The sequence below is a fragment of the Candidatus Bathyarchaeota archaeon genome, from assembly GCA_023131225.1.
In the GTDB taxonomy this organism is placed as follows: Archaea; Thermoproteota; Bathyarchaeia; order Bathyarchaeales; family SOJC01; genus JAGLZW01.
Genome location: JAGLZW010000037.1, coordinates 1 through 43611 on the forward strand (window position 1 = coordinate 1; position 43611 = coordinate 43611).

Consider the following 43611-nt stretch of genomic DNA (forward strand, 5'->3'; position numbering starts at 1 on the left):
TGTAACTTTCGGCTACGACCCAGCTAACCCTGTACTAGAAAATGTAAACATCCACGTTGAACCGAGAAAGACATTAGCTATCGTAGGTCCAACAGGAGCTGGAAAGAGCACTATTGCGAAGCTTCTCAGCAGATTTTATGAACCTCAGAAAGGAAATATAACGGTTGATGGCCACGACATTCAAAAAGTAACCTTGAACTCGCTTCATAAACAGATTGGGATTGTTTTGCAGGAGCCTTTCCTTTTTTCTGGAGCGATCATGGAAAACATAAAATATGGAAAACTTGACGCATCTGACGACGAGGTTAAACAGGTTGCGAAGATTGTTAGAATCCACGAATTCATCAGTAGCCTTCCTCAAGGATACGAGACTGATGTTGGTGAAAGAGGAGCAAGACTCTCTGTTGGACAAAGGCAACTGGTGTCTTTTGCAAGAGCCCTTCTAAGTAATCCTCCAATTCTAATTCTAGATGAAGCAACATCAAGTGTTGATCCTTACACCGAACTGAAAATAAAGAAGGCACTCGCGGTTCTCATGAAAAACAGAACATCACTCGTCATTGCCCACAGACTTTCCACAGTTAGGAACGCTGATGACATTGTAGTTGTTAACAAGGGAAGAATCATAGAGGAAGGGAACCATAGAGAACTTATGAAAGAGAAAGGAATGTATTATCACCTCTACAAGAAACAGTTCAAAGACACATAGCTGATGCGTGCATGACATCTTTGCTAGAGACAAGAACGGAAATGATGTGCTCATTGAACTGAAATATCCCTCTGCATCAAGCTCAGCTATAGGGCAACTGCTCAAATATCGAGAAGACTACAAAAAGAAGAGTAAGAATGAACAAGTGCGATGTGTCTTGGTGGCTCCACAGATTCCAGAAAGGCTTAGCACTTCTCTAGAGCAAAACCAGATGGAATATAAAGAAATCATTCTCTAATGAACATGCATGCAATGTCCATTCGCACGCGCGCGCATTTTCTTACATCTTTTGTTCTAGTAGTTAGTTCCAATAGTATTTTTATTATGGTTGTATACAATATAATACGAAAAATTGGAGCATAGAAGATGGAAATTAAGAAGAAGTATTTAATAGGACTGTTAGCGTCAGCTGTGCTAATTGGTGTCGTCTCAGGTGCTTTCATTGTTAGATATGTTTGGCAAGTTAACATGAGCATGGAATTAGTGGTGTCCTACGAACTGCAACTGACTTATCAATACGCCCCTTTTTCAAGTTACGACTGGGGACAGTTTAATCCTTCGGAGAAAAAATCGGTTTCATGCGGGCTGAATTATACAGGTAATGTGAATGCCAACGTTACATGGAACACTGTCAACTTACCGTCAGGATGGATTTTAACGGTCGAGGAACCGGATGGGGAAGGAGGTTTAGTGCTGTGGCCGGCTGGTGAATACCATGTGTATACACCTGGACTAGTAACCGGTGCTTACATATCCTTACAAGAATTTGATGGAGTGCCAAATCAATCAGAAACTTTCACTCTGAACTGGACGGCAAGTGAGTATACGCCTTAAACAGGAAAAAAACCAGTATCTACATCCGTTGCCTTTCTACTGTGAAGTAGCATAAGCAATTCCTAAGCTATGGCTGTGTTTATTAGTTCAGTTTACAGCCGTGAAAAATGAGGTTCTACTTCTCAAAATTTATGAGAATTAACGTCGTAATAGTTGCTAGGGAAGATAGACACAGATGAAAAAGCTTCACCTAATTGGTCTACTGATACCAATGCTAGTAGTTGTAGGTATCATGGGAGCGTTAGTCTCGAGTTTTTTCCTTAATATAGCCATGGCAAAAAGACCAGGTGTATTGTCCTATGAATTGCAATTGCAGTACCTTAATGGCACACGAGTTGAAAGCTACGATTGGGGACAGTTTTCAAAAGGACAAGCTAAACAGCTCAATTGTCAACTTGCCTATATGGGAAATGCGACTGCAAAGATTGCATGGAACTCAACGGTTCCTTCTGGTTGGAGTGTAGAAGTCTGGGATTACTCAACCGCTAAGTCTAGACAGTGGTATAACGGAATAACTAAAACTTTTACGCCAGGAAAGGTTCGATATATTAGAATCATCTTGAAAGAAGTTAATGGAGCACCCAATCAACCTGAAACATTCACAATCAACTTTATATCACTGACAACTGGTAGTAGGGCAAAACTAGGTTAAGATATTTCACTCATAAACTTTGAAACTGATGATTACCACGTTAAAGTTGCAACATCATTGCATGTATGCAAAATAGCATTATGAGCGTGGTGTAAAAGGAGCATGCTTGTATTACATGTTTATAAGTGAAGAGTAGGGTTTTTACATGTTTTCGTGTCAATTTCACTGCGACGTACATGACGGCTCATAGTGCGAAGCTGATGGCTACACTTAGGGCACCTGGGCCTATCTGAGACATCGCGCCATTCTCTGCCGTGCATTATCCACTTGCAACAAGCACCACACCAGTAACGAGTGTTGTAGCGTGAAGACATGGCAGTATATGTCTGTTTTTGGACATATTAGCGTTTACGTCGCAAACGTTTTTTAGCCACACCACCAATTCACAATAAAGCACATTCATTGGAGAGGCCAAACATTTCAGAAAAAACCCATAAAAAAACAGTAACCATGCCCCAGCAACCAGAAATAAACATAGGAACAATCGGTCATGTAGATCATGGAAAAACCACATTAGTACAAGCCTTATCGGGCGTGTGGGCTGCCAAACACAGCGAAGAATTGAGACGAGGTATCACAATAAAGCTTGGATATGCTGACGCCTCCGTGTACAAATGCCCAAAATGTGACATCCCAGAATGCTACTCCACGGAGCCAAAATGTCCAGCTTGCGGCACAAAATGCGAATTTCAAAGAGCTGTCAGTTTCGTAGACGCCCCTGGACACGAGGCGCTAATGGCAACAATGCTTTCTGGCGCTGCCATAATGGACGGTGCAATACTCGTCATCGCTGCAGATGAACCTTGTCCACAACCCCAAACACGCGAACATTTAGCAGCCATACAAATTGTCGGCATAGATAAAATAATTATCGTTCAAAACAAGATAGACATAGTTGACGAAAAAAGAGTCATGGAAAGCTATCGCGAAATCACCGAATTCGTCAAAGACACAATTGCAGAGGACGCTCCCGTCATCCCAATCTCAGCTCAACATGCTGTTAATATCGATGCCCTCGTCCAAGCCATCGAAGAACACATTCCTACACCCAAACGCGACATAACAAAGTCTCCTCTAATGTACATCGTCCGTTCCTTCGATATCAACAAACCAGGAACCTCCATTGACGACTTAGTAGGCGGCGTTATAGGCGGCAGCATTATACAAGGACAATTCAAAATGGGCAACGAAATAGAAATCCGCCCAGGCATACGAGTGGAAAAGCAAGGCCAAAGCGTATATGAACCTTTACACACCGAAATTGTTAGCCTTCGAGCGGGTGGAAAAGACATGGACGAAGCACAATGCGGAGGCCTAGTGGGAATAGGAACGATGCTCGACCCATCTTTAACCAAGGCAGACAGTCTCACTGGAAACCTAGTTGGGCTGCCTGAGAAGCTTCCTCCAACAACATCAGAGCTTACCGTAGAAACGCATTTTTTTGAACGTGCAATAGGAACGAAAGAAATGATTGTGATAGACAGAATACATCTCAAAGAAAGCCTCCTTTTAGACATAGGAACAACAATCACTGTAGGCGAAGTCGTTTCAGTCAAAGGAGATGAGGCGACATTAAAGCTGGGACGTCCAGTGTGCGTCGAAAAGGGAACGCGCGCAGCGTTAAGCAGGAAAGTAGCTGGAAGATGGCGATTAATCGGCTATGGTATAGTTAAGCAAATTGGAAACAAGCGCAAAGCTACAACACAAGAGAAACCTCAAGGATAAAGGGAAAAAAAGTTTGTCTTTAAAAAAATCAAGAAAGGTATTAAGGGTCATATTGGACTCAAGTTTTCTCTTTATTCCTTGCCAATTCAACGTAGATATTTTTGAAGAGCTAGCAAAAATTCTAAATCGACGGTTTGAACCAATAATCCTCTCTCCGACCTACAAAGAGTTGCAGAGAATAACTGAAAGCCGATCAACGAAATTGCGTCGACAAGCAACTTTTGCTTTGAAGTTTACTCAAAAATGCCGTCAAATCGCTGCGGAGAGAGACGAGGGTGAGTCGCATGATGACATAATTGTTCGGGTGTCGACGGAATTGAATTGCTGTGTTGCAACAAACGATAGAGTGTTAAGAAAAAGACTGAGGCGTAAAAACGTGCCAGTTATTTATCTAAGGCAAAAGTCACATTTAGCAGTAGATGGAGCCATCTAACTTTGTTACTGAAGCGCCAACTAGAATGCTTCTTTTAGTCAATAACTAAAGACGCTTCAAAAAGCTTTTTAAAATCCCTTAGAAGTTTATGTAAGGCGCGAGTTTATTCAAGTCAGGAGAAAGTGATAATGTTTAAGATTCTCGTTCTGGAAGACACAATTCGTATACCCCCAGAAAAATTCGGTGAACCTCTTACACAAGCGGGTCATGAACAGCTGAGAGTGAAATACGAGGGCATGGTAGATGATGAACTTGGCTATGTAGTAGCTGTTACTGATATTAACGTCAACCCAACTGGAAAGATAATTCTTGGTGATGGCGCCACATACCACAGGGTCTCCTTTTCTCTTATTACCTTTTATCCAAAAATTCAAGAAATCGTTGAAGGTGAAGTCGTGGAAATTGCTGATTTTGGGGCGTTCATTCGTGTTGGCCCAATTGACGCGTTGCTTCATGTATCACAACTGATGGATGATTTCATTTCTTATGATGAAAGGCAAGGTGTGTTGATGGGCAAAGAAACTAGAAGGAAACTATCGTCTGGAGATCATGTTAGAACTCGTATAACAGCGGTTTCACTGGCTCGGGGCGGGAGCTCTGGCAAAATTGGGGTAACTGCCAGGCAGCCATTTCTTGGAAAGCTTGAATGGATAAAGGAAGAAGTAAAAAAAATAAAGACCGAAGCTGAAAAAGGAAAGGCTATTGAAAAAGCTAAGGAGCAGGAGAAAAAACAGCAATGAATGAGAAAGCCTGTCGAGAATGTCACACACTCACCACAGGCGCGCTGTGCCAAAAATGCAAAACCGCAACTCTAAGTGACGATTTCAGCGGTCTTGTAATTATCATCGACCCAGAAGAGTCAGAAATAGCGAAAGTGATGGAAATCAAGGAAAAAGGACGTTACGCGCTACGCGTCCGATAACACAGCATTTCGCAAGTTATTAATTTGCATGAATTTTCCACAGAAAATAGGGGATAACTAAAACGCAACAAAAAAAGTCATGTCCAAATCTTGAAGCGAATTTAAAAAACTGTAGCTGCACCTATCCATCGTGTGACAAGAAAGGGAAATGTTGTGAATGTATTCGTTTTCATAGAGAGCGAGATGAACTGCCAGGATGCTTGTTTCCGCCCGAAGTTGAAAGAACATATGATAGGTCAATAGAGAGATTCATTGCAAGCCATGGGTGATTGACATCCGCTATCTCACACCGCAGCTTCGAAAAAAGCTAAAAAAGCCCTTAGGAACATTGTTTCAAGGCTCTTTGGAAGAAACAATGAAAATACTAGAAACATTAATTGAAAAAGAAAAACCAGCAAAAATAGTAACAGTAGGCGACCGAGTTTCACAAGACTTAACCACCTATTCTCTTTTGCCCGATGTCTTAATAATTGATAACAAGATCATGAGAAAAGAAATACCTCCCATCTCTGCAACGGCTGACAAAGTCATAAAAGTAAAGAATCCGCCTGGAACCATAACTGACGAAGCTTGGTTGGCAATAGAAAGGGCGATGCGCGATTCTCAGCGGACAAAAATTATCGTTGACGGGGAAGAAGACTTGCTAACATTAGTTGCCATCCTAACAGCACCTGAAAACTCGCTAGTACTCTATGGGCAACCCCACAAAGGAGTCGTGGCGATCAAAGCAACAGCAGAAACGAAGCACAGAGTGCAAGAAATTGTTGAAGCAATGAAAAGCAATTGAAGAAAACATCTAGGTGAAAATCGAGCCGCCTGAAAAAACATTAGTAATCAACACGATGAGCCCCGCCATTCCTAAGAACATACCTATTACCACAAGAAACGAGTTGGAGACTGCATTTGCAGGGGTCATGTTGTTTGTCCCATACATAAAAACAATAAGACCTAAAAGGCATAAGACTACTCCCACAAAAACACCTCTGGTTTCCAACGTGATCGCCAACTAATTATTCACTTACCAGACGAAAAGTGTTAAGCATGCAAAATCAATATTTGTAATATGAGTTTCTATGAAAATATTTAATAACAAGCAGAGTGGGCCCTTTCAAAAAGGATAATACATTCAAAAACATGTTGTATATGGGGGAAAATGTGAAGAAAGCGTCTCTAGCGCTAATGTTGTCTTAGCTGCCAGTGCCTATAGTTCTACACCTTTAGACCCTAAGTGGAACCTCCACTGTGACATAGTAGAGCCTTATGGAATCATAGACATATTCGACATAGTCATAATCGCTGGAAGCTAGGGAGAAGAATACAAACCCTAGTACTTATCAAAAGGAATGAAACTTTATAAGGACAAAAACACTTTTTTCTGTGCCATAACTACTCGTTAACGGAAGAATAGATTTGAAGTTGAAAATCCTCTCCCAAAAATACAACCCTTTACTAAAAAGAAAAGAAGTTGTCTTTGAAGTTGACCACAGTCAAGAAGGACAAACCACTTCACGTTTAGAACTAAGAAAAAATCTGGCGAACATGCTAAAGATAGAAATCGACTTGGTGTTCGTGGAGAAAGTAGAAACGAAAACCGGCACCATGACCGCCATAGGAGAGGCAAACGCTTACGAATCCCCCGAGCAAGCAAAACTAATCGAACCCGAACACATCATAGCCCGTAATGTTTCCTCTGAAAAACCCGCAGAGGAAACGGAAAAACCAAAAACACCGAAACTAGAAGAAAAAAAGGCGACAAAAGAAAAAAAACTTGAAGAAGGAGAACCCGAGAAAGGAGAAGAGGCAAAGGAAGTACCCTCCACTCCTAAACCCGAAAACCAAAAAGAAGAAGGAAAGAGAGAGGAATAGTAAATGTCTAAAGAAACTGAAAAATCAGAGGTCAAAGAAGAAGCTGGGACTGAAGAAGTTGCAGAGGAAGTTGTAGAAGAAAAACCCGTAGAACCTGAGAAGACAAAGGTGGAAAAAAAGAAGAAAAAAGAGAAAAAAGTTTTTGGCTACTACAAAATTGAGGAAAAAGGCTTGACACGGCTACGACCGTTCTGTGAAAGATGCGGTCCAGGCTACTTCATGGCAAACCATGGCAACCGATACACATGTGGACACTGTGGCTTTACACGGTATAAACAAAACCAAGAATAGCGAGGCGCAGAAGACTGAACCAGCCAAAGATGAAAATCCGCGTCAACGTTTCCATAAACAACATATCCGCTGAACGCTTCTGGGAAATCAGACGCCCCCTTCCTCCAGTAAAGATCGCTACAAACCTCAACCTCATAAGTATAAACAAACCAAGTGAAGATTTGTTGGAAGTACCTTTTGTTTTTACCATAAACTACAATCCTGCAGTGGCTCAAATCAGTGTTAAAGGCAAGGCTAACGTCACGGGAGATAAAGAAGAGCTTGAGAAGATATATGCTGATTACGGAGAGAAGAAAGCGCCACCGCCTATGATTGTACAGACCATTTCTAATGTTGTGTTTTTGGAATCAGTGCTTATTTCCAGAACTCTGAATATTCCCCCACCTATTCCACTTCCTAAAGTACCATTAGCAAGCAGAAAAAAGAAGAAAACTGAACCAAGTTATCGCGCGTAGAAAATTATTGCAACTATTTATTTCAATGGCACATACATCGACGACCTTGAAGCGCCAATGCCTGGTTGTCCATGTTTTACAGGCTTATTTGTGATTGCGTATTCTCCAAGATAATGCCCAATCATTTGAGGAGCGATTTCAATGGGGAGAAATTCTTTCCCATTGTGAAGTAATATTGTCACACCGGCCATTTCTGGGAGTATGACCATGTCTCGGGTGTGGGTTTTAACTATGACACTTTGTCCTTTATCCATCGCCGCTTTTGCAGCTCTTACGTTTTCCAACAAGATTCGTTGCTCAGCTTTGAGTCCGCGTTGTAGGCTTCTGCGATGGCGGGACGGGAGCAAAAGTATAAACTCGTCCATCGAAAGACTCTGCAATTGTTCGAGAGTATGTCCCCGGTACATGAATACTTTCGGCATTTTTTACGTTCGCCTACCCAATGCATCTTTAGGGCTGTTTATTAACCTTTTCCGAAGTTACTTTCTTCTTCTTTTCTTCCTACCAGTACTTCTAGCCGCAATTAAGCCTACTTTCTTGCCTGGTGGCGCCCCGCGTGCGACTGTGGTGACTTTGCGACCACCTCTCTTACTACTCCCGTAAGGATGCGCGGCAGCGACCATGGCTCTGCCACGTGTTCGTGGATATTTATGCCCTTTCGCCTTCTTTTTGTGGTATTTTCTACCGGCTTTAAGGAATGGTTTCTCAAGCCGCCCAGCTCCGGAGACTACGCCTATAGTAGCGCGGCATAAATCATTGATGTATTTCGTTTTCCTCGAAGGAAATTTTATCATGGTTCCTTGTGGTGTGTGGGCGACAACGGTTGCATATGTTCCGGATGAACGTGCTATCTTTCCTCCGTCACCTGGTGAGAGTTCTATTCCGCAGATCATGGTGCCTTCTGGTATGTTGCTTAGAGGAAGGACATTACCTATTTCGATTAGTGCTTGGCTGCCAATTTGGATTCTTTGGTCTTCGTGTACGCCTTCAGGAACTATGAAGTGATAGGCTTGGTTGTCTTGGAGTTTTATTCTTGCGAGGGGTGAGCCTCGTCCGGGTTCGTGGAAAATTCCTTCTATTCTGCCCTCGACGACGCCTTCTAGTTGTTCGTTGCTGATTGGAGGGTATTTGGCTGGAGCTATTCTCTTTTGGGTGGATGCTTGGAAGGTTGGTCCTCCTCGTCCTCGTCTTTGCACTCGAATTCGTACACCCATGATTCTGACCTGCCTCCTATGTGAAAGAAGATGGCTGTTTAAATTCTTTACTCTAGCAAATCTTGCTATTGTACATGTATGTTTTGGCGAGAATTGCGCGTGCACGAGATTGATGGAAAAGGTTGTTATGCTGGGAGGGGTTTTGCTTCGATTCCGAGTTGCTTCTTTATCTGTTTTGCAAGCGCATATGCATCACCAGCTCGGTAGTTATCGGTTATGGCTAGTTGTGGGTTGCTCTGCCTGACGTATTCCAGCAAACCTTTGAAGTCGGAGTGGTCGCTCAAGGCTACAACGTATTCTTTTTCACCTGTTTGCCTGCAAGGCGAGTTAAACTCCCAACCACTCACACAAACTCTAAACCTGTTCAAACCTATTTTTTTGCGCCAATTCATGTGATAAAAGGCAACATACTGCGTTTCTTCTTGTAAGGTGAGCTGTAGTTCATGCTTGGTTACGAATAGAGGTCTACAAATTCTTACTCCGTGTTTCTGATGGATTTTCGAAATTTGAAGGATTCTTTCAGGCATTATAAATGGTGCATTAATCTTTGCTTCGTGTAATATCTGCATTACCTCTTGAAGTTTTCCGTGATATCCGAAAACATAAACAGGGCCTTGTTTCAATCCTTTCTCAACGATAGAAACCAGCATATGTTCTACCTCGTCTCCGAAGTTCCTTGTGCGCCATGGACTACCATAAGTAGCCTCGATGATTAGAACGTCTGACTGAATGACAGGAGTGTTTTGGATTCGAAAGTCACTTGTGTAAAGGATACGTATACCATCAGCGTCCTCCACGAGCACTTGAGCCGTGCCAAGAATGTGGTCAACTTTGTGAAGAGTTAACTGCTCATCGTCAAAAATCAAAGGCTTATCGAACTCGATTGCTTTTACATTGCCCCTCAAGAGAAAACTCTGTCCTCTCATGACATCAATCAAATCTTTAGTTGCGGGCGTCATCACCACTGTGTCACAGTTTTTCAAACTTCGATGTAACCCGTTCATGTGGTCAGCGTGCGCGTGGGTCACAACTCTCAGAGGCCTGTTTTCTTCATGAGCGTCACAGGTTACATGTTTTCCCAAAAGGATTGCGCCTTTACTTGTCACATTCGCCTTCAATAGCAAGTCCATGTAAAGCAACCAAACTGCACTATTTGTTTAAAGGCACTAAAATCATTTATCACCCGACTTTACGCATCGCTGAGGTGTTGCCCTCCCTCTATGTGCTCCCGATAGGTTCTTAATAGACCCGGAGTATAGTTTTTTTTTGAGGAAACTGGTTTTTCATTAATCATCTTAACATCTGAAAAATTTCCTTAGTTCAAATATTGATTCCCTCTTCATAATGGATTTTAAGACAAAAAGAAATTGCATTCCGAACTGAAATGGGTAACCTTAAAGAAATTCGTTTAAGAGTTGCTAAGCTTCAGATGGAGACTAAGGAACTCAAACGCTTAAAATCAGACTGTGACCACATGAAAAAGTTCCGCAAAATGATTGTCAGAGAAAAATTCGACTAGCAGTGCGATGATTTAATGGAAAAGAAACTAGAAGAGACCTTGGGAAAAGCTCTTGACAAACTGCTTCAAGGGACTCTTGAAACCTACTACCAACTGGTGAACAAAAAATTTCTCAGTCTTGTAAAATCAAAGAGAGACTTTCTCTTTGGTATCATAGTAGGAGACTTACTTGAGGGCTTAGGCTTCTGCACATATGGAGCATATAAGAGATACCCTAACGATGAAGAATTCAAAGATTTACTCAAGATGATCCAAGAAAAATCAGAAGAAATACGAGAAAATATCAAGTCAATACTTTCAAAATAAATCCATCACAATAGAACACTATTGACTAAGATTATTTTTTCTCTAGCTGCTTTTTCATTGAACGTATCGGGTAAGAAAGGAATCTTGAAATAAAATCTCTGAAGCCAACATTCCCTACCAACGCCCCCATAAGAAAGCTCATTATTATAATTTCAATCCAGGCTTTAGGGATAATTATCGGTAGCATAAACATCATGGCAGAGCCATAAACGTACAAGACTAGGTAAAGGAAATAGAAAACTGTAAACAAGCATTCAGGAATGAATGATAGAAGTACAATGGGAACAGTGTGAGTAGAAGGGCGTGAGCTTTTGTTTATTTTTAATCCTTTGAAGAGTAAACCAGTTGTTAGGCCTGTTAGAGCCTTTCCGACTGGTATCCCAATAAGGGAAAGGAATCCAAGGCTACCTACTGTGAAGCCAAACGAGTATCCTGAATATATTCCACCAAGGAGCCCTACAATTGCTCCTATACTAGGACCTCCGAAGATTGCGGCGATAAACGTTGCAATGTGTGAGAAATCTAATGCTGCTCCACCCCCACCTGGGGAGGTGGCTGCTAATATTGGGGCAACGTTAATTGAAATTCCAGCGAGGACGTTTCCTAAGGCGCTCATTACAGCAATGAAAGCTATTTGTTTCGAGTTTAAGAAGACCATAGTGTTAACCACGCGATTTTACAAGGTAAACCACTAGCTATTTAAGAGTAACTACTCAAAAAAGAGTGGAAATCGTGTAGGTATTACATAAATGTTATACTTTGCATACTATGTCAGGGCTAGTCGAACAAATGACAGATCTTGTCGAAATATCTCGCAAAGCACTGAAAGCCAACAGCAAAGAATACATTAGCTTGATCGATGAATCCGTTGAACTCTTGGCTTCAGAAGAAGGGCAAATGGGAAGATTGAGCATTGAGGGGCGGGTCATTAAAGCGAAGCCTTCTGGGGAGGTAATTGTTATAGGTGATCTGCATGGTGACCTGGAGAGTCTTGTGTATGTGCTGAAAGCTTCAAAATTCATGGAAAAGGTAACACAAAATAGTGTTCTCTTGGTTTTTCTCGGCGACTACGGAGACAGAGGTTCCAATTCTCCGGAAGTTTACTATTTAATCCTGAAATTGAAGCAGCTTTTTCCGCAGAAAGTGGTGTTGATGCGAGGGAACCATGAAGGTCCAGACGACTTGTTGGCTTATCCCCATGACTTGCCAGAAAACCTGCAGGCAAGGTTTGGTAAAGAAGGCTCAGTTGTCTATTCAAAAATTCGTGAACTGTTCCAGTATTTGTTCACTGCAGTTGTTGTAGATGGGCTTTGTGTGATGATTCATGGTGGAGTGCCAAGTTGTGCTTCCTCATTAAAAGATTTAATTTTTGCTCATTTGATGCACCCAAAGGAAAGACATCTTGAAGAAATTCTCTGGAGCGACCCAGATGAAACTATCATAGGAACCCATTCATCGCCCAGGGGAGCTGGAAAACTCTTTGGTGAAGATGTCACCAAAAAATTTCTTGACATGTTAAATGTCAAATTTCTGATTCGCGGGCATGAGCCCTCTCAAAGCGGTTTCAAAATCAACCATGAAGGCAAAATACTAACATTGTTCTCAAGAAAAGGACCACCTTACTTCAACTCTTCAGCAGCATACTTGCAACTTGACTTATCCATCAAACCGCAAAACGCATATGAACTCATGCCATATATTCACAAGTTCTAACTCTCTAATTTCGACCAACTATCTTTTTAGCAAAAATATGCATAATGTTTAGCAAGCTAAGGATTAGGAAGAGCCCTAAAGAATGAACGTTGAATGAGAGAATTCAGCATGGCTATAACAAAGAAAAAACGAAGGAAATCGGAGAAAGCTGAGACAACTGACGTAGAAGAATACTTAAAACCGTTGCCTGCTCCTCCTGAAGAACATGCTCACGAGTTGAAAATGGAGAAACGCCTAAAACGCTTGCTTGAGGAACAAGAGAAGAAGCTCTCAGATGAAGAGTTGCAGTTTTACTCAAGGCAGATAATGTTAGAAGAAGTAGGATATGAAGGGCAGCTGAAACTGAAGAGGGCAAAGGTCTGTGTAGTAGGACTAGGGGGTCTCGGCTCTACGATAGCCATCCAGTTAGCAGCCATGGGTGTAGGACATTTAAGACTTGTTGATCGAGATGTTGTTGAAGAATCTAATCTGCAAAGGCAGCATCTTTACGATTTTGATGTCATTGGCTTTCCAAAGGTAGAAGCGGCTGTGAGGAAGCTGGAGAGGTCGAATCCCTACGTGAGATTTGAACCGCTTCCTCTTTCCCTTAATGAACACAACGCGGATGAAGTATTAGGTGAGGTGGACGTAGTTGTTGACGGTCTAGATAATATGACCAGCCGATATGCTTTAAACAGAGCTTGCGTGAGACTCGAAATTCCCTACGTGTTTGGCTCTGCCATATCAACCTTTGGAAACGCGTCCACAATCATCCCACAAGAGACTGCATGCCTAGAATGTTTCTATGGAAACCTTGATGACAACAGCTTGCCATCATGCGCTACAGTCGGAGTGCATCCGTCAGTCATAGGCGTCGTAGCAAGCGTAGAAGTCGCTGAAACTGTTAAAATCCTCTTGGGAAGGTCGCCAAGTCTCAAAAATAAGCTTTTATACTGTGATATTGGCTTTATGTGCTTTGAGGAAATTGAGATTGCACGAGCTGAGAGCTGCCCAGTTTGCGGGTGTCAACCTAAAGCTAGCCCCTTACCCTTGAAGCATGTTCTGGTTGAAGAGAGCTGTGGAAGAAACAACAAGAGAGTTTTCGTTGTAGTCCCAAAAGAAAATTTAAACTTGAAAATGGAGAAATTAGTTGGTCTTTTGAAGCGAGAAGGGGCACAGCTAAATGTAGAAGCCAAATTGGGTGTAACCTTCACGGCAAAAAGCGGAGTTCTGGCAAGCATCCTCAAGAGTGGAATCATGATAACTACGGGAACGAACAGCAAAGAAGAGACATTAGACTTTTACAAAGAAATCGTGGTTGATGGAATGGAAACCCCTTGGGCTTGCATAAGATAGTGATCTTTAGTATTCGATGCCTTTCCTAGGTGGCACTCCCTTTCTGAAAGGATGTTTAATCTCCTTCATTTCTGTAACCAGATCAGCCATCTCAATAATTTCTGGATGGGCATGTCGTCCCGTTAAAACCAGCTCTACATGCTTAGGTTTATTCTTAACCAGCTCGATAACATCGCCTATTTTTATCAGTTTCAAGTTAAGTGCCACATTGATTTCGTCTAGTATTACGATGTCGTACTCGCCGCTGACAACAACTTTTTTGGCTAATTCAAAAGCTTCTCTTGCACACCCTACGTCAACCTTTTCTGGGGGTTTTTTTGTTATGAATTTTCCGCGGCCAAAGGCTTTTAACTTCAAGTTTGCAAGTTGCTTGACGGCGTAAAGTTCGCCGTAGTCGAAGCCGCCTTTAATGAATTGTATTACATAGACTTTTAACCCTCGACCGATGGCTCTGAGGGCTAGGCCGAACGCGGCGGAAGTTTTTCCTTTTCCGTTGCCTGTGTAAACTTGCACTAAACCGAGTTCTAACTGTTGTTTTTTCATCTGGTTATTTGTCCTTATTGGGGTTTTTAAGCTGTTCAACTAGCGCTTTTTCTGCTGCGGTGAGCGGGTCGATTTTCTTTGCTAGGATTTTTGAGATTAACACGTCTAGTTCGCCGCTCCTTCTCAGTGTCTCTATAATGTATTCAGTGGTTTTCTGCCTTATCGCGTCTACAAGTTCTGTTTCCACTATTCTTTTCTGTCTCAGGTCGGCTTCGCCTTTCTCGAGGTATTCTCTGTGTTCATCCATCTTGTCTAAGAGTTGGACGGTCCCCTCGCCGGTAATGGCTATGGTTTTGATTATTGCTGGGGTCCATTTACCTTTTTTATTACCAAGTTCTAACATGGCTTGGATGACGGTAACTGCTTTGTTTGCGTTTTCGCGGTCAGCCTTGTTGATGACGAAAATGTCACCTATTTCCATGATGCCAGCTTTTATTGCTTGAATTTCGTCACCAAAGCCTGGAGTTAGAACCACAACAACCGTCTGGGCTACTTTAATGATGTCTACTTCTGACTGTCCGGCTCCGGCAGTTTCCACGATAATTACATTTTTGCCAGCTGCGTCCAGGACGCGAACAGCATCTTTTGTGGCTTTAGACAAGGCTCCAGGGTTATTTCGTGTTGCCATGCTTCGGATGAAAACTCCTTTGTCAGTGCTAAGATCTTGCATGCGTATGCGGTCGCCTAAGAACGCTCCGCCAGAAAATGGGCTGGTGGGGTCAACAGCCACTACTCCTACAGTTTTACCTCGCTGCCTCAGTTCCCTGACTAGTTTCTCAATTAAAGTGCTTTTTCCCGCTCCGCCTGGTCCTGTTATCCCGATTATTCGTGCTTTCCCAGTGTGGGGATAAAGCAGTGATATGATTTTTTTGGCTTCCAGGGTGTTATTTTCTATGAGTGTTATTACTCGGGCTACAGTTCTGCGGTCTCCTTTCAGTACTGCGTCGACAAGCTGTTGAGCGTCGATCAATTCTTATCAACGGCTTTTCTCTACACTTTTTTTGACAAAATTTACTATGGTTTCTGTTGGTGTGCCAGGTCCAAAGGTTTCTTTTATTCCTAGCTGCTTAAGAGACGAAACATCTTCTTCTGGGATTATACCACCAGCAAATACAATGACATCATGTAGTCCCTTTTGCTTGATGAGTTCCATTATTCTAGGGAAAAGTGTCATGTGAGCGCCTGACAGTATGCTAAGTCCTAGAATGTCAACATCTTCTTGTAAAACTGTCTCCACTATTTGTTCGGGTGTTTGTCTCAGCCCTGTGTAGATGACTTCCATTCCAGCGTCTCTTAAAGCCCTCGCCACAATTTTTGCGCCTCTATCGTGGCTATCCAACCCTGGCTTTGCTACAAGAACTCGGATTTTTCTATCTTGCAATGTCTAAATGCCTCCTCCTAAACAACTATCAATTCCTTATATTCTCCATACACTTTTCGAAGGACACCACATATTTCACCTATCGTCGCATAAGCTTTTACAGCTTCAATTATTATAGGCATCAAGTTTTGGTCTTTGTCTGCCGCATCATGAAGTTTGCCTAAGGCTTGTTCTACTTTAGCATTATTGCGTTCGCGCCGAAGCTTTTGAAGTGTCGCCACTTGTTGTTCTTCAACTCCAGGGTCGATGCGTAGGAGTTCGATGGGGCATTCAGGTTCTTCGATGAAATATTCGTTCACGCCAACCAACGTTCTCTCATTGCTGTCAATTTCACGTTGGTACTTATAGGCGCTATCAGCGATTTCTTTTTGGAAGAATCCTCTTTCGATGGCTTCGTAGACGCCACCCATGTTGTCGATTTTTTCAATGTATTCCCTGGCTTTTTCTTCCATCTGATTTGTTAATGTTTCCACGTAATAGCTTCCTCCAACTGGGTCTATCGTATTTGGGACACCACTTTCGCATGCAATTATCTGTTGTGTGCGCAGGGCTATACGAACAGCTTCGTCGGTGGGAAGGCATAACGCTTCGTCGTGACTATTTGTGTGCAAGCTTTGTGTCCCCCCAAGTATTGCAGCAAGCGATTGGATTGTGACGCGGATTATGTTGTTGAGCGGCTGATTAGCTGTTAATGTACAGCCAGATGTTTGGACATGCATGCGCATCCACATGGAGCGTGGCTTTTGGGCGTGGAATCTGTTCTTCATAAGTTTCGCCCAGAGTCTACGTGCCGCTCGGAATTTAGCTATTTCTTCGAAAAGATCGTTGTGGCTGGCGAAGAAGAAGCTTAAGCGTGGGGCGAAGTTGTCTACTTTGAGTCCTCTTTCAATGGCTGCTTCTACATAGGCGATGCCGTCGTAAAGTGTGAAGGCTAGTTCTTGAATGGCGTTTGAGCCTGCTTCGCGGATGTGGTAGCCACTTATGCTTATAGGGTTCCATTTTGGCAGATTTTTAGTGCAGTATTCAACTATATCTATGACAAGTTTGACTGATGGCCTTGGAGGAAATATGCAGAGTTTTTGAGCGAAGAATTCTTTGAGAAGGTCGTTTTGTGTCGTGCCTCCAAGCATTGTGCGTGGAACGCCTTGTTTGTCTCCTATGGCGACATACATTGCCAACAGTATGGCTGCAGGGCCGTTTATGGTCATGCTGGTTGTTACTTTGTCAAGAGGAATTCCGTCAAAGAGAATTTCAAAATCTTTGAGCGATGCAACTGCGACACCGCATCTGCCTACTTCGCCTTCTGACATCGAATGGTCAGAGTCGTAGCCCATGATACTAGGGTAGTCGAAGGCGATACTGAGACCCGTTTCCCCTTCATGAAGAAGATATTTGAACCGTCTATTCGTTTGCTCTGCAGTGCCAAAACCGCTGAACTGGCGCATTGTCCATAAGCGGCCTCGATACATTGTGGCATGTACGCCGCGGGTGAAGGGGTATTCTCCTGGGAATCCTATGTCTTGAATGTAGTCGACGCTATTGGTGTCCGTCGGGGTGTAGAGTCGTTCTATTGGGATTTCTGAGGTGTTGTAAAATTCTTTTTTTCTTTCCGGATGGCGTTTTAGCCAATTCGAAGCTGTGGTTTTTTCCCATTGTTCTTGTTGTTTAGTAAGTTTGTTATGTTCCTTGGGTTCTTGAGAGGTCAATGTTTATGGTGCTCCTTTGGAGAGTTGAGATAGATAGAGTTGTTAGATAGCCTAAAAAGTTATCTTCTTCGATGGTTTTGCATCTCGATTATTTATGTTTCTGTAGCCTATGATTGCATTCTTTCTGTTGTATTCAGAATAATATGATCAAGTCTTTGAGAGAGTATGCTTGTCGCTTTTGGGTCGAGTTGTCCAACGTAGCCTTCAAATGTGTGGGCGGGATTTTCAGCTCTTGATTTTCAGAGGGTCTTTTAATAATGATGCGAGTGTATTAGGCAAGCTATAAATAGAGATTGATGTGAAAATTAAAGCTCTCATATGTGTGGTGTTGTTATTGGGAAAGCTTGACAAACCTGTCCTTGAACTGTTGCGAAGCTCTCCAGGGCCTTTAACTTTGGCTGAAATCGCTGAGAAACTCAGCAAACCAGAAAAAACCGTCTATAGAACTCTGAAGAGGCTCTTCGAAAAAAACCAAATAAACACCAAGGGCCGCCAATACACAATTGCAAAAGAATGAGTCTAGCTTAACATAAAATCAAAACGACTAATGCGATTTTAGAAATCTATAATGTGTTTGTACAGATATTGCGTGTGCATATAGTATTGTTATCGGATTTATGATGGAATTGCTTGTAGGAAAACTCTTGCACAATCCATGCATATATACGTGCAAAAACATAAGAAGGAGAACACGCATCAGAAGAAAAGAAACAGTTGGTAAGAGATTTAAATAATGGTCTATTGCACCAAGAATGGTGGCTCGATTGTTATTTATTTGCCTTGCCTGTCTGTATGAAAATGCTATGCTTAGCTGGAAGTTTGCATCATGAAGCCTTTGCCCAAAAAAATTGATTTTCTTGCCACTGAAGAAAAGTGGCAACGTAAGTGGGAAGAATGGGGTATCTATCACTTTGACTGGAACGATTTTTCTAAACCTACTTTCAGCATCGATACTCCTCCGCCCTACCCAAGCGGCGAATTTCACATGGGTAATGTTCTTGACTGGACTTATTTCGATATCATTGCCCGCTACAAACGCATGCAAGGCTATAATGTCTACTTCCCCCAAGGCTGGGACTGCCATGGCTTGCAGATTGAGAGAAGAGCTGAAAAAGAATATGGAGTCAGAAAGTCTGATACTACAACGGCTGAATTTATCAACCTCTGCAAAAAATTCGTGGATAAATACATTAGCATCATGAAAACCGCCATAAAACAGCTGGGCTGCAGCAACGACTGGACAGTTGAATACAAAACCATGAACCCTGACTACTGGCGCCGCACCCAACTAAGCTTCATAATGCTCTACAAGAAAGGCTACATCTACCAGGGCACTCACCCAGTAAACTGGTGTCCCAGCTGCGAAACAGCCATAGCGGACGCCGAAGTAAACTACGAAACACGCCAAGGCGCTCTCTACCACATCAAATTTCCACTAGAAAAAAGCGGCTACCTAACTATTGCCACCACACGTCCCGAACTTATACCAGCCTGCGTCACCGTCGCCGTTAACCCAAAAGATGAACGCTACAAAAAGTATGTAGGCAAAAGCATTCACATTCCAACTGCAAACCGCACCGTTAAAATAATTACTGACAACATGGTGGACCAGGAATTTGGCACTGGCGTAGTCATGATTTGTACTTATGGCGACAAAGCAGACGTGAAAACTGTAGCTAAACACCGGCTCCTTTCTGTCACAGTTCTAACCAAAGACGGGAAAATGAATAAAAACGCAGGTAAATATGAAGGCTTAACGATCCAAGAAGTCAAAAAAGCCATTGCAGAAGACCTCAAGCAACAAGGGTTGCTGATTAAAATTGAGCCTATTCAACAAGAAGTCGGCTTATGTGACCGTTGTGATACTCCAATCGAAATATTAGAAACAAAGCAGTGGTTTATGAAAACCCGCCAGCTGACAGAGCAAGTGGAAAAAACAGCGAACGCACTAAAATGGTATCCAAACTACATGAAAACCCGCCTTATCGACTGGGCAAAATCCCTTGATTGGGACTGGGTCATCAGCCGCCAACGAGTCTTTGGCACTCCAATTCCCATATGGTACTGCAAGAAATGTGGCGAAATAATATTGGCAGAGGAGAGTTGGCCACCGATAGATCCGAAACAAGAAAATCCAAGAATCAAGGGATGCTCAAAATGTGGTCACGAAAAATTCGTTGCTGAAAGAGACGTCTTTGATACTTGGATGGATTCTTCCATAACTTGTGCTGTGCATGCAGGATGGCCCGACAAGTCAGAAGAGGAGTGGCGTAGACTTTTTCCTGCAGATCTTCACCCTTCAGGAACAGACATCATCCGTACCTGGGCCTACTACCTTATGGTACGTCACCTCGCGCTTTTCAACGAAACACCTTACAAGGCCTGTCTCATTAATGGCATGGTTCTTGGCGATGATGGGCGTAAGATGAGTAAAAGTCTTGGCAACTACATTACCGCTCATGAAGTCTTCAAGAAGTATGGTGCAGATACAAGTAGGCAGTGGGCGGCAGGCGGCGGTACTACAGGCTCAGACATACCTTTCCGCTGGCCAGACGTAGAGTATGCATGGCGTTTTCTCATAAAACTATGGAATGCCTCCCGATTCGCTGGTCTGCTGTTGAAAGACTATGAACTGGCAAAAACTCCAGAGCTAACTCTTCTGGATAAGTGGGTTATAGCTAGAATGAATCGAGCAACGCTGAGGGTTACTGAGGCCTTGGAAAAGTGTCAATTTAACATAGCCATTGAAGAAATTAGAAATTTCGCTTGGCGTGACCTCTGTGATAATTATATTGAAGCGGCGAAGCATAGACTCTACAAAGGCGACGTGTATGGCCAAGAGAAACGTGAAGCCGCCCAATACGCACTTTATACTACTCTTTATCGTCTTCTTCAAATATTCGCCCCAATCGCTCCCCACATTACGGAGGAAATCTATCAAACGATGTTCGCTGAAAGTGTAAAACAAAAAAGCATACACTTGTCACCGTGGCCACAAGTGGAAGAGGCGAAGATTGACGAGGAAGCTATTGAGAAAGGTGACTTACTTGTTGCGGTGATTGGTGAAATCAGGCGAGAGAAAGCAAGAAAGAGGATGCCGTTGAACGCTTCGATTGAAGAGTTAACGATCTACGGAGGAACTAAAGAAAATGCTAAAACGTTGGCCGAGTCTTCTGAGGACATCGAAGGTACTTGCAAGATTGAAAAGATAAACATACTACCACGAGAGGGCGAAGGTGTGGAGGTTGAAGGTCACCTTGAGATACGGTTCGTTGGCTTATAGGGCTTGGCTTTTCTTAGATTTCCACCAATGACTTTTCGTAGTCTAAGACAACGTATTTTTTACCTTTTTGGAGCACTTTATGACCTTCGCTTTCTAGAAACTTTCTTTGTGCTTCTACCCCACCAGGATATTTTGGATTTATGACCCCACCTGTTTTTAGGATGCGCCAATAAGGCGTAACGTCTTTCCCACCCTTCTCTTTTTCTTCCTCAGCGGCGTTGGCTGCAATCCAAGCAAAGATACCTGTAGTTAAAGGACATCCGATTGTTGCATTATGCTTTTTAGCAAGGGCAATGCGAATTTCGTTTAAGGTTATAAGATTTCCTTTAGGCACTTTTTTCATCATCTCGTCAACTTCTATAGGTGCAGGGATGACTACTGTTCCCGTACCCCACCTTTTGCTCATTTTATCAGTGATTTTTTCCACTTTTGGCAGATCTTTGCTGTCTTTCAACTTTTCAGACCAGCTTTTTGGCAAAGTCTACTCCTCGGTTTATTGTTCGATCGCTGTGCTAATAAGCGTTGGTAAAATCGGAGTGGCCAAGAAATCATGTGCTACGTTTAGACTTTTCTCGACAATATTTGGAATCAAGTAGCGCGCGTCAAGAGGAATATTGTTTACGGAGTTAGGTTCGTATCTTTGTTTAAATTTTTAGAATAAACCTCAAAGCCTGGTTTATTTTATCTGGAGTCTCCTTTGATGAGGTCTTTTAACACTTCTTTCACAGGCATCTCAAAAAGCTCTCGCAGACGATTCAACAATTCTGTTCCATTTTGGGTTATCGAATAGTATTTAATGCGACGTCTACCCCTTTGTGTCCACTCGCCAGCTATGAAACCTCTTTCTTCTAACTCATATAAGAGAGGATATATTATTCCCGGATGGAAGTTTTGTCCAGTTAATCTCTTCATCTCCTTAACAAGTCCGTAGCCGGACATGGGTTTCTGGCTTATAAGCCATAGAATAACGACTCTGCTGAAGCCCCTCAAAGTGGCTCTAATTAAGTCTCTTTCCGCCTCAGTCATAAAGTAGACACCTCAAATAGGGTTCATTTTGATTATATCCAACATTCTTATTAACTCCTTTCCACATAACACCTGCAAAAGGTTGATATATCAAAATTCAAACTATTATTATGGAGTTGGGTCTCCGTGGTTAACATCATCAATGCGTTTCTAACTGGCCTCGAGAGACCGCTCGTACTTTGGCTTTTGTCTCGTGGACCTATGCACGGATATGAAATTATTAAGGAGTTTAAGAGATTAACGGGGCAGAAATTGAAGCCAAGTAGCGTGTATCCCCTTCTCCACTGGTTAGAGGACGAGGGTTTTCTCGTCAGTGAATGGATTAAAAAAGGTAAACGCAACCTAAGGCGTTATCGCTTAACCGCGAAAGGAGAAAATCTTCTTTTGAAAGTGCGCAACTTTTTCAACAAGCCAATTAGAAATGTAATCGCTGACTTGTTAAGTGAACAAAAAGGAAAATGAGTCTACAAGCCAAGTATTTTTCCCACCAACACATAAGCCCCTACTACAGTTATTATTATAACTCCAAATTTTCTTGCTGTTTTCTGTAGGCTGACAACATTTTCTGTCGTTGGATTTTTAGTCGTAATTAGGTAACGCTTGGCAATTGGTATGAAAAACGGGAGCGGTAAGAAAAACAGAAGAAAATAGTTGAAAGGCAATAAGCCAAAAGCCGCGTAGATGAAAGGCAAGAGCCCAGTTATGAAAGATAAAAATCCTATAGTAATAATGCCTTTCTTTCTTCCATACTTAACAACGAAAGTTTGAACTCCCATCTTATGATCTGCTTCATAGTCTCCAAGTGCTTGCAAGATGTGGCCGCTAGAGTGAGCTAACATAAACGGTATTGCACCCGCCAGAATGAGCAGGATGTTGACATTCGATTTGGAAGATGCGCCTACTCCCATTAAAAACGGAAGCAGACCAGCACCTACGCCTGAAACGACGAAATCCATAACCGGCACACTTTTCAGACGAAAAGGCGGGACAGAATAGGCAATCCAAAGGGTAAAATAAACAAGGAACAATGATATAAGAACCCTGTCAACTAAAAATATTGAGAATAAACATAAAATAATCAGTGAAAAAGAAAGAATTAACGCTGTTCGTGGCGCTATCTTTCCAGAGGCAACAGGGAGATTAGATTTTACTACGTTCCCCTGATCCTCCTCTCTGTCGAAATATTGATTCAAAATAAAGATGCTGGCTGTAGCAAATGAGAAAGCAAACAAGACAATAACAATGCGTTCAGGGGGAGGTAAACCTAGGAAAATGCTCCCAAACCCCAAACAAAAAATCCACCCAAGCCAGCTCTCGATTCTGGCAACTTTGAGGTACTCCTTAAGAATCTTAGTTCCCTCCTGTGCGGCTTCACTTCTTTTCGTGAACCAACATAGGGCTCCGGGCTTCATACGTTATTAAGTAAACTACAGTCGTGATGTGTTCTCGACTTCCAAAACTAAGTTTCACGTCCAAGATTTTAGCACCCTTATTCTGAAGGCTTTTTAATATTCTGTTTATTGACGTGGTATCCTTTTCTGTGTCAAATCTGCCCGTGCTAAAGGAGCTAACTAATTGGACAAAAACAGGCATTCTTTCGCTCCCTATCCATATTTAAGCACTTGGACTGGGTCCATCTTTCGTGCTTTTTGTGCTGGATAACATCCGAAGAGAATGCTGACATGTACAACAGCGGAAGTTGGCTTTGCATCACTTCATTTGCCTCTTCAGGTCGCAGATGGACGCATTTCTTCGTAAAATGTGACCTCTCCAGTGTCTGTGTTTATCTGAAGCTTAGAAGATTTCGAGAAAGCAAAGAAATACGCCCGTTTGAATTGTAATTCTCCTTGTAATACCCAATTATTCTTCTCTTTATACACTGTCCTGAAAAGAATCCTCTCCACTCTAGAGTGTCTTTGTTTAATGAACTCCCTAGCTTTCGCTTCTACATGTGTGCGCTCTTTCTCTACTGTATCTGTAAAGGTTTTCATGGGTCATACCCCTTATCACCACAAGATAGATATATATCAAAACTTAAATGTTTTGCGAAATGGCATATTGGCGTTACATGTAATAGGGAAAAAGGAACGCGTGGTGGGATGGCGTGACTCATACATGGCATTCATTTGATCTCAAAGGGAAAAAACATGTTAAGTGAACAAGGAGTAAAAATTGTCCTAACAGCTTCAGCGACGGAAATGAGTGACTTCTTCAATAACCCGTTCATTGCCTTCGTAGGAGGGTTTTCGAAGGGACCAATACCATTATGGCTTACAAGAAAGCAGCTGTATCCACCAGTTAAGAAAAACCATAATGGCACTGCGAAATATGCGCCTTATGGACTTAGGAAGGTTGAGGGGATTCTTATAGAAAACGGATTCGACGAATCCGATATTGCTGTTGCTCATCCCAACAATCTTGGCTCCTTCGTTGGTCCAAATACAAAGGTTGTAGGCATATCAAGTATGGATCCTCTGGGAATGGGATACGTCAGTAAAACATATTCTTCACTAGTTGGCGGTGGGGAACCCATGAACGCGATAGAATTTAGAAACTTGATGAAGCATGAGAGCCTCCAAACACACAAACCAAAGGTTATAGTTGGTGGTGCTGGGGCGTGGCAGCTTGAATACAAAAACGTAATGAAATCTTATGGAATCGATTGTATCGTGATGGGAGAAAGCGAAACGGTAGTAGCCGAGCTTTTTGCCAAAGCTGTGAAAGGTGAAAGTCTTCCTCAAGTAGTTCATGTTAATGCAAGCCCAAAGGATGAGAGTATACCTACGATAAAGCATGCATCGATTCATGGGTGCGTTGAAATCTCAAGAGGCTGTGGTCGAAACTGTCAGTTTTGTACACCTACAATGCAGAAGAGAAGGAATTTCCGACTAGACAAAATTATGGAAGAAGTGAAAGTTAACATCAAAGAAGGAGCTGAGATGATAACTCTCAGCACCGAAGATGTTTTCCTATACGGTGCCAAGAACAACGGTTTTATTCCCAATAAGAAAGCAGTTTTGAAATTGCTTAGAAGCGTCGCCTCCCATCCAAGAGTTAAAGCTATCCAACCATCTCACATGTCGTTGGCACCAGTTGTTCACGATCCCGGCATGGTTGAGGAAGCATCGGAGATACTGATTGAACACAGCTGGTATAGCCACAGTGGGAAACCGATTGTAACGGCTGAGACGGGAATAGAAACTGGTAGCACTCGCCTTATCCAAAGATACATGGCAGGGAAACCACTTCCATTTAAACCTGAAGATTGGAAAGAACTTGTCTCTCAAGCCTTTGGAATTTTGAACGACAACAATTGGTATCCGCTTGCTACTTTAATAGTAGGTCTGCCGGACGAAATTGAAGACGACGTAATAACGACACTTGAATTGATTGATGACCTAAGCGAGTACAGGGCTTTTTTTGTCCCATTACTTTTTGTTCCTTTAGAAAGTTGTCTCTTGAGCAAACAACACGGCGCCGAATTGGATTCGCTTTCGAGAGCACGATGGGAGCTTCTCACAAAATGCTGGAAATACAATGTCCATGTTTGGCATTCATCCTTCCTTGAATGCCGAGTCCGCAACCCTTTGCTTTACAATTTCATTACGAAATTTCTACTTCCCTCAGTCGGGTTTCTCTCAGGGCTCTACTATGGAGCAAAACACGGAAAAATCGTTCAAGATTCGATCTGGGATATGGCTGGAGTTACATGAAGTATGCGGCTGAATCTAAACGGTCTGAAAGGATGCATGTAGAATGGCTTATAAAAGAGTTTTATTGGTGAAACCGAAAGGAAGGAAAGGTTTAGGTTTTGCACTAGACCTGATTCCAATTGGTTTGGAATACATCGCTGCATCAATAGAGAATGTCGTAGAAGATGTTCACATAATCGACATGGAACTTGAGCAACATCCACTCAAACATTTTCTTGATCTTTTTCGTCCTGATTTAGTAGGAATAACAATGTCGGCAACTGATCACAAAGAGGGATTGCACCTTGCCAAAATTGCCAAGAAAAATGACATCGCAACTGTACTTGGAGGCTATCATCCTACCCTTGTTCCTGACGAGTTACTTTCGCATTTACAAGTTGATATGGTAATTCGTGGTGAAGGAGAGTATACAATGAAGGAACTTATACAGAAAGGCTGTCCAAAAGGCGTTCTTGGTGTTTCGTACAAAGAAAACGGAAAAATGGTTCATAATGAAGATTGCCCGATGATTGAAAACTTGGATTCGTTACCGTTTCCAGCTAGACACTTAAGGAGACACAAATACGACCACATGAACAGCAGAGGTAGGGAAATGGATGTCATTTGCATCTCCCGCGGCTGCTTGGGAAGGTGCAGCTTTTGTTGTGAACCTATTATGAATGAGGGTCGCCAGCGTTTCCGCTCGTCTGAAAATGTCATGGCTGAACTATTAGAGATCGCATCCTTCCATAATGGAAAACCACTCCGAATCCTTGTGGTGGATCCAAATTTTATGGGAAATCCTAAAAGAATTGATCGTTTGTGCAATTTGTTGCACGACCATAAACTGGATATAATGTTCTCAGTAATGGCAAGGGTTGACAGCGTTGCCAAACATCCTCAGCTCATCAAGAAGATGTGTGAAAACGGTTTTCTTGACTATGAATTGGGAATTGAAAGTCCAAGTTTAAGGGATTTGAAGAACACACGAAAAGGCATAACCCTCGAGATGCAAAGAAAGGCCGTGAAAATACTTCGGGATAACGGTGCCGACGTTTCAGGAACTTTTGTCATCGGTCTACCAGGTCAGACTGAGGAAGAGATAAAGCAGTTTTCTGTTTACGCAAAAGACCTGGGCTTAATGAACGCAGCATTCGGTATTGCGACCCCATTTCCTAGAACCGAATTTTACAGCAACCTGGATAAAAATGGTTTGATAGTCGAGCGCGATTGGGTGAAATACGATGAAATGCATTCTGTGTTCAGGTTGGATGGCATAAGCAGAACACGACTAGAAGAATTAGAAACCTATTGCATGGCAAGATTTTGGACGTTAAATACACTTTTGGATCGGGCTAAGGTTTTGCAGAGAAGATCTGGAAAGAAGATATCATTAAAGGATTTTATAGATGATATTGTTGGAAAGATAACGTTCGGTAGGAATGTTGGGTGCGACCTGCGAAAGGGAGCTTTTGAGAATCACCTCAAGGCGGTTTTAGAGGCGATTGTGGACGCTGAAAGTGAAGAAAGGGTAAGAAAAATAGACATGCACGATGTCATAGAAATGTCAAGGGTTCTTGGAATTCTCGGTTCACAGAAGATACAGTGCACTCTTACATACAAAGAACAGCCTCCTGTTAGCTATATCATAAAAACAAAGCGTAGCAGCAGGGGCAATGTGGAGTACATAAAAACTGTTTATGGGAAACAAGATGACGCGACAATAAGTGTTGACATTGACTTAAATGACGTGATAAATTCAGTTAATGATGATTTGTCGTTTAACCCCATAGGAACGGCCATCTTCTTGGTAAGATCTGCACGAAGCCTGAAGGGTGTATGGAATGTATTCAGGCTGTGTGCCGCAATAAGCATAGATTTTACCATCACATTCCTCAATGAAAAGGTGAAAAATAAGATGTGATAAAATGATCGGTCAATTACGCAGTAAACCAGTTTTTAGTTCTATAGAAGTTCTTGGCAAACTGAAGAATAAGGCAAGCAAAATACAAAGGGTCGAAGAAACTTACAGCCTTATACGAAAACTTGCTTCCATAAGCGGATCGAACGTGAGTAATGTAATATTAGATCGTGTTATGTATAGCACCGAAATGTTGCCTCCTTTAGGAAAGGAGTACTGGTGGTTCCTTTTCTTCGGTCGAGATGGAGAAAGACCGAAGCAACTGATGTTATTGATATTCAGAAAATATGGGCAAAGCATGTTATTCAACGATAAGAGAATCGCTCTCGAGAAACTGACAGAAAACAGATTTCAAGCTGCTACCGCCTGCTGGATATATGACGGAAAAAAGTTTCATGATTTAGGGGACACGAATGCCATAACAACAGTATATCCGAAAAGAAAAATGATAATTTCTGACATTTCAGGTCATGAAATGGTGCTTAACGGTGGTTTTCCAAATTATAAGCTGAAAGTGGACAACGTTATTGATTTGAATATTAGAAAAGGAGATTATCTCGAAGATAAGGATGCGCGTGGCGTATTCATACCTCCGTTTGGCATTGGTTGGGTAGATGTTTTTTCAGATGCAGAAGGTATTGTGCTAGGAGAAAAATTCAAGGGAACAGCACACCTACAAAAAGTTGTCGGCATCACAACATTCGGATCATTTCATTGGGGAAGAGTATTTTTTCAAAACGGTTCTTCAACTTCATTCTTCTGTCTAAAAACAGGCAAGAAATCAAAAAGGTACTTCCATAGATCTCTAACTTTTCACGATTACAAAAGAAAAAAGATCATTGAATTCAAGAAGCCAAAACTCAAAATCTCAAAAATAGAAGGAAAAACGCCAACATGGATTGTTGAAGGGCAAGATGGTAATAAAAAACTCAGGATAACCTTAGGATCTTACGCAACAAAGAAATTCGCTATGGAAGGCGGCGGTTCACAAGTTTACATAGAATATGCGGTTACACCGAAAGAATTTAGCCTAAAAACAACGAGTCAAGTAATCACCCTAGACGAGTTGGGTGAAGGCATAGGAACATTTGAGGACGCTTATGGTTCACCGATCTAACAACGCATCAGCTAACGCGCAAAGCGCGAAGCTTAAAGTGCGCTAGTATTAACCTTAAAATCCCGACAAAAGGCAGAATAGTTAACAGTGCGATGACACTCGAAATGAAGAAAATTAGTGTCTTTATACCAGTTTATGAGAATTCGGACTGGTTGGAGAAGTTGTTAGAGGAATTAACGAACGACTCGTATGAAAATAAGGAAATTTTTGTTACGATAGATAAACCTAATGAAAAATCGCTAAAAGTTGCCAAGAAATATGGGCGCCAAGTATTTTTTATTATGAATGAGCAGAGAAGAGGCAAGGTGGATGCTCTAAACAGCGCTGTGAAAATCTCGGAGGGTGAAATTCTAGTTTTTCTTGACTCTGATGTCAAACTTGGGGATTCAAAGGATTTTTTGGGAATAATAGAATGGGAGATGAGAGACATTAGTATTCTTGACGTGAAAACGAAAATTGTACGAGATTCTTTCATACCAAGAATGGTGAATTATGAGTACATTAGCTCCAACTTTGCAAATTACCTTTATTCAAAGCTGATAAAGAGATGTTTCGGCATTAACGGAGCTGCTTTCGCTCTGAAAAGAGAGACTTTTGAAGAAGTTGGAGGGTTTTCTAAGGTAGTTTCAGAGGACCTAGATATCGCAGTAAAGGTTCTTCTAAAAAATAAGCGTTTTAAATACACAGATAAGGTGGAGGTTTACACAAGGGCTCCTTCAAGCTGGAGAAGCTGGTTTGCTCAAAGGAAAAGATGGGGCATAGGTACTGGTTTATGGCTTAAGGATCATTGGAGAAACTTATTAAAGTATGTAGCGAAGTATCCGCACGTTGCGATCCCAAGCATCCCTATCCTTTTTCCAACCTTAATTCCACTAGTCCTCAATTATGTTTTCTCTGACTTCCTAGGTTATAAAATTCTTAATTTCGTTTTCATGCTTTTGGCAACACAGTTCAGTTTTTTGATTCCATTTGTCTTTTCAGTTTCAATGGTACTGGTTCTTTTCACAAGTTTCGTGAATTTTTTCATCAGTTTTCTTCTTTTTTCGGCTCTGTTTTACTCAGCCTCACGAAAGCTAAAGCTACACTTCAATTTCTTAGAATTTTTGATATATTACTTCTTTTATCAACCCCTCACCTTCTTTACACTGACAGTGAGTATGATAATGCCATTTCTCTTTTCGGAATATGAATTGGATTGGAAAGTCTAATGTTGCTCGGTTTTTAACAAGGCCATTTTTCTAATCGAGCGTTGTTACACATGCACAGACTTGCTACTGCCCCCGATTATTTTTGTTACAATATGCGAATGTTGTTAGAATGGTGAAATGTCACAAATTGAAAAGCACGCGAGTTTGAACACACTCTGCTGTATTGTTGCTAATTTGGAGAATGCTTTCACGAAATTGCTGACTAGATGAAATAAGCATTTTAAGATGCGTCTTTCTCTACTAGATGTGCTTTTCTTACGAGTAAATATCCGTTTTGGCCTTTCCAGATTGCTTCTATTTCAACTAGGTCGATTTTTTTCTTGAAAAAGGGTGCGTCTAGAACTAGTGTTTCATATTCGCCGCCTTCACCTATGAGTGAAATGTGATATTTGCGGTTTAGGTCTTTAAGAGCATCTATAGTGTCTGTGTCTATATGTTTTCCTAACCAGTTTTTGTTGAAGCCGTGGGCGTAGACGCCAGTTATTATAGCTTTGAACTTCAGATTAACTAGTTCTTTCAGAAGTTTCAGAGGGTTCTTTTTCCAAAGTGGTGTAATCGAATTGAGACTTAGCTCCTTGCAGATTTTGTCAATTCGCTGCTTTTGATATTGAGAAGCTACTGCTCCAGATATCACGCCTTCTATGTCTAATGTGGCTAGTACACGTTTCAAGTCTTTTAGTTCTTCTTCTTTAACCCCCGCTGTTTCTTCCTTTACTAGATGGATGCCTGCAGCTTCTGCGAACAAGTTGGTTAAGTGGATATTTAGGTAGTGAAACATCCAACTGTCGTCTCTTTTTGGTATCATTGTAACTAAGAACTTTACATCGTGTCCTTCTTGTAAGGTGCGGTGAAGCGCTAAAGCTGAATCTTTCCCTCCGCTAATCAACGCTGCAACACGCATAATCAAATCAGACCTTAGTGTCTGTCGTGAAGTAATAATTACTTTTCGAGTTTTGTTATGGTTTTCTGAAATATCTCTTGGGCTTTCGTTTTCCATTCTTCAAAGTCGTTTGGTGACGCTGGATAATTTCTATACAATGTTTTTATTTCGTTCATAGAGTCTACCGCGCTTTTTAATTTTATAAGCATGTTAAGCTTCTTTACCCCTTTGACTGCTCTCCTCATTTTCTCGTTGATTGTAAAGTGTACATCTTCGCCCATGCTCGCCTTCAAAATGTCTTCTGCAGTTAGAAGTCTGTTGTGCATTCCATAGTTGAGTTCTTCATCGTCCATGTTCTGTAGAAGTATGCGAAAGATTTCTAACCCCGCCTGTTTCGCACCATAGTTCCTGGTATACTCTGCATTGTAATCCCATAATCCCTCACGGCTTACGTCACCTTTTTCCAAAGCCTTTGCGGCTGTCTTCCCTGCTAATGTGCCAGCTATCATTGATGGTCCCATGCCGCCTCCATGAATTGGATTAACTTGGCACGCTGCGTCGCCAACAATAATAACGCCGTTGCCCACCATGCTGTCTAGTGGTCTTCGAGTAGGCACATACCATGTCCCCTTGTCAACTATTGAAGAATCTTCAAACAGTGGTTGGGAAAGAACATGCGTGTAAAGTTGCTCTCTCGGATTCGGAAATCCTTCTGTCATAGCTACCCCCAAGCCTACGTTCACCTTGAGTCCGCCTTCTGCAAAAATCCAATAATAACCGCCTAGTGCTATTTTTTGAGTGATGTAGATTTGGCAAAGGGAAGGGTCATCTAAAGGCTGTTTCAGCTGCCGTATTTCTCGATAACAAGCTTCCACGTCTTCATTGGCCACTTTGGTATCAATTGCAATTTCTGGTTTCAACTTCTTTCGAATAGCGGCAAAGAAGCCTGTTGCCTCTACTACTAAGGAGCTTCGCAGTACATTTTTTTCTCCAGTTTTCAAGTTTTTTGTGGAGACTCCGCATACGAATCCTTGCTCTATCACCGGTTCTAAAACTTGAGTTGCATCATACAAGACAGCGCCAGCATCTACTGCTTCTTTTACCAGCCTTTGCCCGAAACGGCGTCGGTTCAGAATATACCCATACAACTGTTTACCTTTGACAACGTAACTGGTTTGCTCATCAGGTGAATACATTTCAATTCCTTCCATTACCCGTTCGAGCTCGTCAGCAGCAGGTTCTTTCAAGCCAAGGTTGTCAAAATGGTGTTTGCCTATGGCGTCTCCACAGATTTTCTTCCCAATGTCTTCTTTGCTCTTGATGTCGATAAAGCAAACTTTGAGCCCAGCTTCTGCTGCTGTTTTAGCTGCTAAGCACCCTCCTGTTCCGGCACCAGCAACTATGACATCTAACTTTTCCAAGTTTCATCCCTTTCTTCTGTTGGTTGATAACTGTGTATGAAAAGTTCATAACATTTTTGCTTTTCGATGCCGTCAATATCGAAAGATGCCATTTAATTTATGCTTCAGAATAACATTCTAGACAGAATGCTGTGACTTCCGTTTTACCATATGGTTATCTAAAAGATGAACGATGTAGTTCTTGCGGTGGAGCAATTTTTCCTCGAACGTAAATATAGCCTAGTATTTTGCCGTATTTCACCTTTTCAAATTGTAGTCCGGACAAAATTCTCATTGAAAAAAGATTTGCAAAAACGAGGACTTATTCGTTCTGTTCGTTGGGAGCTATCTCTATTTTTCAAATCCCTTTATTATCTCATTAACCGTTTTTATTTCGGCATTGTAAATATCTTTTAGGTACTTTAATCCTTCCTCGTGGGCTTCTCTTGTTAAGGCTTCAACTCCGTCTTCGGCTGTGACTATCTTGTAGCCGCGGAAAAAGGCGTCAGCACTGGTGTGCCTGACACAAATGTTTGTATGCAACCCGCCTAAAATCACGATTTTCACTCCTTCTCCGTTGTAGAGGCTTCTCAGCAGTGGTTCGAGACCGGTTTCATAAAAACCGCTATATGTTCTTTTTTCAACGATAAAATCTTGTTTCTTAGGCTCAAGTTCTGGGATGACTTCTGCGCCTGGGGTTCCTTTTATAGCGTGTCCGCCCCACTTGTGGACGACTTCGGCATCCATAGGATAGTGAGCATCATTCGAATAAACTATTGGAATTCCATGTTCCCTAGCCGCCTTCACAAGCTTTCTCAGAGGTTCAATTATCCTAGCTGCCCGTTCTGCGCGTAACTCGCCTGTGACAAAATCGTTTAACATGTCGATGATTATAACTGCTGGCTTTTCCATGGTGGTTCACCCAGGATATTGTCTTTTTTGCCTTTATTTCACTATCGCTCTAAAGCGTGCGCTGCGCTAGGATTAACTGAATTATTTCAGAAGGTAGTATTCCTTTTTATCTTTTGATGCTCAGCAGATACCTATTAGCTTCTTGTCTACGAGCGGGTTAGCGGATGCCTTACAGAGCTCCGAATCGTTTTCTCATTGCTTCCCTAATCATTTCAGTATTTGCCTTTTCTTCATCTAGTATTTGCTCTCGGATGCGTTGAGCTGTATCAGCTTCAAGAGCTTCTGCTTCTAGGTTATATCTGTCAATACCCTTGTTGGTTTGCTCCATAACTTCTTTAACCCAATCAAGTTTTTCTTCAACATTGTCTGGTGAGGTTACAAGCCTAAGTTTATCACCCATCACGTAGAGTTTTCTATCCCACAGATGCCTGCTTGACTTCCATTCTCGTTCAAAGATGTCCTGCCAAACGTGGTCAGGTGAAGAATCTAGAGGAAGATCGATTATGTAAGCGTTAGAAAAATAGCGATCTCTCTTTATATCAATTTTGTCAATGTCGATGTGCTTCAAGAATTTTACTTTTTTAGCTACTTCCTTCATATTCACTCCCAATTGTTAATTGCTTTACTTTGCTTTAAATGTTCTATACCCATAGATCGTGGCTTTCGATGAACCGAAACTGGAGTATGTCCTTAATAGCCCATGAGTTGTTAGGGCCAGGCAGGGATTCGAACTTGGGATTACATATAGAAAATTGCTTCAAAAGTCTTATCAACAGTTCGTATACAGTTAGAACAATGATTATGGGAGGCAGAAAAGTGAGAATTAAGGCGCTTTCAATCCTTCTGCTGTTTGTACTGGCTACAAGCTTTTTTGCACTTGTGCAAGCTCGGCCGCAGACCCATCGAAAAGGCGCATCATCCATAGATTTTTACAAGACATCTCGTGGGAAACCTCCGAAACCTGGACGGCCTAATAAAGGGATTGCCACTGGGGTTGTTTCGGATCCTCCACCTGCAAGTGATAGATGGGCAGTTATCATAGGCATATCAGACTACAAGGGCGACGCGTATGACCTTGACTACTGTGATGACGATGCATGGGATTTCTATGATGCATTGGTTAGCAAGTACGGTTGGAGTTCCAGTAATATTAAGATGTTAATTGATGGCCAAGCTACAAAGGCAAGCATTCTAGGTGCAATCGATTGGATGAGAACTAGGGAAGACTTGGGCGACGAAGTAGTGTTCTTCTACAGTGGACATGGCTCGGTAAGCAATCGTAATGCAGACAACGATCCTGAGCGGAAAGATGAATGTATAATTCCATGGGAAATCGAGTGGGACTACTATATTTGGGATGGAGACCTCCAAGAAGAATTTTCCAGCTTCGAGTCCACACGCATCCTCTTTTACTTCGACAGTTGCTACTCAGGTGGCATGACAGATCTTGCTGGTAACGGGCGTCTAATCTGCATGGCGTGCAAAGAAAGGCAATCTTCATGGGAGATGAGTGCTTACGAGAATGGCCAGTTCACTTACTATTTTGTTGATCAAGGCATGTTGGCTGGCGAAGCAGATGCCAACAATGACAATGTTGTAACTTGCGAAGAGGCCTTCGACTACGCAAAAGCTAACTGTAAGAGTCAATCTCCTACTCCGAGCGACAACTTCGAGGATGACATGTTACTATAAAATAAAAGGCTGCAGCAAGACCACAATCTCCCTTTTTTCTAATCATGATAACATCTTTGAGAAACTGTGAAAAAAAGTTTCGAACTATCAGCGACGTGAAGACGGGGCAGGCGGGGCTGACCTACGAGCAGAGGCGGATAAAGCGGGGGATAGAGAGGGGGCTTGTCAGGTTCGAGACGATCAGGATGTGAGGAGCTCATCCGCTGAAATCAACCTACTGGATCCTCCAAGGGGGCGGCCCGAGCCCTCGAGGCTATGTGCGCTCCGAAAACTTTCTTCTATGGTAAGGTTTCACAAGTTCTAAATGCTTGTTGTCCCATCTTATTATTGTAGAGGGAGTAAGGGAGGTGATATAAGATTATGAAATTTCCATTTTCTACATTGGCAAACATATTTCTGGCGGGCATATTTTTGTCTTCTATGTTCTTGATAGGCATAACAACAAGTATCAACAGCTATTCAGCTCTGCCGGGTGAATATGATCCATGGTGTGACCTTAACGATGACGGCGACATCAACATATATGATATTGTTGACATCGCTGGCAGGTACGGTACCACAGGGGAGAACATAACGAAGGCATCAATTGAATACGACAGCGGATGGATAGACATAACCGACAAAGCAGGGCAATACTTCAACATAACCCACAACCTGAACAGCACAGACATAATCGTAGACATCCAAGGGAAAACGACGATAAATGGCGGAGTTCATCAGAGATACCTTGGAGGAACTGACTATGTGCATGGGTGGAACAGAACATATGGAGGAGCGAGCGACGATTACGTTGGTTTAACGAAGTGTCTAGTTCAAACATCCGACGGGGGATATGCAATGGCAGGCGGCTTCAACCACAGTTGGGAACCAATACCAAGCGGCGATGCTTGGCTGGTTAAGACGGATGCTGCTGGAAACATGCAGTGGAACAAAACATATGGAGGAACGGGGGATGATTGGGCTCACTCCGTGGTTCAGACAGCAGACGGAGGATATGTAATGGCAGGTCTAACCGACTCTTTCGGAGCAGGCAGTTATGATTCTTGGCTTATTAAGACTGACTCGTTTGGAAATATGCAGTGGAATCAAACATATGGAGGAATAGGTTATGATACGGCGTGGACTGTCGTTCAAACAAGTGACGGAGGATACGCAGTAATAGGCGAGACAGGGTCTTTCGGTGCTGGAGGTTCTGACATGTGGTTGATTAAGACAGACTTGGCTGGAAATCCTTGCCCAAGTTTTAAGTTTGGTCTGGCTTGGACCGATTCCACAAACGATACGATGACTCTGTGCAGGGGTGCGACCGACCCCTACTGGAACCATGTGCGAGTCCGCATCTGGAAAATCAAAGAAACCCCATAACCCTTCCTTTTTTTGTGTAAGCAGAGCTTTCATGAATCAACCTACTAGATTTTTTGATGCCAACCAGAGCATGCTACTGCCTCGGACTTTCCCTTAGGGGGCAATAAATAGCCCGACGCGCATGGTACCATATGGAGTGATATGTTCAAAATGAACAACAAGGTGTCTACCTGCCTTTACATTGACAGAGAGACGTTAGAGGCCGCGAGGCGGATCGGGCTCAACGTCTCGAGGGTCTCCGAGAACGCGCTGAAGGAGGCGATAGGGCTCCTGCAGGGACCGAAACGTGGGGCCTGCCCCGATGGCCTTTTGCGCTTGGAGGGCCGGGGCCGGGATTTGAACCCGGGCGCTAGGCTTCACAGGCCTATAGGCTACCAGGCTACCTCACCCCGGCCTCTAATCAGTTATCAACCTTTTGATGTTTGCTGGTGCCTATTTACATTTTCTAATCAAGACTAACCATTCTCTTGAACAACAAAAAAGTTTGAACGAAGCTACCAGCTTTCCCCGTAGTTTCCAGCTGCAACCACTATGTCGTAAATGTCTACGTCTCCGTCACTGTGAACGTTACGGTTAGCAATGTATCTTAAGGTTACTTCTGTGCGCGTAGAATTGGGGCCATAGGGTTGTTGTATGGCGTTCTTTGCTGTTTTTTAACTTGATGAAATATGCTAGAAGGCTTGCCCCGACTACAGTTATTATCACTATCATGGCTACAATCCATAGTGGAAGAGGTTTTTGGGTTTCTATGCTGAAATAAGCCATTTCAGAAGCCCCAGTATTTCCGGCTAAGAAAACCCTAATCCTTCAAGCTTCAGCAATTCCAACAGCCTTTCAACGCCCTTCACCGTCACGCACCCCCCTAAAATTGACACTTTTTATCAAATTGAAGTCTATTTCCTCTGGTTCTCCCTGCACCTTGGAGAAGCTGAACACCACTAGCAGCAAATTCAGTCAGCAAGCTGCCCCCTGAGACACCTCGAAGAAAAAAGACACCAACCAATAATCAGTATCTTCAGTGAATAAAATCTTTGCGATGATGCATTAGAAAAAAGGGGAAAATGGTTTGTTAGGCAGCTACCAGCTTTCTCCATAGTTGTTCGCTGCTGCTACTATGTCGTAGATGTCAATATCGCCATCGCCATCTATGTCACAGTTGGGATCATACAGTGGATCTGGCTTTAAGACGCCATAAATGCCAGCCATTTGAACAATGTCATAGATATCTACGTCGCGGTCTCCATCAACATCGCCTGGCAGAGTTACAATGACCCAGCCGTAGACCATTGAGTCGTCTGCTGTGGCGCTTATAATGTAGTTTCCTTTTGCCTCGCCTGTAGTGTTCCATGTGAAGATGACAATCGTGGAGGTTTCGGCTGTTAGAGTTACATTCTGTAGGTCTACGATGACTTCGTCTCCGAGGAGGATTTCATTCTGATCTGCGTAAACAGTGACGTTGAAGGTTTTGGTGAAGTTACCTTGATTGTAAATTGTCACGTTGAAGGTTGACGTGTATCCTTGCCCTATGACAGTTTTTAGGGATGAGACATTTTCTAAAATCGCGTCTGGAGTTGCTTGTTGGATACTTATTTCATGCGTGCTTAGTGTGATTTCAAAGTAGACAAAGTAGTGGGTACCATTGGTTGTGATTATGGGGAATGGTGGATAAGTAAGCCTAGAACCGTCGACGAATACTTTGATTTCTGTTGTGTTTAATACTACTGGAACGGTAGAATTCACATATGCCGTTCGTCCTTCAGGTCCTGAAGTCGTGAATCGTAAGGAGCTCCGTGTAGCTCTGATTTTAGTAAGAGTTGCGTCACTCTCCACAGCTATATCATGCTCTTGACCACCTACTTTAACGACGACCGTGTATTCAACAGGCTCTACTGTAATCATGTCATCTATCAAAATGTTGTCCCACAAGCTCCTTTCGTAGTCAACGGGACCTGCATATGCACTTATAGTGTAACTTCCCGTGAATCCTGTTGTATCCCACGTTAACTCTAGGGTGGTGTCTTCTCCACTTGACAATGTAACTTCAGTCATGGTCACTTCAGCCTCGTTGGCGTGAACACTAACATCAAAAGTCTCAGTGTAGTCTCCCGGGTTTTCCACTGTTATGCTGATAGACACTATGGTTCCAGATGTGACCTCTGTTTGAAGAGGCGTGACATCAACGAGAGTGACATTATGATACTCAGCATTCGATGACATTGCAGCCACCACTACGGCAGCGTCAAATTCGTCAATGACACCGCCAAAGGGGAACAAATCAGCTCCTGGAAACCAGCTCGGGTCAGGAATCCTTATTCCTTGGCTGCCGTAAGCACTCCCTAATATCACGAGATCAAATGCATCCACTTTGAACTCGCCATTAGGCTTTCTGACAAAATCAATCTCGCCTAGCACTGGTGTTTCCATCCAGTAGTGTGGGTTTTTCTTCAGGTCCAAGCCGCCGCCTACTCCCGGTGCAAAGCCTGTTACATAGTACATACCGCATCCTTCTAGGATAGTGTTCCATGGCTGGTTGTTCGGTGTGTATCCGTAGGGATTGCCGACAGCTAGGTAGGTGACTGTTATGGCTTGGCCATAGTATGTTGGGTTGATTATTCGTATGTCAGCCGCGTTCGTGCTCAAGTCAGACATGTATATGTCGTAGTCTACGCCGAGAGTTAGTGGTGTGGCGCCTGCTGCTGCGCTTTTAACCCAGAACACTTTGTCGGTTGTGCCTAGGTAGCCAGTGGTCGCGTCTGCAGTTAAGGTTTCGGTGGTTTCTATGCTAATGCTGCCGGCTGTGAACCAGTCGAATGACTGGATGTATACGCTTCCTTGGTATGTGCTCCAGTATCCTGGAACGTTCCAGTAGTATTCAATGGTGCCCGCGTCGGGGATGCGGAGGGTCTTGATGTCTTGAACACCTGGGTTAATCCATGCATCTACCACTTGGTAGTAGTACCAAACGCTAGCGTAGATGTGAGTCGTGTTAACGTTTTCTCCTTGGTTGCCAGTTACTGGTTCAGTGAAGTAGCCGTCGCTTCTATAGGTCTTGGTGATATGCGATTTTGTCACGCTATCGTCTGGGTCTACCCAAGTGCTAGTTGTCCAACCAGTAATGAAGCCGGTTTGATCGTTGCTACTGTCATATGGTGGTGTCTCTATGCCGCTATCTAAGTTGAACCGGTCAAGGTTCTGATAGTCGCAGGACCAACCAGTTGAAGAAATGATGTTCATCGCTATTGGTGCATTGCAGAGTCCCAATCTGATGGGTTCATTAGTGGGTTGAGGTCTGCCGTTGACTATGTCATAGCGGTAAGCATTCATGAATGTGTAGTCGTTTACTGGACCGACGCCCTCCATGTTGACGACGCCTAACAATTTGCTATTCCAAGCCCAGAAGCTCCGTGTACTCCACAACGGAATGTTGATAGCCATGTCAACGTGATAGCCTAAGGCCTTCTTTAAGGCTACCAGAGCTGTTGTATAGTCTGGCGGGAAGCGGGCGTCATACAAGTAGCTGTCAAGTATAGGGTAGTTACCAAGGTTGCTCTCGCTCTTGCCAGTGACGCAGTTTGGACCATTCGGGTACCAGAATAGGTCATTGTACAGGTCGTAGCAGCTTATTGCCGGGAACCTTCCAAGGCTCCATCTACCCGTGTAAATGTGGTAGTCCCTGTTCACCATGACTTTGTTGTACAGTGAATTTAGAGCACCGTAAGTGGGGTTGCATGGAATACCCATTTTTAGCATGATGTCAAGCAGTATGTTTCCAGCATTAAACATTCTGAGATCGTCGTTCCTGATGCAGATCTCAATGTCATCCAAGTCTACGCCAGGCTTAGTCGGGTGATCGCTAGGATAAGTTCGAAGATACTCAGCTGACCAACTCAACGTATCGTCCCAGTCAGGATTCCACGTCGCACCTTGCACGTAGCCGGCTGCGTCTAAGAGAGTAGCAGCAGCGTCGGGGTTATACTCGTATGGATAAGTGCCATCTTCATACCAGCGAGATTGATTTCTCCAGCCACGCCACCCGTACGCTATGGGCTGATCAATCCTGTCGGCAAATCCTCCACAACACTCAGTTACAAAGAGGTCTTTGGGGGTCATCAATGCAAGGGCTTTCCTAAAGTCCGCTCGTTTTACACCGAACAACGGCGACTCTATACCAGAAAGTGACTGGATAGTGTGATTGTTGTTCAAGTCAAACTCGCACATGCCTCGGTCTCCGACGTGAGCTAACACGATGTTAGCATCGTTGATTGCGTCCCCATACAGATCTGCTGTGAGTTCACATCCAACGATGTCAATTAATCCAGCTTTTAATGCTCCATAAGCCTGTTCCACGTTAGTATAGTAGCGAATGATGAGGTCGTCAGTCCTAGGACCATTCACCGCTGTCACCGAAGAAGTTGGATGATTAGACATATCCAGTAGAGCCACAGAAAGCAGAAGAACGATTGTCAATCTACTTATAACCGATAGAATTTTTCCTTTGGTTCCTTTCATTTTACTTATCTCCTTTCTCGGTCACTTTCTGCTCTACATCTTGAGCTAAGCAGTTTCCCGCTTCCCCGACTTTTGTCAAGGCTTAAATGTTAAAAGGGGAACCACAAGAATATCTCCCTTGTAAAGAGAGTGTTTCTTTTAATGATGTATTTATAATTTCTGGAACTTTCTTCTATGAGCTTTTTTATCGTCTTTATATTGTTTGCAACGTTTTTCACAATACTCTTCTGTATGTGCATTGTGAAAGCTCTCTAGAAGGGAATTTTTAGGTCGGTTCTGCAAGCAAAAAAGGGGGAAGATGCGGGAGATATCTCCACTGTGGCCTGAAATATTTCACCCGGCCACTTTTCACAGACTTTTTCCTGACTCCGACCACTTTTTAGACGGTTGGGGTTATTTGCGTTTTCGGAAGATTTTGCAGCCATCGTTGTATTCGCTAGTGACGTATTCAAAGCCTGCTTCGATTAGTGAGGCTGCTTCGCCGATGTTGCGGGTGACGCGGACGGTAAAGCTATCGTCGCAATCTTTGAATAGTTTTTGGTCTAGTTGAACATAAAGGAGTGTGTTGTCGCTTTTCTTGTGTCCGAGGAACGCCATGATGTGTAAGAGGTCTTTGGTGCGGTGGTATTCCATGGTGGCTTTCCGATGCCGTAGAGTGTGAAAGCTTGTGTTTAGCAATCGGGATTCTGGAGTCTTGTGGCTAACTGTTTTCCTTTGTGTAGAATTGTTGTTTGATGTAGATTACGGTTTTTGAGGGAACACTCAAGCTCTATTGGCATAGAAACCGAACCGGTCTCATGCTGTTAGGGCAGATTTCAAATCTTGTGCATTCGTCACAAAATAGGGAGGGGGGGAGGGGAGGGGGGGGTCGGTGTCTCTGTCTTCCTGAAATCCCCTGCACTATATACAAGAGCAATAGTTGTTAGGGTTAATGTGTATCGTTGTGAGCGCGGGAGATCAACGACTATTCATATTCAACTACAAAAGTTCTTCAATGTGCGTGCACCAAGAAAGAGCTAATTCAAGGATTGTATTCTTCTCCATAGCTCATGCAGATCATTGTTATATCGTAAATGTCTATGATTTCGTAGGGCTCAGTTATGTCACAGTGAGGATTCCAGTGGGGATCTAAAGGTGTGGAACTATAGGCGCTACAAGCTAAAACAGCATCGTAAATGTCAACCCTTAAATCATGGTTAACGTCTCCAGGACTCCAATATAGATTCATCAGTGGATAGTTGTCTACTCCTTCCCAAGGAAGATAAGTATCACCAACGCCATCACCATCCAAATCAGTGCCGTTATAGTCACTCCAAAAGTTTCCTTCACAGCCATTATCCCAAGTGTTGTTTGTGCTGAGTTCGTCAATCGACATTATGTTGGGGCCTTCATCCGCTAAGAAGGAGTTGTGATAGAGAACGTTGCACTTTGACTCTGTGAAATATATGTGCCCTCCAAACAGGGGGGCGGGTTGCCACATGGTGTTTCCTACAATTGAGTTGTTGTGAGATTTCTCTATAGTGAAGTAAAAAGGCACGAAATGCCCCGATATATAGTTGGAAGAGATGATATTATTGCTCGAATTGTGCATAGTAAGCGCAGAATGGCAGTCTGAGCTCAGATTGTTATTACTGACAACGTTACTGCTGGAGTTTACGAGTTGGAGCCCGTGAAAGACACAAGAACCATCGTACCCCACAACATTATTATCTTTAACGCTGTTTTCAGAGCCCCCCTTAACACGGATGGCATACACAGCTTTTACGATGTTCCCACTTATGACGCTTTTCGAGGAGTGATTTAAAGTAATGCCCCAATCTCCCCACGCGATTGAGCAATTCCGTATCTCAAAGCCGCTAATAGTCACGTTATCTGAATCTACTTGAATCACTGTTCCAGCTCCACCACCATCGATAACTGTGTTTTCTCTATCCTCACCAAGTAGAGATATAGATTTGTTCACGACAACATTCTCGTAGTATGTTCCATTTCTAGCAAAGATGCTGTCTCCTTCATTAGCATTGTTTATGGCTTCTTGTATTGTTGGGTAGTCGTCCGGAACTATTATTTTTGCGTCAACTATCTTAAAATATGTGGTCAATCCCCATTCTTGCGTGTCCTTTATTATGTAGGTTCCTGGGTTTACATAGTCATCTGTAGACAGGTCATATTGATCCCAAGTGAAGCTATCACTCTCGCCAGGCTCTAACGACCATGCCAGAAATATGTAAACCGTGGCAAGTATTTGCTGCTCTTCTGGGTAGGTGAATATATACCAAGCTGGATACCCTCCAATCGTCACTGTCTCGCTACCAATGTTGGTTAGTGTGATTGTGATGTTTTCTCCCAGCTTGTAGATATATTTGTCAGTTTCCAGCAACAGGTTAGGCGCATACACCCATGATTGAACCTGAACATAGTAACCCATCATCTCGTAGAGAACCACACCATAGACAGTAATAATGCTGCCATTCAACGGAATCATATACGGTTCAATATAAACCCATATTCCAACCCAAGGAGAATCCGAGGCTTCTAGGAAAACATTTCCTGGCTGCTCTGGAATCTTGACGACATCCAACCGAACCATTCCAGTCGTTTGGATCAAAATGCCTAGAAACTCTTCTGGGTGTGTTGCCAAATAAGATAAATCAACCCATGCATACTCCGCTGAAACTGAAGGTACATTAGACGCCGATGCTAACGAGCCTATTAGAAGGAATGTAAGCAATATTTCGAAAACTTTTTTCTTCATCTTTCTCCCCAAATATAATGTGCATTAGAAACTATTAATTCTTTTGAAAGAAACTTCTATTTAGATGAATGCACAAACACAAAAAATGGGAAGGTGCGGGAGATATCTCCAATTGTCTGGGGTTCAAATCCCACCCCCACACACACATTTTGCGAACTGAGGGCTGATTTGCTCGAATGAAAGTGCAGTGTCAAGGCGCGCAGTTTATAAGCGACTCTAAGGTAAGCATTCCAGAATTAGTGTTCTG

General features: G+C 42.8%; 44 protein-coding genes, 1 tRNA gene and 1 pseudogene. 25 read left to right on the forward strand and 21 right to left on the reverse strand.

Translation table 11 applies throughout. The features are described from left to right. The 9 genes from KAU88_09395 to KAU88_09435 form a co-directional block, all read left to right on the forward strand. Positions 1–709: ATP-binding cassette domain-containing protein (locus KAU88_09395; protein MCK4478720.1), on the forward strand; the 709-nt coding region annotated here is incomplete at its 5' end. A gap of 7 nt (positions 710–716) precedes the next feature. Next, a complete protein-coding gene (locus KAU88_09400) occupies positions 717–947 on the forward strand; it encodes a DUF91 domain-containing protein (GenBank protein ID MCK4478721.1) in 231 nt (76 codons plus the stop codon). A gap of 128 nt (positions 948–1075) precedes the next feature. Next, a complete protein-coding gene (locus KAU88_09405) occupies positions 1076–1543 on the forward strand; it encodes a hypothetical protein (GenBank protein MCK4478722.1) in 468 nt (155 codons plus the stop codon). 175 nt (positions 1544–1718) lie between these two features. Next, a complete protein-coding gene (locus tag KAU88_09410) occupies positions 1719–2195 on the forward strand; it encodes a hypothetical protein (GenBank protein ID MCK4478723.1) in 477 nt (158 codons plus the stop codon). A gap of 450 nt (positions 2196–2645) precedes the next feature. After that, positions 2646–3920: a translation initiation factor IF-2 subunit gamma gene (locus KAU88_09415; GenBank protein ID MCK4478724.1), complete on the forward strand. Its 1275-nt coding sequence runs from the start codon at positions 2646–2648 to the stop codon at positions 3918–3920. Between the two features lie 13 nt (positions 3921–3933). Next, a complete protein-coding gene (locus KAU88_09420) occupies positions 3934–4353 on the forward strand; it encodes a DNA-binding protein (protein MCK4478725.1) in 420 nt (139 codons plus the stop codon). 128 nt (positions 4354–4481) lie between these two features. Further along, entirely contained in the window at positions 4482–5093 is a 612-nt protein-coding gene (locus tag KAU88_09425) for a DNA-directed RNA polymerase (GenBank protein MCK4478726.1), read from the forward strand. Next, the gene (locus KAU88_09430; protein MCK4478727.1) at positions 5090–5275 is read left to right on the forward strand and encodes a DNA-directed RNA polymerase subunit E''; all 186 of its coding nucleotides are present in this window, start codon (positions 5090–5092) and stop codon (positions 5273–5275) included. Before KAU88_09425 ends, KAU88_09430 begins: the two co-directional genes overlap by 4 nt. Positions 5276–5630: 355 nt before the next feature. Next, positions 5631–6062 (forward strand): GTP-dependent dephospho-CoA kinase family protein, encoded by a 432-nt coding sequence (locus tag KAU88_09435; protein MCK4478728.1) that lies wholly within the window; start codon positions 5631–5633, stop codon positions 6060–6062. A gap of 9 nt (positions 6063–6071) precedes the next feature. Here KAU88_09435 and KAU88_09440 read toward each other — a convergent pair whose 3' ends face one another. After that, positions 6072–6281 (reverse strand): hypothetical protein, encoded by a 210-nt coding sequence (locus KAU88_09440; GenBank protein MCK4478729.1) that lies wholly within the window; start codon positions 6279–6281, stop codon positions 6072–6074. 404 nt (positions 6282–6685) lie between these two features. Between KAU88_09440 and KAU88_09445 the strand changes: the two genes are divergently transcribed. Genes KAU88_09445 through KAU88_09455 form a run of 3 tightly spaced genes read left to right on the forward strand, consistent with a single transcriptional unit; the run spans position 6686 to position 7887 of the window. Next, positions 6686–7141, forward strand: coding sequence for a hypothetical protein (locus KAU88_09445; protein MCK4478730.1), 456 nt, complete (start codon positions 6686–6688; stop codon positions 7139–7141). A gap of 3 nt (positions 7142–7144) precedes the next feature. Further along, positions 7145–7432 (forward strand): 30S ribosomal protein S27ae, encoded by a 288-nt coding sequence (locus KAU88_09450; GenBank protein MCK4478731.1) that lies wholly within the window; start codon positions 7145–7147, stop codon positions 7430–7432. A gap of 29 nt (positions 7433–7461) precedes the next feature. Then, on the forward strand, positions 7462–7887 hold the full coding sequence (locus KAU88_09455) for a hypothetical protein (GenBank protein MCK4478732.1): 426 nt from the start codon (positions 7462–7464) through the stop codon (positions 7885–7887). A gap of 17 nt (positions 7888–7904) precedes the next feature. On the opposite strand, the gene KAU88_09460 is transcribed toward KAU88_09455, so the two are convergent. The 3 genes from KAU88_09460 to KAU88_09470 form a co-directional block, all read right to left on the reverse strand. Beyond that, complete coding sequence (locus tag KAU88_09460) at positions 7905–8309, reverse strand: 30S ribosomal protein S19 (protein ID MCK4478733.1); 405 nt, start codon at positions 8307–8309, stop codon at positions 7905–7907. 57 nt (positions 8310–8366) lie between these two features. Beyond that, the gene (locus KAU88_09465; GenBank protein ID MCK4478734.1) at positions 8367–9101 is read right to left on the reverse strand and encodes a 50S ribosomal protein L2; all 735 of its coding nucleotides are present in this window, start codon (positions 9099–9101) and stop codon (positions 8367–8369) included. A gap of 125 nt (positions 9102–9226) precedes the next feature. Then, positions 9227–10231 (reverse strand): hypothetical protein, encoded by a 1005-nt coding sequence (locus KAU88_09470; protein ID MCK4478735.1) that lies wholly within the window; start codon positions 10229–10231, stop codon positions 9227–9229. A 404-nt stretch (positions 10232–10635) separates the two neighbouring features. Between KAU88_09470 and KAU88_09475 the strand changes: the two genes are divergently transcribed. After that, positions 10636–10926, forward strand: coding sequence for a hypothetical protein (locus KAU88_09475; GenBank protein MCK4478736.1), 291 nt, complete (start codon positions 10636–10638; stop codon positions 10924–10926). Between the two features lie 31 nt (positions 10927–10957). Here the strand turns inward: KAU88_09475 and KAU88_09480 are convergent, their stop codons facing one another. Further along, positions 10958–11584, reverse strand: a complete 627-nt coding sequence (locus tag KAU88_09480) for an ECF transporter S component (GenBank protein ID MCK4478737.1) — start codon at positions 11582–11584, stop codon at positions 10958–10960. 131 nt (positions 11585–11715) lie between these two features. Between KAU88_09480 and KAU88_09485 the strand changes: the two genes are divergently transcribed. Both KAU88_09485 and KAU88_09490 read left to right on the forward strand, forming a co-directional pair. Then, positions 11716–12639, forward strand: a complete 924-nt coding sequence (locus KAU88_09485; protein ID MCK4478738.1) for a serine/threonine protein phosphatase — start codon at positions 11716–11718, stop codon at positions 12637–12639. A gap of 108 nt (positions 12640–12747) precedes the next feature. After that, complete coding sequence (locus KAU88_09490; protein ID MCK4478739.1) at positions 12748–13974, forward strand: HesA/MoeB/ThiF family protein; 1227 nt, start codon at positions 12748–12750, stop codon at positions 13972–13974. 6 nt (positions 13975–13980) lie between these two features. Here KAU88_09490 and cobO read toward each other — a convergent pair whose 3' ends face one another. The 4 genes from cobO to KAU88_09510 are packed head-to-tail and all read right to left on the reverse strand — an operon-like array spanning position 13981 to position 17604. Beyond that, a complete protein-coding gene (gene cobO / locus KAU88_09495; protein MCK4478740.1) occupies positions 13981–14517 on the reverse strand; it encodes a cob(I)yrinic acid a,c-diamide adenosyltransferase in 537 nt (178 codons plus the stop codon). 4 nt (positions 14518–14521) lie between these two features. Further along, complete coding sequence (gene meaB / locus KAU88_09500) at positions 14522–15487, reverse strand: methylmalonyl Co-A mutase-associated GTPase MeaB (GenBank protein ID MCK4478741.1); 966 nt, start codon at positions 15485–15487, stop codon at positions 14522–14524. A 6-nt stretch (positions 15488–15493) separates the two neighbouring features. Next, complete coding sequence (locus tag KAU88_09505; protein MCK4478742.1) at positions 15494–15898, reverse strand: cobalamin B12-binding domain-containing protein; 405 nt, start codon at positions 15896–15898, stop codon at positions 15494–15496. Positions 15899–15915: 17 nt separating this feature from the next. Continuing rightward, positions 15916–17604 (reverse strand): methylmalonyl-CoA mutase family protein, encoded by a 1689-nt coding sequence (locus tag KAU88_09510; protein ID MCK4478743.1) that lies wholly within the window; start codon positions 17602–17604, stop codon positions 15916–15918. Positions 17605–17938: 334 nt separating this feature from the next. Between KAU88_09510 and KAU88_09515 the strand changes: the two genes are divergently transcribed. Together KAU88_09515 and KAU88_09520 are read left to right on the forward strand one after the other, a co-directional pair. Beyond that, complete coding sequence (locus tag KAU88_09515; protein ID MCK4478744.1) at positions 17939–18121, forward strand: HTH domain-containing protein; 183 nt, start codon at positions 17939–17941, stop codon at positions 18119–18121. A gap of 318 nt (positions 18122–18439) precedes the next feature. Then, entirely contained in the window at positions 18440–20887 is a 2448-nt protein-coding gene (locus KAU88_09520) for a valine--tRNA ligase (protein ID MCK4478745.1), read from the forward strand. A gap of 13 nt (positions 20888–20900) precedes the next feature. Here KAU88_09520 and KAU88_09525 read toward each other — a convergent pair whose 3' ends face one another. Further along, positions 20901–21293: an MGMT family protein gene (locus tag KAU88_09525; GenBank protein MCK4478746.1), complete on the reverse strand. Its 393-nt coding sequence runs from the start codon at positions 21291–21293 to the stop codon at positions 20901–20903. Between the two features lie 275 nt (positions 21294–21568). Beyond that, complete coding sequence (locus KAU88_09530) at positions 21569–21913, reverse strand: PadR family transcriptional regulator (GenBank protein MCK4478747.1); 345 nt, start codon at positions 21911–21913, stop codon at positions 21569–21571. A gap of 126 nt (positions 21914–22039) precedes the next feature. Here KAU88_09530 and KAU88_09535 point away from each other — a divergent pair, with 126 nt between their 5' ends. Further along, positions 22040–22375 carry a PadR family transcriptional regulator gene (locus tag KAU88_09535; GenBank protein MCK4478748.1) on the forward strand — a complete coding sequence of 112 codons (336 nt, stop codon included), beginning with the start codon at positions 22040–22042 and terminating at the stop codon, positions 22373–22375. A 2-nt stretch (positions 22376–22377) separates the two neighbouring features. Here KAU88_09535 and KAU88_09540 read toward each other — a convergent pair whose 3' ends face one another. Both KAU88_09540 and KAU88_09545 read right to left on the reverse strand, forming a co-directional pair. Next, positions 22378–23202, reverse strand: coding sequence for a UbiA prenyltransferase family protein (locus KAU88_09540; GenBank protein MCK4478749.1), 825 nt, complete (start codon positions 23200–23202; stop codon positions 22378–22380). Positions 23203–23284: 82 nt separating this feature from the next. Then, a complete protein-coding gene (locus tag KAU88_09545; GenBank protein MCK4478750.1) occupies positions 23285–23506 on the reverse strand; it encodes a hypothetical protein in 222 nt (73 codons plus the stop codon). Between the two features lie 554 nt (positions 23507–24060). Between KAU88_09545 and KAU88_09550 the strand changes: the two genes are divergently transcribed. The 4 genes from KAU88_09550 to KAU88_09565 all read left to right on the forward strand — a co-directional run bounded on the left by KAU88_09550 (position 24061) and on the right by KAU88_09565 (position 29851). Beyond that, positions 24061–25626 (forward strand): B12-binding domain-containing radical SAM protein, encoded by a 1566-nt coding sequence (locus KAU88_09550; GenBank protein ID MCK4478751.1) that lies wholly within the window; start codon positions 24061–24063, stop codon positions 25624–25626. Positions 25627–25693: 67 nt separating this feature from the next. Continuing rightward, entirely contained in the window at positions 25694–27529 is a 1836-nt protein-coding gene (locus tag KAU88_09555; GenBank protein MCK4478752.1) for a radical SAM protein, read from the forward strand. A 4-nt stretch (positions 27530–27533) separates the two neighbouring features. Next, a complete protein-coding gene (locus tag KAU88_09560) occupies positions 27534–28643 on the forward strand; it encodes a hypothetical protein (GenBank protein ID MCK4478753.1) in 1110 nt (369 codons plus the stop codon). Between the two features lie 104 nt (positions 28644–28747). Then, entirely contained in the window at positions 28748–29851 is a 1104-nt protein-coding gene (locus KAU88_09565; GenBank protein MCK4478754.1) for a glycosyltransferase family 2 protein, read from the forward strand. Positions 29852–30071: 220 nt separating this feature from the next. Here KAU88_09565 and KAU88_09570 read toward each other — a convergent pair whose 3' ends face one another. The 4 genes from KAU88_09570 to KAU88_09585 form a co-directional block, all read right to left on the reverse strand. Next, positions 30072–30752, reverse strand: coding sequence for a TIGR00289 family protein (locus KAU88_09570; GenBank protein ID MCK4478755.1), 681 nt, complete (start codon positions 30750–30752; stop codon positions 30072–30074). A gap of 38 nt (positions 30753–30790) precedes the next feature. Then, entirely contained in the window at positions 30791–32152 is a 1362-nt protein-coding gene (locus KAU88_09575; protein ID MCK4478756.1) for an NAD(P)/FAD-dependent oxidoreductase, read from the reverse strand. A gap of 330 nt (positions 32153–32482) precedes the next feature. Next, a complete protein-coding gene (locus KAU88_09580; protein ID MCK4478757.1) occupies positions 32483–33043 on the reverse strand; it encodes a cysteine hydrolase in 561 nt (186 codons plus the stop codon). Positions 33044–33212: 169 nt separating this feature from the next. After that, positions 33213–33641 carry a hypothetical protein gene (locus tag KAU88_09585; GenBank protein MCK4478758.1) on the reverse strand — a complete coding sequence of 143 codons (429 nt, stop codon included), beginning with the start codon at positions 33639–33641 and terminating at the stop codon, positions 33213–33215. 218 nt (positions 33642–33859) lie between these two features. On the opposite strand from KAU88_09585, the gene KAU88_09590 reads away from it, so the two are divergent. The 3 genes and pseudogenes from KAU88_09590 to KAU88_09600 all read left to right on the forward strand — a co-directional run bounded on the left by KAU88_09590 (position 33860) and on the right by KAU88_09600 (position 36364). Next, the gene (locus tag KAU88_09590; protein MCK4478759.1) at positions 33860–34735 is read left to right on the forward strand and encodes a caspase family protein; all 876 of its coding nucleotides are present in this window, start codon (positions 33860–33862) and stop codon (positions 34733–34735) included. 360 nt (positions 34736–35095) lie between these two features. Next, positions 35096–36100, forward strand: coding sequence for a hypothetical protein (locus KAU88_09595; protein ID MCK4478760.1), 1005 nt, complete (start codon positions 35096–35098; stop codon positions 36098–36100). A 141-nt stretch (positions 36101–36241) separates the two neighbouring features. After that, positions 36242–36364, forward strand: a pseudogene (locus tag KAU88_09600) (type II toxin-antitoxin system CcdA family antitoxin). Positions 36365–36421: 57 nt separating this feature from the next. Here KAU88_09600 and KAU88_09605 read toward each other — a convergent pair. The 4 genes from KAU88_09605 to KAU88_09620 form a co-directional block, all read right to left on the reverse strand. Then, positions 36422–36494 (reverse strand) — tRNA-His (locus KAU88_09605). 683 nt (positions 36495–37177) lie between these two features. Next, the gene (locus KAU88_09610) at positions 37178–40609 is read right to left on the reverse strand and encodes a hypothetical protein (GenBank protein ID MCK4478761.1); all 3432 of its coding nucleotides are present in this window, start codon (positions 40607–40609) and stop codon (positions 37178–37180) included. 393 nt (positions 40610–41002) lie between these two features. Next, on the reverse strand, positions 41003–41242 hold the full coding sequence (locus KAU88_09615) for a hypothetical protein (GenBank protein ID MCK4478762.1): 240 nt from the start codon (positions 41240–41242) through the stop codon (positions 41003–41005). Positions 41243–41630: 388 nt separating this feature from the next. Further along, positions 41631–43364, reverse strand: coding sequence for a right-handed parallel beta-helix repeat-containing protein (locus tag KAU88_09620; GenBank protein MCK4478763.1), 1734 nt, complete (start codon positions 43362–43364; stop codon positions 41631–41633). Positions 43365–43611: the final 247 nt, after the last annotated feature.

What these genes read in the sequence shown, in the direction of transcription:
- KAU88_09530 (MCK4478747.1), bottom strand. Translation starts at nt 21,913, where the DNA reads ATGACTGAGGCGGAAAGAGACTTAATTAGAGCCACTTTGAGGGGCTTC.
- KAU88_09410 (MCK4478723.1), top strand. Translation starts at nt 1,719, where the DNA reads ATGAAAAAGCTTCACCTAATTGGTCTACTGATACCAATGCTAGTAGTT.
- KAU88_09450 (MCK4478731.1), top strand. Translation starts at nt 7,145, where the DNA reads ATGTCTAAAGAAACTGAAAAATCAGAGGTCAAAGAAGAAGCTGGGACT.
- KAU88_09525 (MCK4478746.1), bottom strand. Translation starts at nt 21,293, where the DNA reads ATGAGCAAAAGGTGGGGTACGGGAACAGTAGTCATCCCTGCACCTATA.
- KAU88_09620 (MCK4478763.1), bottom strand. Translation starts at nt 43,364, where the DNA reads ATGAAGAAAAAAGTTTTCGAAATATTGCTTACATTCCTTCTAATAGGC.
- KAU88_09595 (MCK4478760.1), top strand. Translation starts at nt 35,096, where the DNA reads ATGAAATTTCCATTTTCTACATTGGCAAACATATTTCTGGCGGGCATA.
- KAU88_09550 (MCK4478751.1), top strand. Translation starts at nt 24,061, where the DNA reads ATGTTAAGTGAACAAGGAGTAAAAATTGTCCTAACAGCTTCAGCGACG.
- KAU88_09490 (MCK4478739.1), top strand. Translation starts at nt 12,748, where the DNA reads ATGGCTATAACAAAGAAAAAACGAAGGAAATCGGAGAAAGCTGAGACA.
- KAU88_09475 (MCK4478736.1), top strand. Translation starts at nt 10,636, where the DNA reads ATGGAAAAGAAACTAGAAGAGACCTTGGGAAAAGCTCTTGACAAACTG.
- KAU88_09585 (MCK4478758.1), bottom strand. Translation starts at nt 33,641, where the DNA reads ATGAAGGAAGTAGCTAAAAAAGTAAAATTCTTGAAGCACATCGACATT.
- KAU88_09415 (MCK4478724.1), top strand. Translation starts at nt 2,646, where the DNA reads ATGCCCCAGCAACCAGAAATAAACATAGGAACAATCGGTCATGTAGAT.
- KAU88_09610 (MCK4478761.1), bottom strand. Translation starts at nt 40,609, where the DNA reads ATGAAAGGAACCAAAGGAAAAATTCTATCGGTTATAAGTAGATTGACA.
- KAU88_09430 (MCK4478727.1), top strand. Translation starts at nt 5,090, where the DNA reads ATGAATGAGAAAGCCTGTCGAGAATGTCACACACTCACCACAGGCGCG.
- KAU88_09570 (MCK4478755.1), bottom strand. Translation starts at nt 30,752, where the DNA reads ATGCGTGTTGCAGCGTTGATTAGCGGAGGGAAAGATTCAGCTTTAGCG.
- KAU88_09460 (MCK4478733.1), bottom strand. Translation starts at nt 8,309, where the DNA reads ATGCCGAAAGTATTCATGTACCGGGGACATACTCTCGAACAATTGCAG.
- KAU88_09480 (MCK4478737.1), bottom strand. Translation starts at nt 11,584, where the DNA reads ATGGTCTTCTTAAACTCGAAACAAATAGCTTTCATTGCTGTAATGAGC.
- KAU88_09470 (MCK4478735.1), bottom strand. Translation starts at nt 10,231, where the DNA reads ATGGACTTGCTATTGAAGGCGAATGTGACAAGTAAAGGCGCAATCCTT.
- KAU88_09560 (MCK4478753.1), top strand. Translation starts at nt 27,534, where the DNA reads ATGATCGGTCAATTACGCAGTAAACCAGTTTTTAGTTCTATAGAAGTT.
- KAU88_09545 (MCK4478750.1), bottom strand. Translation starts at nt 23,506, where the DNA reads ATGCCTGTTTTTGTCCAATTAGTTAGCTCCTTTAGCACGGGCAGATTT.
- KAU88_09580 (MCK4478757.1), bottom strand. Translation starts at nt 33,043, where the DNA reads ATGGAAAAGCCAGCAGTTATAATCATCGACATGTTAAACGATTTTGTC.
- KAU88_09425 (MCK4478726.1), top strand. Translation starts at nt 4,482, where the DNA reads ATGTTTAAGATTCTCGTTCTGGAAGACACAATTCGTATACCCCCAGAA.
- KAU88_09435 (MCK4478728.1), top strand. Translation starts at nt 5,631, where the DNA reads ATGAAAATACTAGAAACATTAATTGAAAAAGAAAAACCAGCAAAAATA.
- KAU88_09565 (MCK4478754.1), top strand. Translation starts at nt 28,748, where the DNA reads ATGAAGAAAATTAGTGTCTTTATACCAGTTTATGAGAATTCGGACTGG.
- cobO (MCK4478740.1), bottom strand. Translation starts at nt 14,517, where the DNA reads ATGAAAAAACAACAGTTAGAACTCGGTTTAGTGCAAGTTTACACAGGC.
- KAU88_09465 (MCK4478734.1), bottom strand. Translation starts at nt 9,101, where the DNA reads ATGGGTGTACGAATTCGAGTGCAAAGACGAGGACGAGGAGGACCAACC.
- KAU88_09405 (MCK4478722.1), top strand. Translation starts at nt 1,076, where the DNA reads ATGGAAATTAAGAAGAAGTATTTAATAGGACTGTTAGCGTCAGCTGTG.
- KAU88_09615 (MCK4478762.1), bottom strand. Translation starts at nt 41,242, where the DNA reads ATGGAATACCACCGCACCAAAGACCTCTTACACATCATGGCGTTCCTC.
- KAU88_09455 (MCK4478732.1), top strand. Translation starts at nt 7,462, where the DNA reads ATGAAAATCCGCGTCAACGTTTCCATAAACAACATATCCGCTGAACGC.
- KAU88_09485 (MCK4478738.1), top strand. Translation starts at nt 11,716, where the DNA reads ATGACAGATCTTGTCGAAATATCTCGCAAAGCACTGAAAGCCAACAGC.